Genomic DNA, 57,671 nt, shown 5'->3' on the forward strand with positions numbered 1-57,671 from the left:
GTTTCAGCAAATGCTCAAACAGCTGTATCCGCTCCCTGCCGTGATTGAGGTCACTCATCCTGAAAAACCGATTGTGCCGGCTCTTCATCTGAACAAGGCAGATTACTTACTTTATTTGAGACAAGCGGCTCCCTATCTCTTGCCCTTTTTACGTGAAAGACGACTTACTTTAATTCGGTTCCCCCATGGCGCTGGGGATGAATTCTTTTATCAAAAGTCGACACCTGATTATGCACCAGATTTTGTGTTGACCGATCAAGTTGATGATATTGCTTACACGATCTGTAATGACCCTCAGACGCTTCTTTGGCTCGGTAACCAGCTTGCGATGGAATTTCATATTCCTTTTGAAACAAGGGATACGGACCGGCCGACCGAAATCGTCTTTGATTTAGACCCGCCATCTGTTAACGAGTTTCATCTAGCCATAGAGGCTGCCAAGCGAATCAAAGCGCTTTTAGACGGGCTCTTTCTTACAGCCTTTATTAAAACAAGCGGCGGTAAAGGACTGCAAGTGTATATTCCATTAAAGAAAAATGCCTTCACATACGAAGAAACGAGATCATTCACCGCGTTTATATGCCAATTTTTATGTGAACAAGCTCCTGAGCTATTTACTTTAGAACGTCTTAAGAAAAAACGCGGCAATCGCTTGTATTTAGACTATATTCAGCACGATGCTGGAAAAACAATCATCGCGCCCTATTCACCAAGAGGAAATGAGCTTGGACTTGTAGCGACACCGCTTGAATGGGACGAACTCCATCACGATGGCCTTCATCCTTCTTTGTTTACCATGCCAGCTGTTATAGAGCGTCTAAAGGAAAAAGGAGATCCATTCCGCCGTATGAGGCATCTTGTAAATGATGACACTTTCAGACAAGTCTTACATCGGCTTGAAGACATCATACCGGCACATAAGATGGACATACGCGGTCATTAAGCGTTACACTTATTCATTAGAGAGTAAGAAAGGGATGACCATTTTGACCGCACATTCATTTCGAAATATAGCACTAATCTTCTTGTGCCTTTCCGCAGGAATTGTGGATGTGATTGGCTATTTGAGCCTAGGGCATGTGTTTACAGCCAATATGACAGGTAATATTGTGCTGCTTGGCATTGCAGCAGGAAGCTCCTTGCAGCTAACAGCCCTTCATTCCATCACTGCACTGAGTGGATTCGTTCTAGGGGTTTTACTTGCTGTTGTGATAGGCGGAAAGCATGAGAAAGCATTTTGGCCAAAAGCCGTTACACGTATCTTTATCATAGAAGTCATGATACTACTTCTATTTGCTCTCATGACCATATTCCCTTATACACAAGGTGCTTATTTTATGCTGATTATCCTTTTAAGTATGGCCATGGGTCTCCAGACAGCGGCCGCCCGCAAATTAAATGTGGCTGGCATTTCCACAACGGTTCTAACGAGTACACTCGCTAACCTATTTGAAGATTTGGCTCAGCGCATTTCACACCGGGAAAAAAGAAAAGCTCCTATTCAGCATGTCAGTTTCATGCGAATAGGCTCTATTGTCTTTTACTGCCTAGGTGCCGCTTTAGCGGCATACACAGATGCGTACGATCCGTTTATCATCATTTGGCTGCCTATCTCTATCCTTGGGGTGATTGTGATCACTGCTGCATTGAAGCATTTTCACCAATTGAAATAGCCAATCGTTAGATGGCTATTTCAACGTTCACTCATAACTTCTCACATAAAAACCAGGAGGACGCCCCATAATGAACGTGGAGCCATACGGATATCCAGAAAATGTCCCGAATCCACCGTATCCAGGGAAACCGCCTAAACCAGAAAACACACCAGGGCTCACATAATACCCGCCAAAGCCGATATGAGAACCAACCGATCCGATATGTGCTCCCCCACCGCTAAAACCGCCTCCATGAAAACCTCCATAAACTCGTGGATACATACAATCACCTGCTTTCGTCTAACAACTCATCACATCATATGCATGACAAATGGAGCGGTGTTCCGACTTTTTCTTTTACTTCTATGTACAATAGACCAATTTGATAAAATGTGAATGAAAAGTCCTGCAAAAAATTAAATTAAGCAAAGAAAGGTGACCTTTTTAACTTGTTGCGCTGCCCTATGTTTATTTAGAATAATGGGGCAGGTAACAAATTTGCACACCCCCTTTGTTGCGAATTCTTCTTATTAAACGTTCTTGTAGCGTTTAATAAGAAGAGCCTATTAACAACATACAAAAAACCCTTGCTGACGATGATCAACAAGGGCGAGAGATAAATGGTGGATTAACCACCAATGATTTTTTCTGCTACTTCGAAAGAACCCGCAACGTTTTGAGTCAGAACTGACGCAGCGATCGCTAAACCTACAACGAATAATACTTTTAAACCTGTTTTCATCTTAAATCAACCCCATTCTTTTCATATGTAAATCCGCTTCTAAACTTTTGTTCAAGTAAAAAACAGACTGCTCATAAAGTGCTTGCTTTTCACAATACTTAGCAGCAAAATGTGAAAGCTCTTTTACTTCATGATATTCATGCTTCTCTTCTAACTTTCTTAATTTCTCATCAATTTGCTGAAATCTTTGTGGTGCATTCGTTAAGTAAAGGTCATGGACGATGCCTATTTTCAGCTGAAACACTTCATGAGAAGCATCTTTTATTCTGGCATACGCAGCCTCTATATATTGGCTTGCACGCTGCTTTTCACCAATCACACAGAGTTCCCGGCTGATCAGATACGTAGAATGGAAAAAGAAATCCGACTCATAATATTCTTGATGGGACAGTGCTTTTTCAAGATGACGTATTGATTCTTTCGGTTTGTTCCAAAATGAATATAAAATGGCTACATTGTGATGGAGCTGAGCCAGCATAAAGTCATCCTGCTCGCTTGTCAAAACCTCTTCCGCCAGGCGATAATTTTCAAGCGCCTCTTCATACCGGCCGATCTCTGTTTGATTCGCCGCAATGAGAGAGTATGAAAGTGCCGTTCTTCTTTCATAATGCTTGTGCCGTTTATAGACGTGAAGTGCTCTGCGGATATAGCTTAATGAGAGCATGATATGACTAAGCCGGTAGTAAAGCCAGGCCACCTTAAAATCGAAATCAGCACGTTCGATCTCACTTGGAATTTTATCTAAGAGCTTTTCAGCACTTTGATACATTTGCAATGCAACCTCGTAATTTCCTTGATGCTGCTCATACACACCCTCATAAAAATCAAAATAGTAGGCAAGTCGGTTAGACAAGTCATCCTCTTTTTTCCCGTGATGACCTTCTATACTTCTCGTTGAAACACTGCCCTTTTGCCCTCTTAAATTGTACATGAGAATGTGATGCCTCTTCTCAAGAAGAGAATAGTACATAAGGATGTCCGCATCGTCAATTTCCTCTACCGCTTGTTTCGCTTTAGCAAATAACCGTTCTGCCTCATCTGCATGATCTTTTTTGATTTCCATGTTCCAGTCATTTAATAATGATGCCAATTCCGCAACAGGAATCTTGCTCATTCTACACCCCCAATCACTTTCAGCTGCATCACATGATTTCACTAAATATGGAACTTCTATTAGCAATTGCTAATTAGTCCATTTGAGATCATTTTAATATGAATCACTTGAATCTTCAATAACCGTTTCCATTGAAAATGCGTTTCTTTCTTCTAGTCAATGATGTTTGCGTAAATATTTCACCTTTTTTCGGTTTTAAAGTACCCAATCATCTCGTGATGAAATGAAAAAAGCCCTTTTTTTGGGCTTTTTGTCCTTGAACGCTTGTGAGTAACGCCTTCATTTTTGTTTGATAGTTTATCTCTTTCAGTTTACTCATCAACAGGTTTGTCACCTTCTATCAGCCCAATTCAATGCTGTATACAAATCCATATGGTCTTTTATCATATGTGCCTTTGACTATTTTGTGCGATTCGCGTAAAGATCTGCGGCAGAAAGAGAACCCATGGAACTAATCGCAAAATTTACCGAACGAAAAGTCACTTTTAAAAGCTGTTCAATTAATCTATCGCATAATACGATATTACGTCATGCTCCGCCAAAAACGACGCCAGTTATACGCAAATAAAAAAACAAATCAATACACCTTTAAAAGTGTTAAAAGATTTATTCATACATTGTGAAAATTATCACCTTATATAAATAGGTAAATTTAAGGCATTTTTTACAAAATTCGACACAAAATGCTTTTTCTCTTTGATACTATTGAATTAACCTATTTACAAATAATAGGTTAATTCAAATTAAGGAGTTGTTTTGTTTGAAAAAATCAACATTAAAAAAAGCTGTATTATCTATCGCCTTTTCTGCAACAATGTTATTTTCTATGAATACTGCAAGTGCTGCTCCGTTAGAGTGGGTCAGAGATGCTTATCCTGATCAGTGGGATTACGTATTAATTAAACAAAATGGGGTAAGTTACACTCAAGTTTGGACAAGTAGTAACAGTTATTTCCTTGTAAAATGCGAAGTATTATCTAACGGAAAATGCTTTGTTTCAAAATAAAAATATTTACAAAACGACTTCCAATTTTGGGGTCGTTTTTTACTTCAAAGTCAAACTCCTCTAAACGGGTGCTTTAAATTAAACCTCATTGAGAGCATAATCCAGGTCTAGGAAAGTCTTTGCTTTTAAACGTGTATACAATCTTTCACTCATACCGATTTCATTATATACCTTGTAATAGTTAATAATGGAGCATATTTTGGTTTAATCTCCCTAATCTCTTTATACATAGGTTTTTCTTTACAATAACCCTATTAACATTTTACTATATATAATAAGATTAATAACTTCCGCGCCTCAGCAGCTCTAGAAGGCTAGAGCACTGTAAAACGAATTATAGCTGGCGGGCCGCAAGGTAAGGGTTTCAGAAGCATCAAAAAGCACACTGAGACAGGTGAAATTCCGTAGGGAAGCGTGTTGCCCCTAACCTATGCTTACCGGGTTCGAATCCCGTCTGAGACGTATGAGGTCGATGGAATTGGAGGATAAAACATCATGCATGTGTTTGAAGAATATGTAAGCAATATCGGTAATCCAAAGCTGAAGCAGCGCACACAAGACATTTTACAATGGATTTTAGACACATTCCCTCAATTAGAGCCAAGAATTGCTTGGAATCAGCCCATGTTCACAGACCACGGCACATTTATTATTGGGTTTAGCGTAGCAAAACATCACATTTCTGTCGCACCAGAAGGTAAAGGAATCGATCACTTTTCAGCTGACATTGTACAAGCAGGTTACGATCATGGAAAAAAGATGTTTCGCATGAAGGAAAGCTTGCCAGTTGATTATCCTCTCCTAAAAAAAATCATCGAATTTAATATCGAAGACAAAGCGGATTGTTCAACGTTTTGGCGAAAATAAAAAGCACCCCGATCTGAGCCATTAACAGATCGGGGTATTTTGCTGCAACATGTTATTTTGTTCTCTTCCTTACAACTTTCTGCTCAAGCCACTCATAACATGACAAAATGGTATTAACGCTCCTTTGGCATATCGGCAAATATACAACAGCGACCGCTGTTAAACACGCTATGACAGCACCTGCTAAGACATCAAATGGATAATGGACACCTACCCAAATCCTTGAAAAACCAACGGCGCACGCAATGATCAGCCAATAAACATGGCGTTTGTGAAAAAGCCAAAAGATCAGACAAACAGAAAAAATAAAGATGGTATGATCACTCGGAAAAGAGTTATTTACTTCCTTTTGAATCAAAAGATTGACATGACTCATTTCGGCAAAGGGCTGCTGGTTGGAATAAAAAATTCCTGCAATTTTGCCAATTAACTCTGCCAATATGAAAGTAAATCCGGCAGATACGACCACCCGCCTATTGGTTCTGCTCCGATTTTGAAACCATATGAACAGACACATGAGCGCTGCTAACAGCACTGTATATTCAGCTAGTCCAATGAATAACGGATTCAAGTAACCATGATCGATACTGAGCTGATTCACCCACCTAAATAAATCTTCATTATATCCCTGCATCTCATTTCATCCCTTTTTCCTCGATTTATGACAAGGATAATTGAAATGAGATGACCGCTCCATCGATCGAACGAACAAACCATGGAATCATATGACATGTTTGTCACTTTGCTGTCACCTGCACATCATTCACTGAGTGCTCTATAGAGAGTGATGCTGCTCCCATTCCTTTTTTAGCAAAGCATATTGATACGTGTTTTCATATTTAGGGGTGCCGTCCTCATAAGTAGTAAATGAAATAAACTCAAGAAAAAGGCCTTCTTTCCGCATGCCTAATCGCTCACATAATGCCTGTGAACGGACATTATCATCTTCTACATAGGCATAAAGCCGCCTTGCTCCCTTTTCTACAAATAAATAGGTCAAGAATGCTTCAGCACTCTCACGTGCATACCCCTTTCCTTCATATGCTGCATTGAAATTCCAGCCGATTGAATACGTATCAGGCTCCTCTTTTAAATGAAACAACTCACCGATAATTTGTTGACTTTCTTTTAAACAAACCGCTACATATGAATGATCTTCTTTTCTCTTTTGCACTTTAGCCACAGCTTCTTCTAATGAAAAAATTCGATCACTAAGAAAACAATTTACTCTTGGATTAGACAAGTACTCCAGCATCCCTGCCGCATCTTCATCACAAAACGGTCTAAGAATTAAACGATTCATTTCTAATTGATTCATAAATGACTCCTCTTTGCATCATTTCGTGTTTTCTAGTCTCTCCATATTTTAGATGACATGCACCAGCTTTGACAATCAAGTTGTTGTGAAGTGTCTTCAAATAAACGAAACTCATAAAAAGCATTTTTGCTATTAAATAATTTGATCAAAACTGATAAAATAGAACATAAGTTTCTATTTATTTTATTAAAAAGGGGTTACTTGATATGATCAAAACAGTGGATGGTAACATTTTAGAGGCAAGTGAAGACATCATCTGTCACCAGGTGAACTGTAAAGGGGTCATGGGCGCTGGATTAGCCAAACAAATCAAAAGCAAATACCCCAATATACAAAGAGTATAAACAATTATGTACAGAACAAGGAGATGACTTGTTAAGCTCCGTTCAACTCATCACAACTAATGACGGAAAAACAATTGCCAACTTATTTGCTCAAACTGGATACGGAAGAAAAAGAATGCAAACTGATTACGACGCCCTACGCAGCTGCTTACAAAGCCTAAAAGACACAGTAACCCATTCACATGAAGAGAAAAACCGAACTTCCATCGCCATTCCTTACGGGATAGGCTGCGGACTGGCGGGCGGCGATTGGACGATTGTGGAAGACATGATTGAAGAGGTATTGGGTGATTGTGAAGTGACGGTTTATTGGTTTCGATAAAGTGAAAAGAAAGATTTAATTAGAAAAGAATATTGTGTTTTTCGATATTTTTGCTTTCGTGAATCGGTTTCTTTGACATGCTAATCAATACACAGTTGATTCCATATGTATTGATTTTTATTTTGTTGCTAAGTGTGTCTGTTTTGTTATTGATTAATAGGGGGCATTATTGAATAAGAGCACCATTTCTGCTTGGAATGATGCTCTCAATATGTTCTCTAGTCTTTATTTCTTTAATCTATCAAAACGAATTTTATAACATCTCTAAAAGTTACTCCAATGTAGAGAAGTATTTTTCTAAATGTTTTTTACCAGAATTACTTTTAGGTATAATACCTAGATGATTATATTTCCAAATAGTTTTTCTTTCATGAGGGTTTGTATTCAAAAGGTCATCATAATTAAATTCTATATTAAAATGCCCCGTTTCATCAAATATCATTGTGAAGTTTGTCCAAGGTTCTTGACCATTTTGTTCAAACTCTCTCTTAAGTTCTTGGATACAGTCAACTAATTGATGCCATCTTTCTTTGTATTCATGTTCACTCACTTCAAAAAGTTCAGTGATCTCATGACTATATACCAGTTTACCCTCATTTTCTTTAGATGAAAAATAAAAGTAAACAGTTTGAGAACCTTCAACTACCTCACCATATAAATACACCTTTCCCCATTCAATTGGTATTGTTCCCACTACAACATCAACTATCTCTTTATATAAATGTTCTATTTTTTCTTCATTCATTACTTTTTACCTCCATACACATTGTCGAACCTTTTGATTTCCCATTCATCATCACCGATTTTATATTTAATATCAAAAGTTTCTGGGCGTAGAGAATCCGCTTTATAGTTAGGTGTAATCTTCACTTTAACTTCATCACCATTTTGAAGAGCATCAGCCCAAGTATTTTCAAGCTTTTTCCACTCACCTTTGTTTAAATTCCCATTCATCGGCACAAGATTATCAATATCTCCAGATCCTTTAAAAATTGAAGCAATTAAATGCCCACCATCATCATCTAGTAATCTGTCAGGCTTTCCTGAATTGGATTGAGCGTATTGGTTTCTTTTGATCTCTCCGTATTTTAAATCACTTGCTTCGACTTTGACAATCCTTCCGTAGTGGTCGGTTGTGTAGGTGTACCCTTGCTTTGTTGAATAAACGACATTTGGTTTTAATACTTTTTTACGTTTCCACCTCACATAGTGGTCTCCGTAACTGACAACGGTTGGCGGTGATTTTGGTGCTGGTAATCGTCTGCCTGTCTTAGAGATTCCGTATCCTGAATTGTTGTCTAGACGCTTCGCCATGGAGAGGAGTTTATTTTTGAGATTTTCTCCGTCAAACACGTTATATGGCAACTTCGGGCCACCAGCCATTTGAAACTTTGGTGAATATGGCAATAGGCTAGGTATAGAGACTCTTTCTATTGATTTTGCTCCTTGTTCAAGCCCTTTCTTCACTGTAGTTTTGGCCGCTGTTGTCCCTGTTTTTGTAATGGCTCCTGCCCCTTTAGAGCCAAAGACGATTTCTGCTAAAGAACCAGTCGCATAGGCAAACCAGTGTGACCGAGAATACGCATCACCATCTATGACTTCTTTTTGGAATGAGTCTGAAATTGATTTTCCAATCGCTTTCGATGTTTCGATTGGGTGAGAAACAGCCGTTACGACTGATTCAACGACACCTCCAGGGTCTGTTACAAGATCGTAGATGCCAACAACTGTATCTTTTGCCACATCATATAGACCAACTGCAGCACCTTTTACACTATCAACAAATACCTCTGATGCTTCTTCCTGCGCTTTGATTTGGAGCAGCTGGCTGTAATACATTTTTTGATCGTAAGAAAGATTTTCATATCCAATTTCGTCTACAATCTCAAAGTATTTCTCTACTGATATACACGAAGGATCATTGAGCTTTTCTTTCAATTCTTTGATTCTTCGTTTCTCTTTTTCTTCTTTTTTCACTTTTAAGTAAGCTTTCACCTGTGCATCAATTTTATCATGATTCTTGTACACATCTGTTTCATGAAATGCTTTTGCATCATAATACATGGGCTGAGCGTTCTTACCTTTTCCTGTAGCAGCCATCATTTTTGTATAAAAAGTTGCAAGATGTTTCTCAATCGCTTCTGATTTTGCGTATTCTGTTTTTAGGGCATGATCTAATGTATGTATAGCCTCAATTGCATCTTTTCTTTTTTTGTTCGCATCATCTAAGTGCTCGTCTACTTTTTTACTGGAAAATGTCTGCAATTCAATCAAATCACTAATATCGTCAAAAATAGCCGTAAGGGCTTCTTTTTGTTCCTTCACCATATCTTTATTGTTCTGAATGCCTTGCTTCAATTGAGCGTCTAAGAAGTGCTCGTCAATAAATGTACTACCGCCTAATGATTCATCATCAAGCTTTCCTTTCACTCCATCTAAAAAAGCCTTTTGCATATCGATAAAATCAAGATAAGTGTCCGTGTATAGTGCAAGATCATTATAAAAAGCTTTGATATTATCTGCACCTTTTCCAGTAAACTCGTCACCTAATCCCGATACACTTTTTAATGCTTTTTTCACAAGTTTCATTTCTTCTTGAAGCTCATGATAGGCCTTTGACCTCTGTTCAACAGCTGATAGTAAAGATGGAGCATCTAATATTTTCATATAAAAAAGACTCCTTTTATGGAATATTCTTTTACTAGAATACCATAAGGAGCCTGACACTTTAATCCACTTTATCGTTTTTTAACCAATTATCCTCCAGAGCTGCCTTTTGATGCGACTGTTTGGACATCATCATGTAGAAGTTGAATCAAACCACTTGATAATAGATTTTTATTTTATACAAAGAGTGCTCTGAGTTTCTTTAGACTGTTTTTCGTTTAGATAGAACGTTGTCAACAACAGTGACTAAGACAGCAATAGCAAGGGTAAAAGCCCCAATCCAAGGAAGATAATTCAACAAACCATTTTTTACAGCAATACCGCCGATACCAGCTCCACCTGCCATTCCAAGTTGTCCCAAAGCACTGTGTAAACTAAGCACAATACTTGCTGCAGCAGGAGCAAGACTTATTAGCTGAAATTGTATTGGCGAACCGGAAGACCAAGCTGCAAGCGCCCAGAAAATAAGCAATACATAGAAAAGAAAAGCAAATTGACCGATAAATGGGAATAACAATAGTGCAATAGCGTGGAGTACCATTCCTCCAGTTAATGTCCGAAATGCTCCCCACTTATCTGTACTAAAACCTCCTAATTGGGCTCCAATAGCACTAGCAATACCAAATATAAAGAGAGCTGTCGTTACCCCATGGTTACTCATTCCGAAAATGTCTAGGAAATATGGCGAAATGTACGTAAATACAACCGAATATGCACCTAACCATAGAAAAGTGATAAGCAAGTATGCTGCGATACGTGGTTTCATAAAAAATTTAAACTGCTCACGCAAAGGTACGGGTTCTTCAGCGACTGTTTTTGGAATAGCGAACAAAGTTAAGACAGAGAAAAGTAATCCTACTACACCAAGTCCAATGAATATGACATTCCAATCATAATGTGAAGCCACAACTCTACCTATAGGTACACCTGCAACCAAAGCAGAACTTTGTCCCATAATAACTGTAGCAATCGCACCTCCTTGCTTTCCTGGAGCTGCTAAAACTGCTGCAAGGGTTAGAACTGTGACTTGCATAACACCAGCACTAAGGGCAGAGATTATTCTAGCTGCCATTAGCATTTCATATCCTGTAATCATCGCAATAAGAATATTTATGACAGAGAAAACGGTTAAAGCATAGACAAGAAGTTTTTTTCGGTCCATTCGAGCAAACATAGCAATTAGAAAGGGTGTCCCTGCACCAAAAGCTACTGAAAACACAGTGATTAACTGTCCTGCAGATGAAACTGAAATGTGATTGGCCTCAGCAATTTTGTCTAAGATTCCTGCAATCACATATTCTGATGTACCATTAAGAAAACTAATGGCAGCTAATAAATAAATTTTCCACATATTTGACAAAATAATTCACACCTTTTATTTCTATATTTCTAGAACAATAGATTTAAGTTCAAAAACTAACCGCACGTTTAAAAAATTAATGAGAAAGAGCTACTCCTTGCACGTGGGTAGATTGACCTTTATAGTTTTTTATTTAATGTTTTAAAAAAATGACAAACCATGAATTTAAAGCGATTATGATAACGATAGGTGATTGCTTTAGTGAATTTTTCTAAAGTACTAGTAATAGATAGACTTAGAAGTCCCAATAAAAAACCGAAGATAGCATACCAAGCAAATCAGCCATAATCGAGAAAAGTGAAACTATACCTTTTTTGCATATCTCTGTAAGTGCAGAAACACAAAAAAGAGAAATCACGTCATCACATATGGAGCATACTTTCTGATCAACTCACGGTCTAAGATGTAGTATACATATGTGCTCTCTTTATGAGTACTAAGAAGTCCACAATCAGTTAACTGTTTTAAGTGATGTGATAAAGTTGATCCAGCAATTGATTCAAGTCTTATCCCGATATCCGAACAACATAAATTTGCTTCATTAACAAGCAAACGAGTAATTTTTAATCGTGTTGGTTCACCGAGTGCTTTATATATTTTAACCGCTTGCTGTAAATTCGAGTTATTCTCCATTATTATCACCCCCTTTCTGAATAAATACATCATATGAGTACAAGCTAACCTTACAGTTACAAGAATAGATTTATTTCACAGATAACCCCTCTTCTTTAGCATGAGCTGGCTTCGTGATTTTCCATCCCAGTAACATAACAATGAAACCTAAAAGTATAAGAACATATAATGTCGGAACGAAGCTTCCTAGACAATCATGAAGAAAGCCGATTATAAATGGGCCCACTGCACCAATCATATATCCAATTGCTTGAGTCATTGCTGACCAAGTACTTGCTTCCATAGGGGACGATGCCTTATCTATCGGTAATAATAAAGTTAGTGAGACAAGACCACCACTACCAACCCCTAAACATATACTTGCAACAATAGGTGTCACGTTTGTAAAACATAAAAGGAATAAGCCAGTCATTACACTGAGGGTAAAAATTGTAATCCAAAGTCTTCTACTTGGTAGCACCCTCAAGAGACTAGGCAATAAAAGAGTAGCTGGCAACTGTGCAATCATAGCTATTGTACCTACAAGACCACCAAATGCTGACGTCCATCCTTTTTCCTCTATGATGGCTGGCAGCCAAGCTGCAAAACAATAAAACATAAGAGTGACAAGCCCTACAAAAGAGGTTAATAACCACGCCTTTTTATTTTTTAATGGCAAGGAGGCATTTCTCTTTTGTGATGCTGTATGTGTATGAGAATGTTTAATGACCATAAGCCAAAGTGGAACAGCGATTAGAGCAAGAATACTCCAGAATGCTAATCCGTTTTTCCATGAATTATTAAGCCAGTGTTGAAGTGGTGTCGTTAGCCCAATAGAAATGGATGCTCCAACTACCATTGAAGTAGAATATATGCCTATCATGGATGCTGCCTTCTCCGGAAAGTGACTTTTAATGAAACCAGAGAGTAAAGGACTTACAATCCCAATTCCCGCGCCAATGAATAAAGCCGTTATCAATAGATAGACTGACGAATTTGTAAAGACACGCGAAAACGTTACAATACCTATAAAAGCGATAAAGAATGTGATGGTTTTCTCTGATTGATAGCGATTTGCTAGACGCCCAGCGAATAACGAACAAAAACCAAAACATAATAAAGGAATAGATGTAAGTAGACTAGCCGAAGCAGAACTCATACCTAATTCATTTGTTATTCCGTGCAAAACTGGACTAACTGAAGTTATACCAGGCCTAAGATTAAATGCAGCTAATATAAGTGCAAATAGAAATAATCTATTACGATTGATCATATTTGTTACCTCCGATACTTTTCTTGATGTGCAATCCTATTTAATGGTACATGAAGTCACAGCATAAATAAAATGCATATTAATCATATAATATATAACAAAATTGATATGATAATTTCAGTGTAGAAGCAAGCTGCTGTTATGTAATGCAGATGAAAAAAGCTGAAGCCTCCAACGTTAGGAGTCATCAGCTTTTTAAGCTTACTTTCTCTATTCTTCAATTAGGGAAAAGCATTTATCATATCCTATGAATCTGGCATCGATAAGATTTTAATGGTTCGGAACCTGATATGAGGTCGATCTCATCTGTACCTATTAATTGATTCACATTTGCACCTTCTACTGAAAATGGATCAAATCCAGCTAATTTTAGTTCATCACACTCATCCCACCAGCCCGCTTGAGTATATACCGTACCCAAGGGTATACTTTCTGTCAGTCGAGCGACTGCCTTCATCCTGCCATGAGGAGAGGCTAAATGAATCCATTCACCTTCATTTAACCTATACACTTGAGCTGTTTGGGGATGGATTTCAACAAAAGGATCGGGATGCATTTTCCTTAGTCTAGCAATATTACGATGCTGGCTATGACAAAAACCTTTTAATTTAAATGAAGAAAGAACTAACGGAAAATCATTAGATTGATTCTGATAATGCGGAACAGTTAATGGTTTTTCAAATTGGGGCAGTGGATCATACCCATGCTCTAATAAAAACTCGGAATAAATCTCCAGCTTTCTGGTCGGGGTAGAAAAGCCTTTGACTCTTTTATTTATTTTTTCTCTATATTTACAATATTTTATTTTTAGGGGCACAGACAGACCTTCAGGATGAGATCGAAGTTGGTCTAATGTTACATTCACTGGTTCAAGATAGTCATTAAACGCTTCCTCAATATTTCCATTCCAAAACTCTTCTTGATAACCCATTTCTAACGCTATATCCATGATTATTTGCAGATCAGGACGAGCTTCCTCAGGAGCCTTTGACATTGCAGGTTTGTATTGAATATGTTGAGCCGTTTGTAAATTCCCCTCAAAACCCGCCAACAGACTCGGGGACTCCCATGCGTGTGCAGCAGGTAACACAATATCTGCAAACCGCGTCATTGGACTATGAAACATATCAACGTGCACATGAAATTCTAATTTTTTTAAGGCTTTTATCATATTCTCGCTTCCTGGGTTTTGAGTGACCATATTACCCCCAAAACTTAATAACCCTCTCATAGAATACGGGGATTCGTTTAATACAGCATGAACAAAATCATACCCTGAAGCAGATATCTTTGGAGCACCTAAAGGTCTCTGATCTAACCCTAGACGCTTCTGCTCTTGTGAAGGTGGTAATAAATCTTGACCTTTTATTAAGTTTACTGGTAAAGATGGGAGGACAATATTCCCCCCTTGCTTATCAAAACAACCAGTCAGACTATAAAGGATACATAATGCTCGATTGGTTGATGAACTATTTACATGCTGTTCTAAGCCATTCCATGAATAATAGGCGATCGGATTTTCTTGGCATAATAAACCCTTAAGTTCCGTTAATTTCTCAGCTGGAATACCCGTTATTTTTTCTACATGTTCCATTGTAAATGAAGAGACTTGTTTCAATAATTGAGAAAAGACGGTTTCTGAAGAAACATTCTCATTTTCGTATTCACCTGAAAGTAAAATATGTTCTGACCATGTCTCGGGATCTTCCCGAGTATCGATTTTAAATGGCTTCTGTTTCTGATCAAGAGCTAAAAATTCATATGGCTGATGATGTTCCGGGCGAAGGAATTTTCCCGTTCGCTTATCCACTAAGAAAGGAGCATTAGTCCAGTGGAGCAGAAATTGCTCATCATATGAATGGTTCTCAATCAAAAACTGAAGACACCCTAATATTAAAGCGATATCAGTTCCATGATTCGGAGCAATCCATAAATCTGCCGCAGCAGCTGTCGTTGTTCGGCGTGGATCGATTACTACTAGTTTACTTCCTCTTTTTTTGGCTGCCATCAGCCTTTTCCAAGTCTGAAGATTCGTATCTGCTGGATTGTGTCCCCATATCAATATCAAGCTAGCATGTTCAAAATCGGGTTGAGGCAATCCAACACCATATGTGTATTTTGATCCCTCGTCCCTTGCCCACTGGCAGACATTGGTATGAGAAATATAGTTGGGGGTGCCGTATAGATTCATCAAGCGCTGCAAATATGGCCCCCAGCTAAAGCTTCCGCTTGCACCAATCGTTGGAAAAGTGTAAGAAACAGTTTCTGCCCCTGTTTCAGAACGAATCTGTTTTAGTTTATCTGCGATGGTTTGGATGGCTTCTTCCCATGTGATTTTTTCCCATATCGGGTCTTGCCCCTTTGGGTTAGTTCTCTTTAAAGGAAAAAGGATACGATCAGGGTGATTGACGATTTGAGGTGCTGCTGCTCCTTTTGGACAGATTCCCCCATTCGGATGATTTTTATCCGGAAGCACCTTTACTAACTGATCATTTTCTGTAACAGATATCACTCCACATTTTGAAACGCATTGCGAACAAAATCCCGCTCTTCTTTTTTCACTAGTACTCATCATACTTCTCTCCTTTTTAAGATTGAAGTCATTGGTCAAAAAACTAGGAATTTTTTCGGGCGAATGATGAAGCATACATGGGATAATTAACCTCACTTATTGTCTCGGATTATATCTTGAAGTTCTATTTTCTTTTATGGTACATTAAGTTTCAATACAATTAAAATGCATATTAATCATATAGGAGATATCAAAAAAGCTATGAATAGATCACAAATTCAACTGATTGTCCAAATTTCTGAAACAGGAAGTTTTACAAAAGCCGGTGAGGAATTACACATGACACAGCCGGCGGTAAGTCGAGCCGTAGCAACAATTGAATCGCAACTAGGAACAAAGTTAATTGAAAGAGATAAGAAAAATGGGTTGTTTTTCACAGATGTAGGGGAGCGTATATTAGTTATTTTCAGAAAGATTCTGAGTGAATTACAAAAAGTAGATGAATTAGTTGCAGCTGAACAAGGATTAGAGATTGGGAAGTTACACATTGGAGCCTACCGAACTGCTTGTACTAGATTTGTTCCTAAAATCATACGTGCAATGGAGAATCAATATCCCGGCCTAGAAATCAAACTTTCAGAAGGGAGTGTAGGTCAAGTTAAAGAGTGGTTACGTTCTAAATGCATTGATGTTGGCATTATTATTCCTCCTGATAAAGATTTTGATACCGTACATTTAATGAAAGATCAACTGATTGTACTTATGCATTCAAGCCATCCTTTATATCAGAAAGAAACAATAGGTATTCCCGACTTACAAGGTGAAGATATACTAATGGGAAAAGGGGGTTATGAGGTACAGGTTCATGATTTATTTAAAAAGTATAACTTGACTCCTAAAGTTCGGTTTGAAATGGAGTATATAGAGACAGGATTAAGTATGATACAAGAAGGTTTAGGAATAACCATTACAACTAAAAAAAATATTTGGTCGCTGCCAGACCAAGTCGTTTTTCGTGAATTAAAACCAGATACGTTCAGAGATATCAATATAGCAGTGCTAGATATGAAAGATATATCAAAAGCAACAGATGCCTTTATTCAAACAGCTCTTACGCTTTTTGCTAACAAAGATGTTTAAATGTCGCTCAATATTTTTCAAGAAAAAATTTATAATATAGTACCTAAATAAGTGACCTTTTTCCTTATTTCTGATATTGTTCTATTTCGCTGTGTTAGACAACTTAGCAACCTACAGCATATAAAAAACCAACACTTATTATATAACCAGCTACCCCTTACCTACTTCAGTAAGGGTTCTTTGCTATTTTTTGATTGGACAGGCAAGCTTACTGCAGTAGCTACATAAATTATAGGTTGACCGTCTCTGTTTGAGTAAAATTCAGCATCATGAAGTTTAATTTCAAGGAAACTATCATTTACATTTTCCAACTCAAAATTCCCTAGATTCTCTTTCTCTGCTGCCCTTCAAAGAAAAGATATTGATTTGAAGAATCGAACCATAAAGAAATCACTATTTCCAAAGAAAACCTGGTGAAGAAGCATTCGGGTAACATCTGATATTTATCTCATATCATCAAAAAAATTTACAGGATTCAATGAATAAATATGAAGAGTATATCTCCAAGATCATGGAGTGATTTTTTCATCATTTTTTTGTGGGTGAATTGTGGGTGATGCCTGTTTTATTTTAAAATATAAGAAACACCCACAAAAACAAAAAACCCCTGAAACCATTGGTTCCAAGGGGTTTTCTTTATTAATACTGAGACATATACTGATCGCGTTCCCATGGGTGCACTTGGGTGCGGAACATAATTTATTGCTTAATATATGTTATTTATAGTTTCTTAACCCTATTAAATCAACGTTTTGACAGATAGAACCCTCATCTTCACTCATCTTAAATTATCCATCGGTGGTCAAATGGTGGTCAATTTGGTGGTCAAAATCACATTCAAATTAGCCCCATTGATTTACTGATTATTAATCCATTTTAATAAGAATTCTTTAGTTTGAGCTACAGGATAATACCACTTGTTCCCTATCTTTCTTTTTGGGAAATCTTTATCAAAGAAAAACTCTTTTTGCATTGTGTTCATACACATACTTGTCTGATATTCTAGTTCCTTAGTATTCCAAAACAGTTTTTCATTGTCGAGCTTAATTAAGTGTTTCTCCAATTCATCTATGTAAAGTTTTCTAACTTCTTCTTCATCAATTTTGATGTTTAGCATTTAATTCCTACTTTCATTTTTTATTTTAAATATGACAATTTATAAATTAAAGAACGACGAATAAGGTGTTGGCATCATGCCTCACCCTTTTTTATGTATTTAATTAAAACAAGCAGACAGGTAACAGCTCCCTGTCTGCAAATTTAAGCTTTATCACCATTAATATATTTTACTAACATAGCTGCGGCGTACATAAAGAATGCAGCGATTAAACCATTCACCATACTTCCAAAAACGATAATCAGAATCTGTACTGCGTAATCTGTCCATGTTTTATCTGGAAATACAGCAATGTTCCATATACTCACCAGCATATAGAATCCAGTCACAATAATAAACGTCCAAACAACTAACTTTGATTTAAGCATTTATTGACAATCCCCCATTATCCATTTTCTTCTATGATAACATGGGTTAATAATTAATAAGTCTTAGTTTCGTCTAACTCACGTTCTAAACGCTTCTTATCTTGTTATTCTTTCAAAACGTGTATGAACAATACACAGAATTGGTTTCTTCGTATGTTGAAAAATATTCTTGGTTCAAATAACCTTCAAAGCCCAAAGCAGCTTTAACTATATTTTTACTCTTAAACAACATATCTCTTTGAATATCATCATCTCTCATACCTGAAAGATCGTCCATAAACATTCCGTATAATTCAAATCTATTATTCTCATATTCAAATCTAAGAACCTTCACTCGTAATCCTCCTAATTTCATCTCCTTAATTATACAGGGAGTTTAGATTAAATGGAAAGAATACCGTAGTTTTAAACGACTGAGAGCAAAAATGCATATAATCATAACGAAGTTTTGCGTTTTGATATAAGCTGATGTCATTTCAAATGACGGTAGGTATTTATGAGATCCCCACTATAGGTTAGTCTAGCTCCTGAGTTCAATTTAGGCATCTGCTTAATACCCTCATTTAAAATGATAGTGGTGACCGTCATAGTGTTCATATCATACAGATAGGGTGTAGCTTAAATCCTTCGCAATGCTATTCGTATTTGCGATAAAAATGCTGGAGAATATTATTTATTTATATACACAATAAAAAACCCGCAAAAATGCGGATTAGTTAAAGTATCTATTGATTTGTTTAGCCCAATATTCAGTTCCCATGTGTTGAGCCCATTCTATATCACTGTCTATTTTTGAGCTTACTTTGTCCGAAAAGACAATCTCGGTCGCTTCATACTTATTAAATCCATAATCGCTTACTAAGTCATCAACAATTAATTTTTTAAACAAAGGAAATCCCAGACTTTCTTGCTTATCTGTTTTTTTGGACGATAAAGTCATTGTCAAGTTCATGAGCAATCACCACCCTACTTTTAGTAATTATATTATAATCAAAAATTTCCTGATTGTGAATTGATAATTGATTATAATATTGATATTTATTTATGCTTTTAAAAAAATTTGCAATAGTGCCTATTCCATTATCCAGCTGCCAAACTTCATCGGCTATTCTTCCGTCTGCAACTCCCCCAAATACCCAATCATAGTGTTGAAGTGGTTCCCTGTTTTTTGATCTGTTTTCATAAATAAACTTTGCCCAACTTGTATCCATTTTATTCATCTTGCGTCCATCATATTTATAAAATTTTTCTAAATTAATTTCATAAACAAACACTACTGGGGAAACATCTTCACCAAATGATTTTTGAGAAAGTTTATCGGCATGTATCGATGCTTGTTTGAAATTTGATGTTAAGTAGAATCCTTGTCCAAAATCAGAATAAGTCTTACAGCAGGATAACTTTACTCCTTTTTCTAAAGACAGGAATTCATCTGACGTTGTTCCATGGAACATTCTCCTATTTATATTCCCTATGACTTTGCTCACTTACAAATACCTTTTCCCTTTTTTGGTTATTTTAACACATTTTCTTAACTGAAAGAAGTATTAATACATTTATTGGTTTACTATAGTTGGCAAATGTAAGACCTCACAATTACTTTTTCCACCATTAGTCTTGACTTGTCGTTTGCTTTTTGGCTTGATAGGTTGAAAGCAATGGACAACGGCTGGACAAGTTGTCTGCCTGAATTTGCTTGTAAAAAAATAAACAAACTCAGACAGGCGACTGATTTTCTTGATAGTGTATCAAGCTTATGGTATCCGTATGTATCACCCTATTTGCCGTTGGTTATTCCCCAAACAAGCCTACTGTATCAAGTGTCCCTAACAGTTTCAGAGCATCCATTTTTGGATGATCCTACTTGTGGCTTGTCCTGCATCGTCAGAAACGATACACCCATCCTTCGTACAGCACTTAATGGCAGCTTTCGCCTTTCAGATACATGTGCAAATAGGGAAGCACAGTGGTATCCTATCCTCATTTTTTGCATCGGCTGAGTCACTACCCTTTCAAGTTTAACGTGTGTTAGCGCATTCCACGACAGCCTCATCCTTAAATTAGGCATCACTAAAGACAACACCTTGATCCAGGAGTATAGACTGATTCTATTTAGTTAAGTGAGGTAAACTTTACTTACCTCAAGAAATGCACGACCTATGTTTAAATGAGGTCATAATGCGAAATATTGAATATAGATTAAAAATAAGTTAGAATGGGCTGGTATCATGGGATTTGTACCAACCCATCAGATTAGATAGTGCGCCAACACTTTTCTAATCAGCTAGAAATGACGATCATGAGCAATAGGAATATTCCTGTTAAGCTCATGATTGTTACAAACAGTAACTCATCCATGAACCTTCTAAACATCTTCCCCATTAATTTAACCCCACTACAGCTAACTCATTACGATCATAAATATCAAGCATGTTGTACTCGTCATCAGCGACTCCATATTGATCATTGCTATGTACTTCTTCAATTGTTCCTAGTCCGTATAACGTTTGTACTCTTTGACCTACAGATAGCTTCCAGTTTGAATTAACTTTGTTTAACATGTTCATTTCCCCTTTGTAATTGGTTTGGTTGGATCAAGGATAATACAATCAAATTCAGTTTCTTGATTCTTCGGTTCTAATATCCTCAAATCGGTCAATGCTTCCCACAGTGTTATCTGTTTCAATAGATGTGTAACGACCTCAGCAAGCGTTTCTAAGTCTGCATATGGAACGTTTCTTCCTATATACCAGATCGTTCCCTCATCGTAGTTACCGTCAGTTCGTTGAGTGATTTCAGCTAAAACAATCTGGCCATCACACTCTCCTACTGCATAACCTTCTTTAACGATGATTGCTGAGTAAAGGTTGTTAATTTCTTGTGTGTTGAATTCGGTTTGAACGATTGTGATATGGTTCACCTAACTCTCCTTCCCTGACACGTTTTTGTTGTTGACTTAATCATAAATCAACACCCGAAAGGTGTCAACACCTTTTTGTAGTCTCCTTTGAAGAAAATCCACTTTTGGATTCTGTTTTTTGTTATAATCAAAAAGGAGGTGAAACTGTTGACTAAAATTGTTAAAACAAGATTGAAAGAAATATTAGATGAACGAGGCTTATCAATTAGGGGTTTCGCCTTCGGAAACGACCTAAGATTCGAAACCGTTAGAAGGTTTTACAATAACACTGCTAAACAATACCAACGTGAGACATTGGGCAAGATTTGCGAAGCCTTGGATATAAAAATTGAGGATTTACTTTACATTGCAGAAGATGATTCTAATGACTCTTAAAGCAAAAATATTGCTTTTTATTTTTTGAAATTCGTTAAACAAAACAATTGCAATGGTGATACAAATAAATTAGAGGTAAGCAAAATGGACGAAAAATTATTCAAATTGATTGAACAATTGGCTCAGGACGTATCAATCATTAAACAAGATGTGAAAGAAATTAAATCCACAATCACCAAGCTGGAAGAAAATGAGCAGTATTATAATTGGTCAGAGGTGAATTGAAATGACCAAACAAATTCTAAATGCTATTCAAGAACTTTCAGCACAATTAAAAGAAATTGAATGCAATATTGTTGAATTCAGTGATGAAGTAAAAGATGAATTCAACCAGATAAATGAAAAATTAGATAGACAATTGACCACTTACATTGATGTGTAGGTGGTTTTTTCATGTGTAAAAATGCCCTTTTTAAGATGTAAGAAATTAGTAACAAATCAAATAAAACAAAGACAAAATATGTGTGATTTAAATACTATTTCTTCTAATTTATGTAAAATTCATTTCATTTTGTGATATCCTCACTATTGAAAAATGATTAGAAAGGAAGTATTCCAATGAAAAAGTTTTTTGTTAAGATGTTGCTAGTTCTCGTATCAGCAGCAGTATTTATTCCAACTACAGCTACATATGCAGCAGAAAAGATCGAACAGAAAAAAGATTTGGCAGTAACTATCAATCCTACTGAGCTACAAAAACAACTTGCTTTAAGAGATGTACCATTAGAAAAACAAGAAGCCTTGCTTCAAGCATTTAAAGCTATTGAGAATGCTAACAATGATCCACTTGCTACTACAAATGGCCCTAAGGGTGCGGCTATTAAGGCAGCAATCAAAGTAATTAAAGGCTTAGTGAATAACGACTGGGCAAAATGGGTTTTACAGCAACGTTTTGGAAAGGAAGCTGTAAATGGTACTGTCAAAAATGCAAACAAGATCATTAAAGAATTAGAAAAAATTATTGATACTCCAAAAAATGCAGCTGGCAGGGCTCGAAAGGTTGTTTCTGCAGAGCTTAAAAAACATATAGACTCAGGTGTAGCTGATACAATCGGACTTGTTGTTGAATACATTGTTCTCACTGCTGATCTACTCATACTTTAGATAAAAGGATGGTGACTGTATATGTCACAAAATCAATTCATTCAGTTCCAAAAAGCCAATGGTTTAGACGATGAAGACGTTCAATTCCTCATCACTCTCTCAGGAGCATTTTGCAGTTGTGAAGAGGAAGACAAAAAGGCATATGATATAACAAGGTTAGCGTTCATTAGACACTTTGGTGAGGATTTAAACCTTTCAGAAATTGAAGGAAACACTAGAGAAGAATATGAAAAGATCATCAATCAATTTCTAAGCAAGAAGGATAAAAAAATCAATGTAGATGAACTTTTACAATCTTTTTATGCTGCAGATATGATGGATGGATTAAAAAAGAAATTCAATTAATGGCCTTCATTTGAAGGTCTTTTTTAATACCATCATTTACATATAGACCCTCTCCTCTATTCTTCTTATTATTAATTTTATAAAATTAATTAGAGGAGTTTTATCGTGGTCAAAACTAATAGAGGAAATTGGAAGGAAATCTTTGAACATGCAAAGAAGAATACGACAGAGACATTAACTTTTCCAGGTAAGCCCTACTCAATAGCAATCTTTCCTCAAGTATACGGTGACCTTGTTACAGAAGATCAATTCTATCAAGAATTAGCAAACATAATCATAAAAGAAGCCCGTATGGAAAATGAGTTTACAGAGGGTGATGAATATGAACGAACACAAAAACAAGTCAAAAAAGAAAAGGGAATCAATCGAAAACTATAAGGTTGTTACAGATTTAACTGAAGAGGAAATTGAAAAACACGTAGAAGAAATAATGGAATCTGAAGAGTTCTATAAAGTATTTGAGAGGTTTATGCACAAATATAATCTAGTCTAATAAACAAATCAGTCCTCTCGATTTTTCAAGAGGACTATCTTTTTACTTGAGTCACCCTATCCCCATGCTTCCCATAAATACTTCACGTTTAATTTATTGCCTCGTAAAAGATTATCAGCTCCCGTTTTAAACAGGTTTATACCTATGCTTCCATATGCATCAGTCCCGCCTATCAGAATCAAGTTTCCATTTATTAATTGGTTTATATACCCGAATGAATTCAAAGTTATATGTAAGCTGCTATCCTCTATTGAAGTGGAATAGATTTTAACGGTGTTAGGAGTGAAGCTTAAATTGATCTGCCTCCCTATTGTTCCATCTCCTATGTATTCTCCACTCATATAATCAGCTTTGTTTAGGACATCGCTTTTCAACACATATTCAGTCGCTTCTAAGCCACCGAGCTTCATTGCATTCCCTGAAATAGATGCTGAAATCACACCGTTGTCATCTCTAACAGGGATGGTATTAGGTGCTTCATGTGCAGCAGTGGTTATCCCGTTTAACGAGTCTGCGTTACCAGCAGATTGAACAATCCACTTTTCGCCATCATACAATTCAGATTTATTAGTTGTAGGATCAATCCAGAGAGTGTTGACATCTGGACTAGAAGGCTTTTCAGGTGTAGAAATCTGGCGTATTCCGTTTACTTTACCTTTAACCTCAACAGTATTAGATGGGCGGTAAGGATTCTCACTCGGTGATTGTGGTTGAACTATATCAGATAACAAAACACCATTTGAACTAATAGAAGTTTCAACATTTCTATATGCTTGTACTCCAAAGGTGAAATATTTTGTTGGAACTTGTGATGTGAAGGTAGCTATGCGTTTATCATATCTAACAGAGATACGCTGTTCTTTAGCTAGTGAAGCACCGAACAGGTAGGTGTCTGAGGATGTATCAGGATAACAATGCACGATGAAACCGTCTATATTGTATTTATCCTCATCTGAGGTTGGATAATTCCACGACACTGTTATATCAACGGAACCATTTTCATTTACTTTGTGTGATACAGATTTTGCGTTAATGGTAGGAGGAGATGGCAGTGTAGAAATGCGGTCATTACGTGCGTTGTAATTCGTGGCCAACTTATCATAATCAATCTTACGAGTGTTGAATTCAGTAGATGCTTTATCAGCCTTATAAAACAATTGAATGAAGTCATCCTCTTCTTTAGCCTTTTTTCCATTTGTGATAGTAACTGATATAGAGGAATCATCAAAATTCAAGCTCATCCCAGCTAAAGTAGCTCTATACTCAGTGCCAAATTCTTTGTTTTGAATTCTAATTATGTCACCTAATGAAATCCTATCCCAATAATCTTTTTCACTTACTGCATTATATAGGTTAACTATGTTTGTCTTAATGTCGATAGGAGGTGATTTCCGTTTCTCCAGCTCTTCGTAGCTTTTTTCATATAGCTCCGTTTCATCAAAAATGTTATCGTTAGTCCACTCATCTTCAAGTATAAATTTGGACAACTCATTGGACATATCTTCGCCAAGAAAGTTGCTCATATCCAGTCGTTTTCTAAGCTGCTCAATTTGACTGTTTAACGTGGAAATCTCAGAAATGGTTTTATCGATTTCATTATTTTTTGTTTCAACTTCTTTTTGCTTCGCATCTCTTTGCTTTATTAGATCTTTAGTGTCTCCCTCAGTCTCTTTAACCACTTCAATTCGATCTAAGATTTGCTGCAGTTCAAGGTTTTTAAGAACGAATAGCTCATTCTCTTGAGAAGTCTTTTTGGCTTCGATTTTCTTTTTGTCATCCAACATTGTTTTGAACTTTTTGGATTCTTGGTCGACAAGTTCATTATAGTCTAATAGAGCATGGCAAAGCTCATTGCTCATGTAAGCACTTTTCTTCAATACATTTCTTTTATCGTCACGTTGAAAAGGGTTTAAAAAGAAGCTGAAGTCATCCAAGTAACCTTGACCTGTTGGATTTATAGAGTTGATTACAATGCCATCTTTTCCTGTGACATGTAATCTTGTCACTACTTCGTCCATACTACGTGTGTCTGTCATATCGATCATAAAGTTATGAGATGAAATCTTAACACCCTTATATTTAGATATACTGTCCTTTTCAAAGAAGGATATTTTATCATTGATAGTGTCAAAAACAGGCACAGCGTCAAATGTTTCACAAATATTTCTTAGAAAATCAAACCTTGATGTAATTGATCCAATTGAAAATGATCGTCTTTTTTCATTAAGCGTACTTTCAACTTCTCCAACAGTCCAACCAGTTCCCTTAAGACAAACCTCACCGATTTCTTGGAGGTTTTTTGATATACCTTCATATTGCCTGATTTTTGGTTTGTTTAGCATATACGGAGTGAGCTGACAATTAACCTGAATCTCAGATTTCTCTTGGCTACTGGAATCTGTAATACTGTCAATTACATAGTATTCTGTACGGTTCAAGAAAGTGGCCTTAATCAAGTACCATTCCCTGATAAGTTGAGCAACATGGTTCGGTTTAATTTCATCACTATATCTAGCTTTTAGAGGGATATTAAATGTTAGATCATTAATAGTAGCATGATTTAGGTTGGCTGAAGCATTCGAGAAATCAACAATATTTGCGATCTTCTTTTTATTTGTTCTACATAGCTCTAATTTAAGCTTACCTGGCTTGAAAGTGAATTCGCCTAGATTCATCTTTTATCTATTACAACTCCTTTAGATGGTAAAAAAAGAGCCTGATTAACAGACTCTTATACTTTACCTTTCATTTGCTTTAATCCTTTGCGAATTGTTTGCAGTGCATTATTAGCCCCTTTTTCATCACCGACCATTTTATCGATATGCATATTCACTGAATAATTGTTAGTAACATTCTTAGACTCTGACACTCCAAACCCTGGAACAGAAAGTTTAGGGATAGCTACTGAAGATACAACGTTATTAAACATACTTCTTATTGACTCGTAGCTCTTCGCTATTGCACCCATACTTCGATCTTCTACCTTTGTTTCTCTAAGCAGTTCTACAGCTTTAAGCATGTTGATTGAGTCTTGCTTATTGAGGACAATTTCTCCGTCATCAACTATAGCTAATGCACCTTGAGCTGGTACTTTACCAACTGATCCACCAGTCTTAAAACGAGCGATCTTCTGTCCAGTTGTATTACCCTTAACAACAACTCCTAAAGCATTTGAAGCCTCTTTAAGCTTATCAATCAAATTGTTAGAGATAGACTTACCAATTGACTCCATGTTTGAATTGATGAATTTAGTAAACTCAGAAAGTTGTTTATTGATATCACTAATCTTACCGTTCATCAATTTACCTTCTAAATCCTTAAATCCGCGCTCGTCAGCAACAAGATCATCATATTTTGTGTTTATTGATTTTTCGTCTTTTTCAAGTTGATCTTGTAGCGCTTCTTTACGCTTGGAGTTTTCCCTGTCCTTTAAGAATTGATCTAAATCAAGTTGATCTTTCTGCATCTGTTCAGTAAGTTCTTTTACCTTTGACTTACCAAACTCTGAATCATCTAATGCGTATTGATTTATCTGATCTAAAAGCTTTTGAATGCTTTCCTGGCGATCTTTTAAATCCTTTTGGAACTTAGCTTCATCGTCTTCCTTGTCAATGCCATCAATGATATCTTGAGTAGCTTTACGATGAGCTTCAAGCTCAATATCACGCATCTTTTCGTACATCTCTTTATAAATGGAGACGACTTCATCAGCAAGCGATTTGTAAATATCTTTAATGCTTTTCTTGGTTTGGTATAGCTCTAAGTTGAAATCCTTTTGTTTGTCTTTCCAAGAAGAAATCTCATCCGATATTTGCTTTTGGATTTCAGGAAATCCTTTAGCTGCTTTCTTTTGTTTTTCAAGCTCTTTGATGTACTTAGCAGCTTCTTTTTGTTGCTGCTGAATCAGCTTGATTTGCTGACTATAGTATTTAACTTTATCCTTGTCTTCTTCAGTTGTTTGAATCTTAATATCAACATTCTTAAGTTTTGATTCAGTCTTTTTGACTGATTTATCAATATTATTAAGAATTTGATCAGTTTTAGATTGAACAATGGTAGCTTGCAGTTCATAAACCTGATCTTTGATGCTGATGAGATCAAGTTTAGCTTGCTTTAATTCTTCACGTAATTGATCACGTTGAGCAGCGTTTAACTGTTTGTTCTGCTTTAACTCTTTGTTGATCCAATTCACTTTTTGATTCTGAATCTTTTGTTGCGCTTCAACTGCTTTACGTTGCTCATTTGTGTATTTTCTAAACTGTGCACTGTCATTGAGATAGCGACTAGCTTTAGATTGGTTTTGAGCAACTTTCAACTCTAAATCGGATTTACGCTTTTCGAATTCATCAAGCTTAGATTGGACTAGCTCATATTGCAAATCTTGAATTTGGTCTTTAACAGAAGAGAGGTCGCCTTCAAGTCCCAATAAATCAGATTTAGCTTGTGAAATAGCTTGCTGACGTTCAGCTTCAGAGCTAGACAAGTCAGAGCCAATTTGTTGCATATATGTTTCAGGATCAATCGCTTTACCATTTTTCTCAATTTGCATATGAAGGTGAGTGCCTGTAGAGTGACCAGTGCTTCCCATTTTACCGAGAGTTTGGCCAGCCTGAACCTTTTGCCCAGCTTTGACATTGAGTCCTTTTTGCATGTGCATGTACTTAGCAACTGTGCCGTCATCTTGTTGAACAACAACCCAATAACCAGCTGATTTAGAGTATGCTGCAGTGAGGACTTTACCTGATTTAAGAGACTTGATTGGAGTACCTGAATTAGCAGCTAAGTCTAAACCTTTATGAGGCGCAGAGCGTAAACCTTTTTCTTGCTGACCAAAGTGAGATGTTCTTCTCATTGAGTCATAGTAACCAGCAGCCGATCCACCACTAGAAGATAGTGATCCACCCATTTGTTTAAAGTAACTATTTACTTTTTTAACGTAATTCTTAGTTTCACTAAAAGGAGGGATGCCACCATATTTCGTTACATTGCCAGGCCCTGCATTGTATGCAGCTAATGCTTTTTCAATCGATCCAAACTTATCAAGCATTTGCTTAAGATACTTGGTACCGCCCATTACGTTTTGATAAGGATCTCTAGAATTCTTAACTCCGAGACCTCTAGCTGTAGCAGGCATAAGTTGCATTAAACCAGTTGCTCCAACCGATGAACGAGCATTAGGGTTGAAGTTAGATTCTTGCTTAATAACCGCAGCAATTAACGCAGCTGGTACATTGTATTGTTTTGCAGCTTGATTAATAATGTTTGAATACTTACCTGAATAAGAACCACCTGAAGCAGAATATGAAGAGCTAGAAGGGGAGTAGGATGAAGAAGAATCAACTATGCCCGTTTGAGCGATGTAGCCAGATTTAATTTGCTCTTTAAGTAGCTTAATCTGACTCTTGAGAAGTTTTTCTTTCCGTTCTAACGCCTTGATTTCCTTCTTAATTGAATCACGATATTTCTGTGACCATTTAGGATAGTCATTAGTTTTTCTGTTTTGTTCTTCAATCTGCTTATTGACTCGCTCTAATGCTTCTTTATATTTGTCTGCAACGTAAATCGAATTTTTGGTAGACTCTGAGGCTTTATCAGCTGAGTCCGACATTGTTTCATAAGATGTACCGACTTCAGTTAATGAGGAGTTTACCAATTCAGACATCTTATCCAAGTCTTCGAGCTGACTTGTGATATCTGACATTTCACCATATTCCTTATCCATCTCTAACAGTTCAGTAGGGTTTCTAGCTCCACCGTCATCAATCTTCTTCTTTAATGAAGCTAAATTAGATTGGGCATCGGCCACAGTTTGGATTGTTTTTACTTCTAAACCATAGTTTTTAATCTTTTTAGCAGTTGCATTAGCTTGATTAAGCAGGTCTTGTTTAACCGATTGTTGCATGTCATTGTATGCTTTAAGCTTAACGTTTCTTAATTTTACAACTGCATCACGATTTATTTTTACTACACCATTTTCAACGGAGATAGCTTCTGATAAACCTTTTTCTTTCTGTATAAGCTTCATTGCTTCTGAAGCTGAAATAGATTTACCCTCAGCCATTTTTTCTAACAGATCATTGAGAGGAGACATCTGGTCAGCTAAGTCATCATATACTTCACCTTGCAAAGCTTCTATAGCGGCAGTGGCTTGACCAGATTTAACTAATTGATTCAGCACATCAGCCGTAGCTTCAATATCGCCTTTAACTTCTTTAAGACGACTGCTTAAATCAGCTACTTTATTGCCTGTTTCGTCAACCGCATCCCCAAATTCGTCATAGGTAATAGCAGTGTCATTAACTACACCTTTTAACTTGTCCATGCTGATACTCATGATATCAATGCTTGAATCTGATACCTGGTATTTAGACAGGTATGCATCTAATTCTTCTTTAGCTTTTTCAAACCCACCTGAATCACTATCATCTAACGCTCTTTGTAATGCATCTTGAATCCTACCTAAATTCTTTTCAAATTGCTCAACATCTTTAGGATCAGTCAATTCATCAATATTAAGCGCATCAACAACCTGCTTAATTTGGTCTTTTAAACTCGTACTAATTGTTAATTTGCTAAACGCTTCAGCAGTTTCAATGATCTTATCTTTCATTTCATAAGAAGCGCTTACTACTTGCTGACGAATGGACTCCATTTCCGTTTTGATTTTAGCTTTATCAATATCTGTCTTAGATATAGGTGCTTTTGCATTAATGAAGGCATTATCAGATACAAACGGATTGTCTAAATCTTTTTGTTTCTTCTCTAATTCTTTATTTAAATCTTTGATTTTGTTAATCGAATCTTGAGCAGTGTCGGAAGCTTTAACTTTAGTTTCTTCTTTTTTTGCTTTGATTAAATTTCTAACGGCTTCAGTCTCTTTATCAATTCGTTCAGCAGAAACTAAGTGTGCTCTTCCTGTTGAATCTACACCGTCCACAAGAGCAGGAAACATGTCAGCTAACTCTTGTGTTATTTTTAGATACTCTTGCTCATTTGTTGTTGTAAGGCCACCATCACGTCTAGATTTATCTAATTCCTTATATCTCTTGATTAGTTCTTCTGTTTGATCTTTATTGACTGTAAGAGCTTCAATATTTGTATTTTGAGTTTGTTCAAATTCTTCTCTAGCTTTTTTAGCGTCTGAGTAAGCTCCCACAATCTTTTCTAAAACTGCTCCAATCAAAACCAAACCTACTCCAACTACTGTTGCAGACATTAATCCTCTCCATGCTACAGTCATAGCCTTTGTAGCTAGTGCCGCTCTAGACATCCCTGCTTCAACGCCTAATAAAGCTTTTTGACTTGCGCTCAATGCACCTACACCAAACACTAAGGCCGTCTGCATAGCTCTAGCTGTCTTACTAAACGCAAATACCGCTGCATTAGCTGTTAGGAAAGCCGTAGGGAGAAATCCAATGGAATTGACTACCCCTGATATTACAGCTAACAAGTCACCTAATACATCTGTAGCAGCAATTAGACCATCACTAATAAAAGCCCTACTTGCAGCTTCAGAAAGCTCCACAAACTTATTAGAGAGATTATTTAACCTAGCTTCTAATGATTGAGAATATTTTTCTTGCTCTCTCATCGAGCTACCTTGACTGTTTATGGCCATTGAAGTTGCTTTAGTAGCTGTTTCCCAGTTCTCCATTAATGCTAAGAATCTTGTATTTTGGAATTGAGAAGCGATTGTAATACCTAGCTGTTGCTTTTGAGCTTGAGACAGCGTTTTCCATCTTCCTGCTAATTTCTCTAAGATATCCGCAACAGGTATAGCTTCTCCACCTGCATCTTTAACGGCTATTCCTATTCCTTCTAAAGCTGATACTGCTTGTTTGTTCGTTTGAATCCTAGCAAAAATTGTTTTTAGGGCGTTCCCTGTAACGTTACCCGACTCTTTTGTACTTGATTGAATACTTGCTGTATATCCAAGTAACTGCTCCATGCTTACACCATAAACTTTTGCTGCCGCTGCGGATTTACGCATTGACTGAGCTAAATCTAATGAAGATGTTTGGAAGTTGTTATCGACTTCGTTTAAAGCATCAGAAATTTTGAGAGAATCTTTTGAAGCTATACCGAAGTTGACCATAGCTGAAGTAAGAGCCTTAACGGTATCTTCAGGTTGAAGTTGTGAAATGTTTTGAAGGACTTGAGAGGTTTTAGTTAGGTAGAGGAGTTCGTCACCTTTATAACCTTGTCTGGCAAATTCAGATGTCATTGTAAGGACATCAGCAACTTTGTTAGACAGTTCATTACTTAGATCAATTGAACGCTGCAACAACTCATTAAACTTATAATCAGGAGCGTCCATTACTCTTCGGATTTCAGTCATTTTCGAGTCAAGCATGATAGCATTATCGACCATAGCTTTTAAGCCGCTAACTGCACCAAAGAATATAGATCCAGTAATTAAATAAGCTGGCATCCTTGCAAATGCTTCGCCTAACCTACCGCCAAATGTATTAATGTTCTGAGCCGAATTAGTTACATTTGCTGAAAGCTCTCTGAACTGGACATTTAAGCTCTGCATCTGGTTTTGAAGCTTTGGTGTTCGACTTGTTAACGCATTTACTGAAGAAAGATATTGCTGAATTGCTTGTGAGTTTGTATCACTTATAGACGAACCATATTGGGATGTTAATTTACTGGCTCTAACTGCAGCAAGCCGTTGATATAACTGAATTTGACGCTGTATTTCTTGAGTCTTGGCTACTGCTGCTGACTTATCATCTAAAAGCTTTATTTTCCCACGAAGTGCTTCAATTTCGTGTGCGCTTTGAGCAAGATTCAACTTCTTACCTAAAGATGTCAAAGTAACATCTGATACTATTCCTTTTTGGCGCAATTTCTCCAAAGAATCATGTAACGCATCTACAGCTTTTCGCTGCTGGTCGTAATTAGTTACAGTTTTTACAGACTTTAAGCCATTTTTATCCGAAGCGTATGTTACATCATCAAAGCCGTTTTTGTACTTTTCGACTTTTCCTGTTCTTCTGCCAGAGCCATCAGTTTTGTTTACTTCTTTTTGTTTTTGTCCAAGTCGCTCCGTAAGTTGAGTAAGCTTCGCTATTTCTTTAGCTTCTTCTCTTAGACTCTTTGTTGTATTATCAATGACTTTTCGGGTTTTTTCGTGAATTTCTCCATTTTGCTTTATTTTCTGATTGACTGTTTTAATTGATCCATCTGCATTTTTGAAAACAGTCTCATACTCTTTAATTGTTGTGTTGTAATCTTTTAAGCTACGTCGATTTTCTGAAAAACGCTTTGAAATATTTTCAAGACTCTTTAAGACATCTTTACCAAAATTGATGTCTAATTTAAGACCATTTACTTTGCCTTGCAACTGTTTAATTTGACTGTTTATTTGATCGACTGATTTTTTCGAGGTGTCAGCCATTGGTGTGACAATAATTTTTAATTGCTCACTCACTTTTACATCTCCTTTTGTAATAAAACAAAAATAAAAAAAAGAAACACCTCGAAAATGTAGTCGAAGCGTTTCTTTTCATTATTTTTTCGGTTTCACAAATACCTCAATATGCTTTCCCCAATCCCTGGGACGGTAAAGAACTTCATATTTAACGTCTTTGTACACTATCTCTGCGCCTGTTTGCAGAAACTTCAAAGGCCGACAAATTAGCAAGTCTGTGATATCTGGAAATCTTCCCAATGCAGACTGATACATCTTCTCGTCTAAAGGCTGGAATTCGCATTTGTATGGAGTATATTTCTCTACCTTTTCCGTGATTGGTTTCCCAGTGATCTCGTTAATCTTTCCACTTGGGACAGTTTCAATATCTATTTTGTAGAAGATTTTTTTAAAATTCATGATATGGCCTTTTACAGCAACTTAACTGTTTGATTGTTATTATTGTAGTCATCCAACTCTTTAATAATATAGGCAGGAATCGTTTCATGAAACGTTTCGTTGACAGCTCCCATAGATTCTCTTTTGACTCCTTCGTATCCTCTCAGTCTAAATTTAAAAACTGCGATATTTAGAAGGGCTGAATATAATCGATTAGGAACCTCATCTAAATTACAATGATTTAGGATGAAGTTTTCCGCATCATTGATATAAAGCTGTAAAACGGCATCTTCAACTTCTTCATCAATTAAAGTCTTAAAATCTTTAAGCTGATTCATTGTCTTTACCTACCATTTCATTCTCTTCAACTTTGGTCTTGGTTTTTTTGCTCTTTTTTGAAATGTATTGTTCGTAATCAGACTGCTTAATCAAATAATTGTAATGTTCTTCCGTTACATTCCATACTAATCCTGTAACTTTATTTTGAATCCACAAATAATTCATACTCCCTTATTTTTAATTATTAAAAAAGAGGGGGATTCCCCCTCTTGTGTTTTTTATACTTCGCTTATGAATAAAGCTGTTAGAACAGCAATACCCTTAGGTTTAACAAGTTTAGCTCCATAAACTTGCAGACCTTTAATTGCATCCGCAAAAAACTTTTCCGGTCGAAAAGCTTCAAGTTTGTCAATTTGTGAAGCAAATGAGATAGCAGAACTATGACCAGCGATAATTTTATAATTGTCCCCTACTGTAGGACAGTTATTAGAAGTGAAAACTTTTAACGAACCCACATTGCCAATATAACCGTCATATAAAACTTCAGGGAATTTAGTAAAGCGGGGATCTTTTTGTAATAGCCCATGACCAGCTTCAGGAAGAACAACCCATCTGCCTTGTTTAGGGACGTTAGCTTCAGAAAGTTTCACATTAAGACTAACCAATCTATTATATAGATTTTGAGAATCAATTCTCATAGGATCTTCATCTGTTCCCATAGTGTTTTTAGGATCAACACCAGTGTATAAATTTGCGATAAATTGATCAGCTACATCAGCAAGCTGGTATGAAACCTCTTTTAATTGCCCACTTAGAAGATTGATATTAGCTTGAGCTGCATCAATATCTTCAACTTTAAAATTAAAGTATTTCGCTTGATCAATTTTGAGTTCAGTCTGGCTTCCAACAATTTGTTCTGGTTCTCCTACACCATTTTCATCGTAATCGCCAATAGTTACATTACCAAAACTATTGATTTTAACCGTATTACCATGTTTAACATCACCTTGATAATCTGTATTGACTAGATTACCAAAAACCAGGGATTTTTTATAAGCTTCGTTTAATTTAGTTGACCATACAACAGGAATAAAATTTTCATACGCCATTATTTAATTCACCTTAACCTTTTATAGTTTTTAATTTAATGAAAGAAGCTTATCGATAGCTTCCTCATTAGCTTTATATTGTTCTTGAGTCAATCCTTGAAGTTGTTCTCTAGTAAATGTTTTTGGTGGTTGCGGACTTCCTTTAGGGTCAATCCCACCTTCTTTAAGCCTTTCTTTTGTCTTACTCTGTAAATGCTGGTCAAACACAGATTTAAAATTGTCTAGATTTGTTTCTGTTTTCTCAGAATCCTCATCTAGAAAAAAGTCAATCAATTGAATAGGTAGGCCATCCTGGTGAGCTTTCTCTAAAGCTTTTTCTTTGATCTCCTTCATCTTGAGAGTTTTTTCTAATCTTTCAACTTGGATTTCAAGTGGGTTTTTGGCCGGGTTAAGTTCTTTAACTTTTTTATCAACTAGCCCATCCAAATGGTTAGTTTTCCACGTTTCTAAGCTTTTTGTAAAGTGTTGATCCAAACGTGGTTGAAGAACCTTTTTGCCACCATCAGTGTCTAAGAACTGTTTGACTTTATCTTCTGATAAAGCAGAAAGCTCATTTAAATATGATTTCACTTCTGGCGTTTCTTTTTGTTGTTCTAGGAACTGCTTTACTTCTTCTAAATTCATATGTATCACTCCGTATAATTTGCCTTTATGTACTCGCCATAAAGTCTATTTTGTTGTATGTCTAACCCACATTCATACATCCCCGCCCTAACCACTCGCAGGATTCCCGATTTTAAAGCATAATTAAAACCCTGTCGGTTCAACAGGGTCTTCATGTGCTGGTATTACTAAAACATCTGGTTTACCAGATGTCGTATCTTTGCTATTTTCTAGTTGTTTTTGTAGCTTTTCTAACGATGCAGACGGATTTGAGATAAAAGATAATCGAGATAGAAGGTCTTCATGAGGAACTATTCCATTCAATGTAGCTACCATTTGAGCATTGGCAACATCATCAACTGGGACATTTCGTGTGAAGGAGATAGCAATATCTTTATAATCAAACTTCCTATTTTGGATGTCTTTAAGCGCTAAATATTCACAGAAAAGTTTGAGCCTTGATTTTAACAACTGGTCAAAGTCTGACTCACTGATTGCTGACTGATTTTCAAGCTCTTGGAGTTTCAATCGTATTGTTACTCCAGAAGTGTTGCTTTGGAAATTTTCATTTAAATTTACCTGATGACTTTGAGCGTAAATTTCATCTTGAAACAATTGAAGTACGTCTTTTAAGAAAGTAGCATTAATGTCTTTTGTAAGCCACTCCACTTCAGAATTTGGATTAGGCAACTGAATAATACCGTTTTCCCGCATCTCTTTAGCGTCTTTCATTGTAATATTACAGTTTTTAAACACGAGATAAGAGTTACGATGATCCATGATTTCTTGAGCTGACACCGACAGGATAGCATTGTAAATGTCAATAATCTTCATAATATCTTCAAATGTAGATTTCTTAGAATCGTTATTCTTTAGTTCTCTTACTGGACAACGAGAAAACCTATGTGGCTTTTCTTGTAAAAGTTCAAAAGTACCACCATTAATCTTATAATTTCGAAAATGGGTGTCATCCCAGACATCAATGTACTCACTGTCATCAAATTTCACTTTATATTTTCGAACAGCTAAAGTAATCCTATTTTCAACAGAATTATCGTGAAGCACAATCATTTCAGATGGATGGTATACAGCACATTGAAAATCCCCTTCGCTATTAATGAAGCTAACCTCATAAGCATGACCATTAATCGAAGATATAATTTTTAATTTAATGTTATGATTGTGTTCCCATGTATTAAAGTTGTAATCAATCAAGCTTAGAAATTCTTTGTTGTCAGTTTTAGAATTGTAACTAACTGGTTTACCCAACAAATATCCCACACTGTTTTGAACCATCTTCCTGCAATAGTTAAAATAAACCCTCATATCATTTTTCATTGGGTCATTTGCAATACGTTTATGAAGAATGTCGTGATCACCGTTATAATACCGCCACTTTTTATCATAATTAGGTTTAGTCAATTTTAATTCATCAAGCAGCTTTTTTATAATTTCTTCTTTATCAAAAATACTCATACACCTCTTTAGAAGAACCAGCTCTTAGGGATTGATTTAACATACCCTATCTGTTCTACTTCATTTATTCTTTTAGACCATTCTGCAACTGCATCAGGAAAGTCATCATAAGCAGAGAAATCCGCTCCAGCGAAATCTTTAAGTTGTTGGATAGCCTCTTCATCCTCTTCATTAAAAATGATTCTTCCCATATTCACATCACCGACAATAGTGTTGATTCTGTCATCTTTGTTTTTAGTAACAGCATTATTCAACCATTCGATATTTCTTCCAGATAATTCAGGATCATTTTTAACTAATTCTTGAAGCTGAATTACATCCGCTCCGTTATATACGTTTTTCTCAATGTTGACAAAAGTAATGTCAGGATATTGCTTAAGCAGCTTCAATGTGTGAGCCATGTAATCTTCATACTCACCTTTAAAAACATTCCCTTTACGAACGTATTTGATATTCATATCTGAGATACTACCTACAACAAAAGCGTAATAGTCTTTTTTCTTCTTTTGTTTGTTTCTTGTCCCTGCTGGATCAATAGAGAGCATGGTTTTAACAAAGTCATGACTTTCAATTTTCTCAGCAGATTCAGTAATAATAGTTTTGAATTTCTTTTGCCCAGTAGAGGTGATAACACCTTGGACTTCCTGGTTATATGCAACTGGGTTTTCATAATAGGCAAGAGCCATTTCTAATGGTTTCCAGTAACTTTCCCACAGAATCGGAAATTTCATTTCCTTTTCATTTTGATAATAAAACTCTTTAGCATGTTGCAGCCTGTTCTCATTTTTAGAATCTGAAAGAATGTCTTTAAATTCAGCCCATAGACCAGAATTAAACAATTCATCAATGTCATCTACAAGAATCCCTTTTTCTTTGCGAACCTTCCAAGTAGCTAACTTTTGAAGCCTACTGTAGAAACACTCTGGATGCTGAATTGTTCCACATCCAATCATAATGCCGCCTTGTCTAACCATTTTTCCATTTTCATCAAATTGTGGTTTTTGGAACGCAAAGTTAACATCTGAAGAAAAACGACTCCATTTTTTCTCTCTATTTGCATCCGTAGCACAATCGTCATTGTTTTGGTAATCATCTAAAATGGCTAACTCAATTCGAGTGTTTCCATACTTCCTACCCCTCATATCTGTTTTACTACTGATACTTTCAACCATCGTTCCATTTGTAAACTCAAGTTGCGAAGAATTACAGATGTATTTTTTGTTTGTGGGATCTAAAAGCTTGCCATAGCACGACTCAATATAAACGTTGCCTACAAAAACTTCTTTGATTTGCTTAATAAACTTTTCAGCAAGGTCACCAGTCGATGAGCATACTAATGTGAAAATTCTAAGCTGATTTGCAACAGAAAAAGAAACAGCTGGTAAGTTTGCGAAGGCACTTTTACCTGTTCCCCTCGGAAGAATATACGATTGCTTATCATGTGTATTACGCAAAAGCATTCCTTCAATGTCTTCCCATATCTCTCTATGAATAGGAGCTATTTCTGACGTATCAGCCGCTCTAAATGTATCTTGAAGGAAAAATAAACAGAAGAACTCAAGATTTTTCTGACCTAATTCCCAAGCCAATCCATGATATGTGAATAAATCTTCTGAACGTTTCACCATCAAATGAGATGCGAAGTCTTCTGCTTCTGTTTCAGTCATATTCTCTCTAATTGCCTGTTTGACTAAATATTCATATAAAAACATCCTATTTTCAGATGTGTTTATGTTTATTGATTTGGTTATTTTTATCACCTCGAAACTTTGAAAAATACTGCAAAAAATTTGTACCCTGCTATCGTTTAAAAGGACATTTTCTCAAACAGAAAGGTGGGGGTTAAAGCCTGTCAGCTTCCTTTCTAAGCCACGTTATCTACTTCAAGATATATTTGTATCAACTGTTCTATCGCTTCTGTATCAAGCTTTAAACACTTTCTAAACGATCACACTTTTTCATTCTTTGATTCATTATGAGATAAAGCGTTTGTAATGGTATGGGTTCTTAAACGGCCACTTTCTTACTCTTTTTGCGTTTATAAAGATATCAGAATAAATTAATAAACGTTTATAAAATTATATACACCTTTATAAACATATGTGGTATAATAAAAGTAAGATAAACGAGAGGATGATCGACATGACACAAAAGACATTCGGTTACATAAGAGTTAGCTCAAAGGATCAAAACGAAAGCAGACAAATAGCCAATATGACTAAAGTCGGCATTGATGAGCGTGACCTTTTTATAGATAAACAAAGTGGAAAGAACTACGACAGACCTTCATATCAAACGCTCAAACAGATTGTTCGATCTGGAGATACTATCGTATTTGATTCAATTACTCGTATGGGTAGGAACATGAATGATACTTTAAAGGAATATGATTGGTTCGTGGATAATGGGGTTAAATTAAAATTCATTAAAGAGCCTATGATCAACACTAGCGAAGATCAAGACGACATCTTAAAAGAAGCTATTCAAAGAATCATTTTAACTCTTCTTACAGCCTTTGCAGAGAAAGAGCGTGAGGACATCAGGGAGAGACAAGCAGAGGGAATTGAAGGTGCTAAGAAAGCAGGAAAGCATCTAGGCAGACCTAAAATGGGCTATGATACTCTAACTAAGGAACAAAAGAACACACTTGAAACAAACTATCCTAAATGGAAAAGCTCTGAAATTACAGGCGTTCAGTTTGCTGAATTGCTGCAGCTTAAAAAGAATACTTTTTATAAAATCATTAAAGAATATGAAAGCAAACAGGAACAGCAAACCCTCTCTATGGTATAATATAGATGAGGGTTTTTATTGTTCTTCCTTAGATTTCTTCCACTTCTTAATTTCATCTTCTATTGTTTCTTTATCCACTTCATTAGACTTTGTTTCAGTGATTTCAAACTTAGATGTTGGAGTGCCTTCTGAATATGCCAGCAGCGTTTTGAGTGCGTCTAGCTGATCCTTAGTCTTTTGACTGTCATCCATGCCGATATTCTCCAATTTTTTAAACCAATTTTTAGCTCTTGCGCTTCTTTCTTGCTGTGCTAAAAGTTTGAAGTTTTGTATCTCATTGTCCAGCTCCAGTGAATATTCTTTATCTTTTCTCCACAAGTATAATGCATTACGACTGACTCCAATTTCATCAGCAATAGCTTGCACTGTCTTCCTTCCTTCAGCTAATAATGAGATCGATTTAATCTTTCTTTCATCTAACATATTTTACTTTACACTCCTTTAGCAAGTGAGAGGGAATTCAACATAGTTTTAGCGTACGTTACAGCATCATCGTGCCTGGTTCCGAGAAGTAGAAGTAAATCATCAACGAACTTGTCTACGAATTTTCTTCCTTCTTCCATAGCTTCTTCATCTAATGATCGTAACTTTTGTCGCTCCTCTTCCGAATCAACTTTAGTATAATATTTTGGTTCTGTGTATGCTTCCAATAATTCAGTTTTATATCTTTCAAGAATCTTATCTCTTTGATGTATTGTGCCAATATTGTCAATCATATTGACGAAAATATTTTTAAACTTATCCCAGTCAGGGTATCGTATTAAAATTTCACATCCACTCAATACTTAAACACTTCCTTTGGATTTTCTACAAACGATAATCTACCTAGACATTCAACGGTATCTTTACTCACCGACAAAACTTCTTTAATCTCATCTTTATATTCCTCAACAATGTGATCAACTGTTTCTTTTACTTCTTCACTTGGTTCATAAAACGGGTCTGATCTATGATTGGCCAATTGATCATTCTCGAACTCTAGCTTGGCAATATGATCTAACATTTCTTTGGTAACTCTTTTGAATCCATCAGTATCAATCATTAGTGTGTTCTCTTTACAAGAATCACACCTTTGAGGTGAAAACTCACCGCCTAAAGTACGGCATATATTAGTTACCATATTCAGGATTCCTTCTGGTGAGTTGCAACGCTCAACTAAACATTTATCACAATCCACAGCAATAAACTCTTTTTTATTCTTTTTAAACATTTTTGCTCACCCCTGGTAAAATAATGCTTCCTGGTGGTACGACAATATTAAGTTCCTTATTTACACCCTCAATAAATTCATCCATTGAAATACTATCTGCATTTCCCTTCTCCCAAGTATTAGCAGCTACTAAAATATGATGAAATTCACCCAACGATTTTAAAACAGCCATCTCTTTTTCCACTTCATCAAGCAGCTTTTCTCTTTCTCTATCTAAACACCGAATACCACATGCTTTACTTCTAATCTTTCCAATGATACCGTCTGCAATCTGCTGAACACCAAAGTTATACTTCTTTTCCATTCTTCAATCAATCCTCTCTAATTTTAATTCCATTCTGTTTTACGTGCTTTACAGCTCATCTAACGCTTTAATAACTTGCTCCGTCTTATTATCCAAATCGCTATCAATAAACTGATCTACAGCATCCTCAACACTCTTGATATGATCTAGCACCTTCTGAATGCTTTCTTCGGGAAATGACATCATAATCTGTCCCATCAATCCACTATCGACTAAGTTGATATACGCACTCATTTTAGATTTCAGGCTGTTTGAGATTTTAAGGTTTGTAAACTTCTTAATGACCAAGAAATACAACCAATCTGTCATAACAATTTCATTAATCTTCAAACCATTTTTATCTCCATTAAAGTAATCGGTATTTAACTCTTTTAAGACTTCCGCAATTTTACTGGGCGCAAACTCTGGATAAATATAAAGGTGGAACTCATCATTCAGTTGAACCTTCTTTTTCTCATCATATTTCTTGGTGAGTTCACCTAATGTTGTTAAATTCACTGCTTTTGTTGTCATTTTTCATTCTCCTTTTTGTGTGATAAAGGGGTGTGCAATTATTTATCACACACCCAAATAAATTAATCTCCTAAATCTCCACTATCATCAGGCGTTGTATTGCCAGGTGTTGAAGGCGCTGCTCCTTTTGAGCCATCTTCATTACGCTTAACTCTTGCAAAACGTCCGATTTTTCCGTTGTCATCCGCCAGAGCTCTATAGCCCAATTCTGGAGTAAACGGTTGACCAGCTTCCAAAGACATATCAAACTCGCCTGAGAAGTTAACTTTAGGCAACTGGATATAAAGGTCGCTGTAAGTTTTGTTAGTGACTGGATCATACTCAAGCGTATGAAGTTCTAGGTAATAGTTCTCCGAGAATTTATTACCATTAATTTCAACAGTTTCAGCATCAACTTCAATTAAGTAATGAACTGTAACTTGTTCACCTTTTTTAGCAAAAGTGTTTGAAAGTGTGTAACTCATTCCAGAAACGGCAGTCTGATAAACTTCACCATTGGCTTTATTTGTGAATGTAACTTCTGAATCTTCCACAGGTGTTTTCGTCAAAGTAACACCGTTTGAATCATTAACTGTTAGAACTTCATCTTCGTAAACTGAAATAGATTCGTTCTCAATGGAAACTCCTTGCTGCATTGCCATGAAATCAAGATCAAAGAATGCGTTTCTGACGTTACCTGAAACCTCTTTACTTGAGTTAATAACATATAAATCCTTGTTTCCCCAGCCGCCTTTTAAAAAGTCCTGTTGAACTTGTTGTGCGAGGGATGTTAGTTGTGTTACGGCCGAACCAATCACTTTTCCTGTACTAATTTGTTTCATTGTCACCTTAGCGACCTCGTGAATAACTGTCTGCTTTGCCATTTCTAAATAAACAACTCCTTAAATAATAAAAAGACTGATTTTATCAGCCTAGTAATTTTTGTATTGACTCTGAATCTTTTTGGGATAAGTGATGTTTTTCTTCTGCGTATAGATCAATATGATCGTCCCATCTATTAATCTTCACTTCTGAACTGACAGTAGCAAAAATAACAGACGCATCATGATTTACTTTTTTTTGTATGCGGTGATATGTAAGGTAAAGCTGGTAAAGTGACCACTCATTAATAGCGGAATAGTCTATGCCTGTCGTTGCTACAACCGCACTAATCATGTCTGATAGATCAGCACTGTCATCACTTGATTTTAAATCCTTAGAAATCTGATTAAGCTCTTCTATCTCTGAATTTGGTGATTTCTTGTCCTCATTGATTAAATGCATTTTTAAAACAAGACTTCTCAACTCCATGAAGTTTTCATTCGATATCTTTGACATGATCTCTTTATCATTGAAAACCTTGATAAATATAGATTGATAAGCTTCTAAATACAGTGGATGTAACACAATTAGTTGAAATAAATTACGACCACTAACCATCTCTTCAATGTCCTGAGCATCAAGCTTATCTTTCAAGACCTGTCGCACAGATTCTGCTATTTTATCTTTGTTGTCTGCCATCAATTGAAGATCACTTGAGAAATCAACATACTCTTTAATCTTGATGAAGTGACAATCCCCTATAGGTGTTTTTACAGGCTGACCAGTGCCGAAAAGCTGCATAAAATCATTTGATTTCATTTACTTGTACCAAAAGTAAAAATAAGCTTATAACCGATATAGCCTTTTGGAGAATTTGGGATTAGCAAACGCTTATAATTCACAATTTTCCCGAAGCCAGTTGCTCTGCTATCAAAAAGTAGCTGTGCAAGATTGTCTTGAATCTTTAAGTTTCTTAATTCGATTTGTTCCACTTCATCAATACTGGTATAGATGTCAATCATGATATCTTGGGATTGAATTTGTAGGTTATTTGTGGGAGTCCCGTTCGCTAAATACATACACATTCTAGCAATTGGTTTTTCATCTTCCAGATCATCTATTTTGGGGGATCTGTAGATTAACAAGGGGATTTGATCATCATTTGTTACATCTGGATGATCTGAAGATAGTGGGGATTCTTTATAGAATAAGAACCTATTATTCTTTTCATTAGATGAAATCAGTCTGTAAATATCCAAAAAATTTTTCTCAATGTTACTCATTTAAACGTGTCACCTCCTTTATACAATGAGGGACTAAACTTGTCATAGAAATCTCTTTCTTTATATTCTGTTCAACTCGTTTCAGTAAGGCAGGATCAATTTCGCTATAAATTTTTTGTAAATTTGTATTGGGGTTTGAGCTTCCCCATTTTGGTTTAAACATGGCTTACACCATCCATTTATATGAAATATTATCGTTTGAATTTTTTTAGTTGTACGAATACAGGAGCGCATAGCGCCCCAACACTCATACAAAAAGGAGAAATAAAAATGTTTGTAACTTTCGGGGGCAGTGGGCTGTATCTTACAAACCTCACCTAATCATTCGTTTTTCTGGAGGCGAAATGAAATGATTACAAAACTACAAAACGTGAACGCAAATTCATTTGTTTTTGGTAAGGTCGCTGAAATTGCTAGGTACAACCCTTATTCGCTGTTTCCGCAACAAACGGTATTGTAGTGACGACCAAAAAAATTGCTACTTTTTCTTCCATACGAGTTCAGGGCGAGAATAAACAAATTCGACAAGTCGATTTAATTTTTCTTTTGAAATTTCGCACTCGAAAGTGAAGTATTTACTTAAATGAGACTGGGTACAACCACAATGCTTGGCTGCTTCCACTTGGGTTATTCTTCTTTTTTGCATAGCTTGTCTTAGTTCAAATCGTTCGATATTCATTTATTCTAGTCCCGACTCCTTTCGCAAGATTTATTTAATCATTGCGTTATCATTCATTTTTATGTTATGTTGTAAATGGGGAATTATTTATTCCCTAGTATACGGTTATAGAAATTCATATGAACATAAAAAACCCTTGTTGTATCAAGGGTTCTTCGTGCATCCATTAATCTGTTATCAAATTCAAGCGGACATTTTTCTGTTTTTTCTCGCAATCGCTTTTCTATCCGCATCCAACTGTTTCCGATGATCTTTATAACATCCCTCGCATAAGTAATGTCTTCTAGCATTCAGATTACTCAACTTGTTTTCACAATGATGGTTTTTACATTCAGCAATCATATTTAAATTTGTCTTCAGATTCCACAGGAGATCATTTCCAAAGCATCCCCATAATGTATCCTTGAATTTCGTCTTCTTAATGAAGAATAGATATTCAACTAAGGTATCGACCACTTCAGTTTTTGTCACATTTAGATTCAATAGTTCGTTAGTGAATACCTTGTACACAAACCATTTTTTATCAGATCTCTTTTCTTCCTTTTTCTCTTGATTGCTTAATCTGTATTTATTCGTATCCATCATTTTGTACACTTTGATCACTTCAACCATCTTTAATAAATCTGAATCCCCATGATTTATCTTCAATTCACGCATTACACATTCGTTTAATCTTCTAATCCTTTCTAGCAATCTAGGGCTACGATCAGGTGTGCTTAAACTCTCATAATATTTCGCTTTGTATAATTGTTTATACTCTTTAAGGAGTTGGTCTAATTTATCAATATTTTCTTTTGTTAATGGTTTTTTCTTATGTAATTTCGGACTCAAGAACAGTCTGTAATTAAACTCTAATGTATCCAACGCCTTATCAAAACTTCTTTTCGTTTCTCTTGCAGTCGGCATAATTATATCTATCTTATCAACAGTCATAGCACCATTAGGCATTTCAACGTTTTTCTCGTCCTTGTCTTTCGCATATTTGAAGAAGTATGGCAGCTTTCGCCTTCTTGTTTTATCACCTTCTTCAACTTTCAAGAACTTTTCAATCTCATTACTAGCATGTGTAGCCCTCGTTGGCTGGTATAACGTTTTTGCGTAGTCTATTCCAAAGTTGTTCTCCATCGTTAACCATTTGATTACATCAAGATTTACATCTTTGCTATTCCAAACTTTTGATATGTTATTAGAAAACTCTCCGATGTTGACCTTGAAAGAACTTCTCAGATTGTCATATATTTTTCCGTTTTCTATGATATCTTTCTGAGCAGATTCCATTTCATAATAAAGAGGAAGAATTTCATCATCTTGGCCAACCTTCATATTTCTTTTAGCAATACTGACAAATTCCTTATCGCTTACAACAAGAGCCTTATCACCATCAAAATCAAACTGCAGTAACCTAAATAGAGAGTCTTTGTTTGATGTATAGATTCCTTTTGTGATGAACCATTTCTTCGTTTTTTCGTTTATCACATTGGATCTGATGCCATGCTCTCTATAAAGGTGAGGAGAACGAAGCACATCAATTTCTAAGCTGTCTTCATATAAATTACAGCTAACCTCTCCATCTTCAATTAATCCGTTTGGATTTTTCTCGCCATTGAACCAAAATTCACAAGCTGCGTACAGGTCGGGTATTAAGAAAGTATGATGTGATCCTTTTAACTTTATTTTTCCTGCTTTAGCTTCCTTGATCATCCTCGCTTTAATTTCCTTGATCGTTTCTTTCACATGATTATCTTTTAATAAGCTAGGATATACAAACAGAGCTTCCTGGAGATTGCTTCTTTTCTCATTTTCTTCAACGGCTCCCATAACATCTAACATGGCATCAGTGCTCTGATAAAGTGTTTTGATCTCATTAATCGTAAGTTTTGTTAATTTTGTCATTTCGCTGTCTGTGATGTCCGTTAATGTTTGAAGCATTTGATAGTTAAGCTTACTTGTCTTTAAGTTCTCCTCTTCCTCATTTAGTTTGGATGCTTCACAATTATATTCCTTGAAACAGCGTTTGTAGTGATCCCACTTACTTTCACTTTCGTTGCCATAATAGCTCCACATTTTAAATTGAGACTTAGTAAGGATCATGTGAATATCGTCTACCAGCACATCCCATTCACGACCATCAATGTCTTTTATAATTGATTTACCATGCTCTTTTGCAAACTGTTTGAAATCGAAAGGTACTAGCATCCCCTTCATAAATGGTGCTCTGAATTGAAATGGTTTATCTGCAACAGTTGGCAATATCATTCCGCAGCCATCAGTCTGATCGACTGGAATAGTCATCTTCTTCCGAATTATTTCATATGTATTACGATCAATATAGTCAAAGCTTCCTTCAATTTCATTCTCGAAATCTGGAACAACTATAGCTTTATCAATATCGAAGCCTTCCCATACAGAACTTGCACTATTCGATAAAGCAAGATAAGCATTCCACTTATTGATATTCATACCGCCTTTAGAGTTGATCAATTTTTCATTAAGTCCACACATTAAGGTTGTTTTGTGCTTATTGAGCGATGACTTCTTGATGAAAACACCTTTCTTATCACGAATCTGTCCAGCAGATGAAGCATAATAGTCGTACTGCTTTTTATTGAACTTAAATCCTTTTTTGATCAGACTGCCGAAAACTTCTTCATAAAAACTTTCAACAATAATAATTTCATCTGAAGGTTGTTCGTTTTCTGTTTCAATCCCTAATGTTCTAGTTAAGGTTGATTCAAAAACGCCAATAACCTTGTTAATATTGATATCTCCAGTATTCTTGTATCTGATTGCATCGTGATTGAGTTCCCTTGTCTTTTTAAAGTCCGACATCAATTCTTTCATTTTCTTCTTATTCTGGTTTTTAATAAGATTAGCAATCCCGCACAATTTAACAATTTTTCTTCTAGTAAGACCTTCATCCTCCAACACTTCTATATTCTTCAGCTGCTTTTCTTCTGAACCTTCCAGCTCCTTTTTGGCAACTATCTTCAAGGAATCTACATAATCAGTAATTATTTTTTTGGCAGGCTGATGTTTTTTCATTTCTCCTTCTTGCTTCTCTGTTAGTTCAATTGTATCCATTACGCTTAGATTAGCATTGCTACTTTTGACTTCTTTCAAAAATTCAACGAAGTAAGTCAAGCTAAGATTTTCATTATTGATGACCTGTTCCTCTGGTGTAAAAAATGCTGACGTGTCTAATGAGTAAATGTATACTTGCTTTGATAAGTTTGATTTCAATGAATCTCCTCCAAATTGTTATTTCTATCACGAAGAATGATTAACTTGTTAATCATGATGAGAAGGTGTACAAAGCTTGCTTTGTGCAACTGCTCTTTTGCATGTGAGTGTTTATGTAATACATGGGGGATGCTTTAGATAGACAATTTTCCACTACGTTCCAAATTATCTATCGTGCAGCCAACCATCCCCCATACCCCCTTCAGACTGTGATTGAGGTTTTGTTTTTCCTTTTAAAGAATGTTTTTCTCTAATATGTAAAGTGGAAAAATAACCATTTGAACATTTGAGCTTATATTTATATATATTGAGTTTAAACGGTCAAAATTTTATAGACTTGATGGGAAACTGTATTCAATATCAAAGTCCAAATGACTACGTTCTTCTAAATCAAGAATTTCTTGAGAGATAAGAGTAGCAGTATCCGCTATTACAATGTCGATCAACGTTTTAATGTCTTGAGGATACTTCCACTCTTTCCTAAATACTTTTTGTAACGTTCCATTTCCACTATGTCTTTTAGTGCCATTAACATTTAATTTGTAGCAAGCTTTTTTATTTAATTCACTCTTATAACGTAATCTATCCAACTTCGATAAAAGGTGATCCATTTCATCTTTTAGGTGTTCATCGTTCGGTGTAATACAGTATGCAGAATAATAGTATTCAATATTCCCAGTCTCTCTTAGTAGCTTTTTAGATTTCTTACTGAATGCATCCCAGTCTTTTGAAATTCTCAACTTTCTGAGATCCGTATAGCCTAGTGAAAGCATTACTTTTCTTTCACAAGCCAAGATTAAACGTTCTTCGTCTGGTGAAGCTATGCTATGTATTCCATTTTTACTTACTTTTGTTGTAGTGTTGTAAATGATTAATCTTTTATTTTGTAATGTCTTTAAAGCTGTTTCAATTGCACAGATGAATGAGATATTGGTTGTATCATAAAAATCTTTAACAGTCTCTTTTTCAATTCCAGCAAATTTTGATAAAGCTGTCTTTCTTTTAAAGCAATGACTATAGTTCAAATTCACAAGGTTAAGTTCTCTTAAAAGCTTACTTTTGCTGATTACCAGTTTTCCGCTATCTTTTTTCTGAGCTAACATATCGAGAATTAATACTTGCATGATGTCGCCATATACTGTGTTATTACCCTTTCGTTTCCTCTTTTCAAGAGGAGTTTCATAGACTTGGTCAATGATAATTGAATGCCCGATTTTGTTGTAAGTGCAGTATCTGTCAAGCTCTTTAAATTGTGCGTTTTTTGTGTTCGATGATTTTTTAACTTCGATGCCTAATTCTTGGCACATAACTTTATAATTTTTGAATTGTTTTCCTGGTTTTAAAATTTCAATTTTTATAATTATCGCTCCCATGCTTTTCAGTAATAATATCTATGTAATATCTCGCTGTCTTTCTGCAGCTGCTATCGCTATGTTCATCTGTTGCAATTTCGTACATGTACTTTATGTATTTCTCATCTAGCCCTAACTCCGCTAGAAAATCCGTGAACATTGCAATTTGATTCTCAAAGTGTTTTAACGCTTTGTTGGTGTTGTGCAAACCAATTTGAAGGGCATATTGATTATTCTGAAGGAACTGTATCTCAGCGTCCTTCTCGTCCTCAAATACTTGATCAGTGTAATAGTGGTTATTATTTTGCATGTAGGACAACAACTCTCCTTTCTTCGTCACAATCTAATTTGCATAAAAGAGTTGTTTTACCCACTTCTAGTTCCCTTATGTATTTCAACTTGCTGCTTTCAATTAAATCAATATGTATTGTCGCTTCAGGACAGTATTCACTCGAAACGATTAAAGAGTCACCTTCATCATTCCATTTAATTATGTTCATTCTGTGATATCCATCAGAAGTGAATGAGTTCATGCTTCTGATCATTACACCTATGTCTTTTCTTAAATTAGTCGTTGACTCTCTGTAGAGAATTTTTTTACACACACCTTTATTCATCCTATAAGGCATTTTGATGATCGCTGACTCGAAATAGTTTAATTTCACTAAATCAGCTACATATCCATTGGTGATCAGCAGAGCATTCAATTTGGGGTTATAATATGTATCGGTCTTTTTTAATTCTGTTGTGAACCCAAGATCCTCTGCCATGCTTGCGATAGCCATGCTTCTGAATTTACCCAATCGCTTCCTCCTTTCATTATTAAGATTTCTTGATCGTTAAAGATGAATTGCATCGGTTACATGTTATGACCATTTGTTCACCCTTCACATAAAGATCGCTTTCTGTAAAATCTTCTTCGCCTATTTCATCAATACCGCCAATTTCAGAATCGAATGATAGATGTATCTCATGATGGCCAAAATCATAATCAGAAAGTTCACTATGAAACTTCTGTTCTTTATTAAACTCCACTTCGTTTCCACACGTACAAGTTAGACTTAAAATCATTTCAATTTCTCCTTTTGTTTTATTTAAAATCTTTTGATGATGCGCCTTCACCTTGCTCAGATAACATACGAAGACTTTTATCATATTGCCTGTTTATGTATTTTGAAGCTTTCTTGATACATTCTTTTTTTTCTGATTCAACAGATGATTTTTCATTGTTATTTGGTTTCATTGAATCCTCCCTTTCCTCACCCATATTTTATCAACTTCGTCCAGAATCACTAATGTACGTGTCAATTAACTCTCCTTTTGTTTTAAGTTCATCAAATGGCGCGACGTCGCGCCATATATCAAAAAGGCAGGGATACAATCTCCCCACCTTTCTAATATGTAAAGCATTTAATTAAGCGCCATGACCAAATCCTGCTGTGCTGTAGTCAGAAGCAGTGTTAATTTGTGTACCTGTAGCAACACCTCCGAAGAAAATTGCAGCAGCTACAATAGTAAGTGCGAATACTTTTTTCATTCTTTCACCTCCCTTCAAGTGATCAATTCATTTTAAACTGCCAACGCTTCAAGGAGCACTTTATCTAATCCTAATTTCTCAAGCTCAAGCATCGGTAGATTAGTAGAGAATTTATCACCACTTAATTTAAAATGTTTAATTGACTTATAAAAATAACTCACTGAGCCATGCGCCAATCCTTTTAAATACATATGCATACCTAACTGATTGTCATCGTGTTTCTCGGCTTCTAGGGCTTCTAGAATTGATTTAGCGATTGACATTTCACCTTTGCGAATGTAGCTGTGGGCAACCTCTTGTCGGTCACTGATTTCCTCTGAATCAAGTTGTAACCATTTGTTTTCTTTGCCCCATAAATTCTCAAGAAAACACAAACTTCTTAATGCTTGGATTGATCTATCCCTGTTTTCAGTTGAATGTTCTAATGCAAAAAGAAAACACTTTTTACTTGAATCGTAGTCTGTAAACATTTGAGAGTTACCTTGTGCTAAATATGAATAGGCTGTAATTCTTCTTACATTGGAGTTGAGTATCCCGTAGCTTGAATAATAGCGTACTCGTTCCAGTTTGTTCTGTCTTAGTGAACAGTTGGCTAGAAGTAGCATCAATCGACTGTGGAATGATTGTTTAACATATGACTCTTCTAAAATTTCAATCACAACGTCTTCTGACAACGAATCAAGTCTGTTGAATTGGTTATTCCATAATGCGAAATACATCGGAATGATTCGACTGTAAACTTTCATCTCGTCTGTTTTTAATTTGAAACTACCTAGTAACCTGACCAAATCTTCAGAATTTACAAGGCCTTTTTCAGCATCTCTTTGTGCTTTGTAAGTCTTAGCCCACTCTAGACTTTTAATGTTAGCTGTGTTGTTAAGGATATTCTCGATGTGAGTATCAAGCTTTTCAATTTCAGCATTAACAGAAAAGTATTCTAACGCTTGTCTTGAGCATTGCTTTCCTGGATCGAGCGTTGGTATGTATTCACTCATCAGTTCCATTTCTCTGCCTGGATCAATTTCTTTAACAATATCTATGATGCTTTGAATATCAGATGTTTCCTTGCTAGGTTCGTTCAGAAATCGGTAAAAACCACTTCTATCGGTATATCCTGCTATCTTTGCCAATTTCATAGCCATTGAAGAATCGTCTTCACACTTGCTTTTGATGAATGCTTTTAATTTGCTCAATCCAATATCCCCCTAGTTATCTCTATATGAATTGTGATTTATCATTGTGGGTTATTCAGTTGTCAAAGAACGTGAGTTGATTCTTAACGATTTTCATAATTCAATTATAACTCAATGCTTCATAACAATCAATAAATTTTACGTTTTTTGCTTCATATGATGCATTTGATTATATTTGATTCATGTTATATAATTCGATATTGAGGTGAGAAATTTGAAAAGTGGTAATCATTTTTCCGAATTCCGAGATAATTTAGGTCAGTTCTTAAAAGTTAAAAGAGCATATCTCAATATAAGCTCTTCTGAATTGTCTAGAACTTTAGGGAAAAACAGATCGTATGTAAGTCAGATAGAAAACGGATACAACAAAAAGCCAGATTATATAACTATGCGAAAAATGTTTCGTATTCTAGGGCTACCCGAAGAAGAAATTAAACCAGCCTTAAAACATTTCAATATCAGCCCTTCTTTAGAAGAAGAAATTGAAATGCATTGGGAAGAAGAACAAGAAAGAAGAATCGAGGAGGAAAATCAAGAGGGTAAAAACAATCCTGACTATGTACCTGAGTATGTTTTAGACTATATTGAAGAACAAAAAAGCCATGAAGAAATTACTGTTGATAAAATAGATCGTATATCCGACAACTTAAAATCGGCTTTGGATTTGGGCTACTACGGATTTAATATCGCTGAGGGTTTATACAATTGTACCGAGGCCATGAAAAGCAAAAAAGAGTTCTTTTTATTCTTTGCTCATTTCTTTGAAGACATCAGTCCATACAATTTAGATGAGAAAGCATTATTGAGAGTCCTCAACACTTTAATCGAAGAGGAAAATCGAATTAATGAAGAAATGATTGCCTTTGGCAAACCACGCTTAAGAGAAAAAATTCGTTCTTTAGATACATCAGATGATATTTGGACCTAAATTTAATGTTTTTAAAGGAGGTGAATAGATGACATATTCTAACCGATTGATCTCATTACAAGCGAATTTATTATAGTAAATTACATAAGAGAGTTCATACAGGGCTCTCTATCATAATTAAAATCGAAAGGTGGCATTTTATTGGCAAGTTTCCGTAAAAGAGGTACGACATGGCAGTATAGAATTAAATATAAGGATCCTGTAACACAAGAAGTAGCAGAACTTTCTAAAGGTGGATTTAGTACAAAAAAAGAAGCACAAGTTGCAGCTTCAAAACATGAGGAATTGCTTAGAAGTGATGTTGAAGTTGGGGGTGGGGAAATATCTTTAAAGCATTTCCTTATTGAATGGTTGGAAGTGTACAAAAAAGGAAAAGTTGCAAAAAACACTTACAATATTCATCAAAGAAATGTTGAGAAAAAAATTCTCCCCTACTTCAAAGAGATTAAACTAAAAGACATTACGCCAATGAGATATCAAAAATTTATAAACACACTTGAAGAATCAGGCAAGTATAGCACAAGGACTATTGAGATCATACACGGTACTATGTATCATGCATTGTCAATGGCTGTTAGACCACTTAAGAAAATTTCATCAAACCCATGTGATGGAGTTGTATTGCCAAAAAAAAATCGAGCCAAGTCTAAACACAGTTTGGAGTATATCAACTCTGAGGATATTGGAAAGTTTCTAAAAATAGCTCGTCAGGACAACTATATCTATTACATCTTCTTTAAGACTTTGATTGAAACTGGAATGAGAAAAGGTGAAGCTGCTGCTCTTCAACGAAAAGATATTGATCTAAAGAATCGAACAATAACCATAAACAAATCACTAGACTTCCAAAGAGATCCTGGTGAAGAAGTATTCGGAAATACAAAAACATATCACTCGGAACGGACAATTAAGATTACTGAGTCTTTTGCAAAGGAACTTCACTCTCACATAAATTGGATCAACGATAATAAAATGGTCTTTAATGAAATATACGATCATGATCTAGATCTTGTTTTCTGCAGAGAAAAAGGAGATCCTTTACCAAAGTCCTCCCTCTTCAATGCTCTAAAAAGAATTTTAAAAAAGGCTGAAATAGAAAATATCCCAATCCATGGACTAAGACATACTCATGCCGTTCTTCTGTTAGAAGCTGGCCAAAGTATGAAGTTCATCCAAGAAAGATTGGGACATAAAAACATAAGCATAACTTCTGACGTATATGCTCATATAAGTGAAAAACTCGAAAATAAATCTGTGGACAGTTTCGAGAATTACATCAACTCAATCCTGAGTTGAAATTTTTTGTTGAATTTGGTGGTCAAAAAGTGGTCAAACCAATTTTCGGTTGTGGTCACTATGAATTTGACCACCAAATTCTTTTCCAAAACCCTTTTAAATCAACGTTTCATTATTAATACTGAGACATATACTGATCGCGTTCCCATGGGTGAACTTGGGTGCGGAACATATCCCATTCGATTTCTTTTGATTCGATGAAGTGTTCGAATAGGTGATCGCCTAGTGCGTTGATCATGACTTCGTTTGATTTCAGTAACTCAAGTGCTTCTGCAAGTGTTGCAGGTAGGTCAGAGATGCCGTTTTCAAGGCGCTCTTCTTTGTCCATGACATAAATGTTTCTGTCGATTGGTGCTGGTGCGTCTAGTTTATTTTTGATTCCGTCAAGACCTGCTGCAAGTAATACGCTTAGTGCAAGGTATGGGTTTGCAGATGGGTCAACGCTGCGCACTTCTACACGTGTGCTAATGCCGCGTGATGCAGGGATACGGATCAATGGACTGCGGTTTTGTGCACTCCATGCAACGTAGCAAGGTGCTTCATAACCAGGTACAAGACGCTTGTAAGAGTTAACCGTTGGGTTTGTGACCGCTGTGAAGCTTGTTGCGTGCTTGACGATACCTGCGATAAAGTGTTTAGCAGTCTCGCTTAATTGTAAATCTGCTTTTTCATCAAAGAATGCGTTTTTGCCATTTTTGAATAATGATAGGTTACAGTGCATACCAGAACCGTTTACACCGAACAATGGTTTTGGCATGAATGTCGCATGAAGACCGTGCTTTCTCGCAATCGTTTTGACAACGAGTTTGAACGTTTGAATGTCATCACAAGAACGGATAGCGCCAGCATATTTGAAATCAATTTCATGCTGTCCAGGTGCTACTTCGTGGTGAGATGCTTCAATTTCAAAGCCCATTTCTTCAAGCTCAAGCACGATATCACGGCGGCAGTTTTCGCCTAGATCTGTTGGTGCAAGGTCAAAGTATCCGCCTTTATCGTTTAGTTCAAGCGTTGGTTCGCCTTTTTCATCTAATTTAAATAAGAAGAATTCTGGCTCAGGCCCAAGGTTGAAATCACTAAATCCTAGTTCTTCCATTTCCTTTAAGACACGCTTTAAGTTATTACGTGGATCTCCATCAAATGGCGTCCCGTCCGGCTTGTAAATGTCACAAATAAAGCGTGCAACTTTACCTTTTTCTGCTGTCCAAGGGAAAATAACAAATGTGTTGAGATCTGGGTATAGATACATATCTGATTCTTCAATACGTACGAAGCCTTCAATAGATGAACCGTCAAACATACATTTGTTATCGAGAGCTTTTTCTAACTGGCTCACAGGAATTTCAACATTTTTAATCGTTCCGAGAATGTCTGTAAATTGCAGACGAATGTACTTTACGTTTTCCTCATTTACTAATTTTACGATATCTTCTCTTGTGTATTTTGCCATTTCGTAAAACTCCTCCCCTACAAAAGGTAAAATTGTATAGCAATGCTTTTGCTAATTCGTTAACGGAAGAACCTTGACATGTCTCCCTGCCTAAAGGTCGTTCCTTGTTGGAAACGTCCAGCCTGAATGAGTTCCTTCTTCAGTAGCTTCCTGAGTTCATCATCTGTCAAGTTGTGCTTGGCTGTGGTTTTCTCCTCGGTCTTTGTGTCAGACGCTGGATGTTCTGCCTCAGCTTTGGCAAAAAGTTTTTTGATTCCTGCCATGTTTACACCTTGTTCGATGAGGTTTTTAATTTCTAGTAATTTATCAACATCATGGAAAGAAAATAATCGGCGATTCCCATCACTTCTTGCTGGAAATACTAACCCATTTTCCTCATAATAGCGAATTTGTCTTGCAGATAATTCTGTTAGCTGCATGACAATCCCAATTGGGAATAAAGGCATTGAGCGGCGAATGTTATCACTCATCTCAACTGTCTCCTCCTCTTTGCTTAAATTTATTATATGTCATGTTATATTATGTGTCAACGAAATGTTAGGAATATTAACATGTATTTTTTTATCGAGCAGGTATGTCGATAAAACCTTGTTCCAATAAGGCATCTACAGCACTGCAAATCGCATTTTTCACATGGGCATACGTGAGTCCGCCTTGAACGTAGGCTGTATAAGGCGGTCTGATCGGTCCATCGGCTGACAATTCGATGCTAGCTCCTTGGACGAAGGTGCCCGCTGCCATGATGACATCATCCTCGTAGCCCGGCATATAGCTCGCATGCGGTGTGACGTGACTGTTGATCGGAGATGCATATTGAATCGCCTGGCAGAACGCAATCATTTTGTTAGGATCGCCAAATTCGACTGATTGAATCAAATCCGTTCTTTTCGCATTCCACGCTGGGTTCGTTTGGAACCCGAGCTTCTCAAGAAAACGAGCCGTGAACACTGCGCCCTTTAAGCTTTGCGCCACAACATGCGGTGCTAAGAAAAATCCTTGATACATTTCCTGGAGCGCATACAGCGATGCACCCGCTTCACTGCCGATGCCCGGAGATGTCATTCGATAAGAGCAAGCTTCTACCCATTTTTCTTTTCCAACGATGTAGCCGCCTGTTTTGGCAAGGCCGCCGCCTGGGTTTTTAATGAGAGAACCTGCCATAAGATCCGCTCCCACATGACATGGTTCTTGTAATTCAGTAAATTCACCATAACAGTTGTCCACAAACACAATGATTTCTTCATTGATCTCTTTTACAAATGAGATCATTTGCTCGATTTCTTCTATTGTAAAGGAGGGTCTTGACGCATAGCCTTTCGAACGCTGAATGCCGATCATTTTTGTTTTAGAGGAGATTGACTCTTTTACTTTGTCATAATCGACGGATCCATCTTGTCTTAAATCAATGGCCTTGTAATCAATCTGGAAATCTTTTAATGAGCCTGTCCCTTCTTTGCCGCGGATCCCTACAATTTCTTCTAGCGTATCGTATGGTTTTCCTGTCATATAGATCAATTCATCGCCAGGTCTCAGCACACCAAATAACGCAATGGAAATCGCATGTGTGCCGGAAATGATCTGCGGACGCACAAGGCCGCTTTCTCCTCCGAAGACATCTGCGTAGATCTTTTCTAACGTGTCTCTTCCCATATCATCATAGCCATATCCAGTTGTCGGGTTAAAGTGAGAGTCACTGACTTTATGCTTTCGGTAGCTTTCAAGCACCCGCCACTCATTTTGTTCGCTCTTTTGATCAATTTGCTGATGCATGTGTAAAATGTCTTGTTCTGTTTCTGCTGCTACTTTTTCTAAAATACTGCCGTGTTTTAATGTATGAAACATCTTGATTTAATTCCTTTCTTACAACATATACTTCTTGATTTGACCTAATATGGTCTGCTCCTCACCACTAAACCCGGTGATGTCATAAAGTTCTGCTTCTTTTTGAAATTCTAGTGATTCCACGAGGGTTTCTGATTTTAATGCGGAGATGAGCTTTCCTTCATAAGCTGGAATCTTCACATGATATGGCTTTAAAAAGGTTTTTTTCAGTTCAGCCATGATATCCGCTTTTAACCGTTTCACATCTTCTTCGCGTCTCGCACTGATTAACAGATGACGATGCTTTGAAGATGGGATGAAATCTGGTCTGATTTG

The 57,671-nt window shown here is 36.2% G+C and carries 63 protein-coding genes (2 of these 63 cut by a window edge); 16 read left to right on the top strand and 47 right to left on the bottom strand.

Annotated features, from left to right (window positions below):
- Both C6Y03_RS00840 and C6Y03_RS00845 read left to right on the top strand, forming a co-directional pair.
- Nucleotides 1-943 carry the 3' portion of a DNA ligase D gene (locus tag C6Y03_RS00840; protein WP_106038836.1) on the top strand. It extends 923 nt beyond the left edge of the window, so 943 of the gene's 1,866 nt are visible here — the last part of the coding sequence; its start codon lies beyond the left edge, outside the window; it ends in the stop codon at nt 941-943.
- A 34-nt stretch (nt 944-977) separates the two neighbouring features.
- Complete coding sequence (locus tag C6Y03_RS00845; protein WP_066030865.1) at nt 978-1,673, top strand: YoaK family protein; 696 nt, start codon at nt 978-980, stop codon at nt 1,671-1,673.
- A gap of 27 nt (nt 1,674-1,700) precedes the next feature.
- On the opposite strand, the gene C6Y03_RS00850 is transcribed toward C6Y03_RS00845, so the two are convergent.
- Nucleotides 1,701-1,937: a hypothetical protein gene (locus tag C6Y03_RS00850; protein ID WP_060596409.1), complete on the bottom strand. Its 237-nt coding sequence runs from the start codon at nt 1,935-1,937 to the stop codon at nt 1,701-1,703.
- Nucleotides 1,938-2,398: 461 nt separating this feature from the next.
- Nucleotides 2,399-3,511: a response regulator aspartate phosphatase gene (locus C6Y03_RS00855; RefSeq protein WP_106038675.1), complete on the bottom strand. Its 1,113-nt coding sequence runs from the start codon at nt 3,509-3,511 to the stop codon at nt 2,399-2,401.
- A gap of 760 nt (nt 3,512-4,271) precedes the next feature.
- On the opposite strand from C6Y03_RS00855, the gene C6Y03_RS00860 reads away from it, so the two are divergent.
- Both C6Y03_RS00860 and C6Y03_RS00870 read left to right on the top strand, forming a co-directional pair.
- On the top strand, nt 4,272-4,517 hold the full coding sequence (locus C6Y03_RS00860) for a hypothetical protein (protein ID WP_034660753.1): 246 nt from the start codon (nt 4,272-4,274) through the stop codon (nt 4,515-4,517).
- A gap of 495 nt (nt 4,518-5,012) precedes the next feature.
- Nucleotides 5,013-5,384, top strand: coding sequence for an iron chaperone (locus C6Y03_RS00870; RefSeq protein WP_034660752.1), 372 nt, complete (start codon nt 5,013-5,015; stop codon nt 5,382-5,384).
- 52 nt (nt 5,385-5,436) lie between these two features.
- On the opposite strand, the gene C6Y03_RS00875 is transcribed toward C6Y03_RS00870, so the two are convergent.
- Both C6Y03_RS00875 and C6Y03_RS00880 read right to left on the bottom strand, forming a co-directional pair.
- Nucleotides 5,437-6,018, bottom strand: coding sequence for an undecaprenyl-diphosphatase (locus tag C6Y03_RS00875; RefSeq protein WP_066030866.1), 582 nt, complete (start codon nt 6,016-6,018; stop codon nt 5,437-5,439).
- 141 nt (nt 6,019-6,159) lie between these two features.
- Entirely contained in the window at nt 6,160-6,702 is a 543-nt protein-coding gene (locus C6Y03_RS00880) for a GNAT family N-acetyltransferase (RefSeq protein WP_106038676.1), read from the bottom strand.
- Nucleotides 6,703-6,908: 206 nt separating this feature from the next.
- Here C6Y03_RS00880 and C6Y03_RS19550 point away from each other — a divergent pair, with 206 nt between their 5' ends.
- Together C6Y03_RS19550 and C6Y03_RS19555 are read left to right on the top strand one after the other, a co-directional pair.
- Complete coding sequence (locus C6Y03_RS19550; RefSeq protein WP_223260709.1) at nt 6,909-7,046, top strand: macro domain-containing protein; 138 nt, start codon at nt 6,909-6,911, stop codon at nt 7,044-7,046.
- Nucleotides 7,047-7,074: 28 nt separating this feature from the next.
- Entirely contained in the window at nt 7,075-7,368 is a 294-nt protein-coding gene (locus tag C6Y03_RS19555) for a macro domain-containing protein (RefSeq protein WP_223260710.1), read from the top strand.
- Nucleotides 7,369-7,639: 271 nt separating this feature from the next.
- Here C6Y03_RS19555 and C6Y03_RS00890 read toward each other — a convergent pair whose 3' ends face one another.
- From C6Y03_RS00890 to C6Y03_RS00915, 6 genes are all read right to left on the bottom strand, one after another.
- A complete protein-coding gene (locus C6Y03_RS00890) occupies nt 7,640-8,113 on the bottom strand; it encodes an antitoxin YezG family protein (RefSeq protein WP_060596377.1) in 474 nt (157 codons plus the stop codon).
- A complete protein-coding gene (locus tag C6Y03_RS00895) occupies nt 8,113-10,035 on the bottom strand; it encodes a T7SS effector LXG polymorphic toxin (protein WP_106038677.1) in 1,923 nt (640 codons plus the stop codon). The genes C6Y03_RS00890 and C6Y03_RS00895 overlap by 1 nt, the downstream gene beginning before the upstream one ends.
- A gap of 202 nt (nt 10,036-10,237) precedes the next feature.
- On the bottom strand, nt 10,238-11,386 hold the full coding sequence (locus C6Y03_RS00900; protein WP_223253266.1) for an MFS transporter: 1,149 nt from the start codon (nt 11,384-11,386) through the stop codon (nt 10,238-10,240).
- A 363-nt stretch (nt 11,387-11,749) separates the two neighbouring features.
- The gene (locus C6Y03_RS00905; protein WP_189293827.1) at nt 11,750-12,028 is read right to left on the bottom strand and encodes an ArsR/SmtB family transcription factor; all 279 of its coding nucleotides are present in this window, start codon (nt 12,026-12,028) and stop codon (nt 11,750-11,752) included.
- 70 nt (nt 12,029-12,098) lie between these two features.
- Nucleotides 12,099-13,280 (bottom strand): MFS transporter, encoded by a 1,182-nt coding sequence (locus C6Y03_RS00910; protein ID WP_106038679.1) that lies wholly within the window; start codon nt 13,278-13,280, stop codon nt 12,099-12,101.
- A 238-nt stretch (nt 13,281-13,518) separates the two neighbouring features.
- The gene (locus C6Y03_RS00915) at nt 13,519-15,852 is read right to left on the bottom strand and encodes a molybdopterin-containing oxidoreductase family protein (protein ID WP_189318303.1); all 2,334 of its coding nucleotides are present in this window, start codon (nt 15,850-15,852) and stop codon (nt 13,519-13,521) included.
- A 201-nt stretch (nt 15,853-16,053) separates the two neighbouring features.
- Between C6Y03_RS00915 and C6Y03_RS00920 the strand changes: the two genes are divergently transcribed.
- Nucleotides 16,054-16,932, top strand: coding sequence for a LysR family transcriptional regulator (locus C6Y03_RS00920; RefSeq protein ID WP_189293825.1), 879 nt, complete (start codon nt 16,054-16,056; stop codon nt 16,930-16,932).
- Nucleotides 16,933-17,788: 856 nt separating this feature from the next.
- On the opposite strand, the gene C6Y03_RS00925 is transcribed toward C6Y03_RS00920, so the two are convergent.
- The 7 genes from C6Y03_RS00925 to C6Y03_RS00955 form a co-directional block, all read right to left on the bottom strand.
- Nucleotides 17,789-18,049 carry a group-specific protein gene (locus tag C6Y03_RS00925; protein ID WP_106038682.1) on the bottom strand — a complete coding sequence of 87 codons (261 nt, stop codon included), beginning with the start codon at nt 18,047-18,049 and terminating at the stop codon, nt 17,789-17,791.
- A gap of 143 nt (nt 18,050-18,192) precedes the next feature.
- A complete protein-coding gene (locus C6Y03_RS00930) occupies nt 18,193-18,417 on the bottom strand; it encodes a hypothetical protein (protein WP_106038683.1) in 225 nt (74 codons plus the stop codon).
- Between the two features lie 112 nt (nt 18,418-18,529).
- The gene (locus C6Y03_RS00935; protein WP_106038684.1) at nt 18,530-18,751 is read right to left on the bottom strand and encodes a hypothetical protein; all 222 of its coding nucleotides are present in this window, start codon (nt 18,749-18,751) and stop codon (nt 18,530-18,532) included.
- Between the two features lie 378 nt (nt 18,752-19,129).
- Nucleotides 19,130-19,369, bottom strand: coding sequence for a hypothetical protein (locus tag C6Y03_RS00940; RefSeq protein WP_106038685.1), 240 nt, complete (start codon nt 19,367-19,369; stop codon nt 19,130-19,132).
- Nucleotides 19,329-19,904, bottom strand: coding sequence for a DUF3990 domain-containing protein (locus C6Y03_RS00945; protein ID WP_142393296.1), 576 nt, complete (start codon nt 19,902-19,904; stop codon nt 19,329-19,331). The genes C6Y03_RS00940 and C6Y03_RS00945 overlap by 41 nt, the downstream gene beginning before the upstream one ends.
- A gap of 894 nt (nt 19,905-20,798) precedes the next feature.
- Nucleotides 20,799-20,978 carry a hypothetical protein gene (locus tag C6Y03_RS00950; RefSeq protein WP_106038687.1) on the bottom strand — a complete coding sequence of 60 codons (180 nt, stop codon included), beginning with the start codon at nt 20,976-20,978 and terminating at the stop codon, nt 20,799-20,801.
- A gap of 2 nt (nt 20,979-20,980) precedes the next feature.
- Nucleotides 20,981-21,337 (bottom strand): hypothetical protein, encoded by a 357-nt coding sequence (locus C6Y03_RS00955; protein WP_106038688.1) that lies wholly within the window; start codon nt 21,335-21,337, stop codon nt 20,981-20,983.
- Between the two features lie 138 nt (nt 21,338-21,475).
- Here C6Y03_RS00955 and C6Y03_RS00960 point away from each other — a divergent pair, with 138 nt between their 5' ends.
- The 6 genes from C6Y03_RS00960 to C6Y03_RS00975 all read left to right on the top strand — a co-directional run bounded on the left by C6Y03_RS00960 (nt 21,476) and on the right by C6Y03_RS00975 (nt 23,539).
- A complete protein-coding gene (locus tag C6Y03_RS00960) occupies nt 21,476-21,712 on the top strand; it encodes a helix-turn-helix domain-containing protein (RefSeq protein ID WP_223260720.1) in 237 nt (78 codons plus the stop codon).
- 84 nt (nt 21,713-21,796) lie between these two features.
- Nucleotides 21,797-21,937: a hypothetical protein gene (locus C6Y03_RS19060; protein ID WP_189318304.1), complete on the top strand. Its 141-nt coding sequence runs from the start codon at nt 21,797-21,799 to the stop codon at nt 21,935-21,937.
- A 1-nt stretch (nt 21,938) separates the two neighbouring features.
- On the top strand, nt 21,939-22,094 hold the full coding sequence (locus C6Y03_RS19065) for a hypothetical protein (protein ID WP_008343973.1): 156 nt from the start codon (nt 21,939-21,941) through the stop codon (nt 22,092-22,094).
- Between the two features lie 176 nt (nt 22,095-22,270).
- Nucleotides 22,271-22,816, top strand: a complete 546-nt coding sequence (locus C6Y03_RS00965; protein WP_106038689.1) for a hypothetical protein — start codon at nt 22,271-22,273, stop codon at nt 22,814-22,816.
- Nucleotides 22,817-22,837: 21 nt separating this feature from the next.
- Nucleotides 22,838-23,161 (top strand): hypothetical protein, encoded by a 324-nt coding sequence (locus C6Y03_RS00970; protein ID WP_073979946.1) that lies wholly within the window; start codon nt 22,838-22,840, stop codon nt 23,159-23,161.
- A 105-nt stretch (nt 23,162-23,266) separates the two neighbouring features.
- On the top strand, nt 23,267-23,539 hold the full coding sequence (locus C6Y03_RS00975) for a hypothetical protein (protein ID WP_106038690.1): 273 nt from the start codon (nt 23,267-23,269) through the stop codon (nt 23,537-23,539).
- Between the two features lie 171 nt (nt 23,540-23,710).
- Here C6Y03_RS00975 and C6Y03_RS00980 read toward each other — a convergent pair whose 3' ends face one another.
- The 9 genes from C6Y03_RS00980 to C6Y03_RS01015 all read right to left on the bottom strand — a co-directional run bounded on the left by C6Y03_RS00980 (nt 23,711) and on the right by C6Y03_RS01015 (nt 38,602).
- Entirely contained in the window at nt 23,711-26,329 is a 2,619-nt protein-coding gene (locus C6Y03_RS00980; RefSeq protein ID WP_106038691.1) for a DUF7359 domain-containing protein, read from the bottom strand.
- A gap of 56 nt (nt 26,330-26,385) precedes the next feature.
- Nucleotides 26,386-33,090 (bottom strand): phage tail tape measure protein, encoded by a 6,705-nt coding sequence (locus C6Y03_RS00985; RefSeq protein ID WP_106038692.1) that lies wholly within the window; start codon nt 33,088-33,090, stop codon nt 26,386-26,388.
- Between the two features lie 78 nt (nt 33,091-33,168).
- Nucleotides 33,169-33,489: a phage head completion protein gene (locus C6Y03_RS00990; RefSeq protein ID WP_106038693.1), complete on the bottom strand. Its 321-nt coding sequence runs from the start codon at nt 33,487-33,489 to the stop codon at nt 33,169-33,171.
- Nucleotides 33,490-33,500: 11 nt separating this feature from the next.
- The gene (locus tag C6Y03_RS00995; RefSeq protein ID WP_106038694.1) at nt 33,501-33,806 is read right to left on the bottom strand and encodes a head-tail connector protein; all 306 of its coding nucleotides are present in this window, start codon (nt 33,804-33,806) and stop codon (nt 33,501-33,503) included.
- Entirely contained in the window at nt 33,793-33,963 is a 171-nt protein-coding gene (locus C6Y03_RS19070; protein WP_189318305.1) for a hypothetical protein, read from the bottom strand. The genes C6Y03_RS00995 and C6Y03_RS19070 overlap by 14 nt, the downstream gene beginning before the upstream one ends.
- A gap of 62 nt (nt 33,964-34,025) precedes the next feature.
- Nucleotides 34,026-34,856: a P22 coat protein - protein 5 domain protein gene (locus C6Y03_RS01000; RefSeq protein ID WP_106038695.1), complete on the bottom strand. Its 831-nt coding sequence runs from the start codon at nt 34,854-34,856 to the stop codon at nt 34,026-34,028.
- A gap of 30 nt (nt 34,857-34,886) precedes the next feature.
- Entirely contained in the window at nt 34,887-35,480 is a 594-nt protein-coding gene (locus tag C6Y03_RS01005; protein WP_106038696.1) for a DUF4355 domain-containing protein, read from the bottom strand.
- Between the two features lie 123 nt (nt 35,481-35,603).
- The gene (locus C6Y03_RS01010; protein ID WP_106038697.1) at nt 35,604-36,935 is read right to left on the bottom strand and encodes a phage portal protein; all 1,332 of its coding nucleotides are present in this window, start codon (nt 36,933-36,935) and stop codon (nt 35,604-35,606) included.
- An 8-nt stretch (nt 36,936-36,943) separates the two neighbouring features.
- Nucleotides 36,944-38,602, bottom strand: a complete 1,659-nt coding sequence (locus C6Y03_RS01015) for a hypothetical protein (RefSeq protein WP_223260711.1) — start codon at nt 38,600-38,602, stop codon at nt 36,944-36,946.
- A gap of 475 nt (nt 38,603-39,077) precedes the next feature.
- On the opposite strand from C6Y03_RS01015, the gene C6Y03_RS01020 reads away from it, so the two are divergent.
- Nucleotides 39,078-39,728, top strand: a complete 651-nt coding sequence (locus C6Y03_RS01020) for a recombinase family protein (RefSeq protein WP_106038699.1) — start codon at nt 39,078-39,080, stop codon at nt 39,726-39,728.
- 15 nt (nt 39,729-39,743) lie between these two features.
- On the opposite strand, the gene C6Y03_RS01025 is transcribed toward C6Y03_RS01020, so the two are convergent.
- From C6Y03_RS01025 to C6Y03_RS01095, 17 genes are all read right to left on the bottom strand, one after another.
- Nucleotides 39,744-40,151: a transposase gene (locus C6Y03_RS01025; protein ID WP_106038700.1), complete on the bottom strand. Its 408-nt coding sequence runs from the start codon at nt 40,149-40,151 to the stop codon at nt 39,744-39,746.
- A gap of 8 nt (nt 40,152-40,159) precedes the next feature.
- On the bottom strand, nt 40,160-40,510 hold the full coding sequence (locus tag C6Y03_RS01030) for a hypothetical protein (RefSeq protein WP_106038701.1): 351 nt from the start codon (nt 40,508-40,510) through the stop codon (nt 40,160-40,162).
- Nucleotides 40,507-40,938, bottom strand: coding sequence for a hypothetical protein (locus C6Y03_RS01035; RefSeq protein ID WP_106038702.1), 432 nt, complete (start codon nt 40,936-40,938; stop codon nt 40,507-40,509). The genes C6Y03_RS01030 and C6Y03_RS01035 overlap by 4 nt, the downstream gene beginning before the upstream one ends.
- Nucleotides 40,931-41,242, bottom strand: coding sequence for a hypothetical protein (locus tag C6Y03_RS01040; protein ID WP_106038703.1), 312 nt, complete (start codon nt 41,240-41,242; stop codon nt 40,931-40,933). The genes C6Y03_RS01035 and C6Y03_RS01040 overlap by 8 nt, the downstream gene beginning before the upstream one ends.
- A 48-nt stretch (nt 41,243-41,290) precedes the next feature.
- The gene (locus C6Y03_RS01045) at nt 41,291-41,755 is read right to left on the bottom strand and encodes a hypothetical protein (protein ID WP_106038704.1); all 465 of its coding nucleotides are present in this window, start codon (nt 41,753-41,755) and stop codon (nt 41,291-41,293) included.
- 62 nt (nt 41,756-41,817) lie between these two features.
- Nucleotides 41,818-42,618, bottom strand: a complete 801-nt coding sequence (locus C6Y03_RS01050) for a hypothetical protein (protein WP_106038705.1) — start codon at nt 42,616-42,618, stop codon at nt 41,818-41,820.
- Between the two features lie 43 nt (nt 42,619-42,661).
- Nucleotides 42,662-43,375, bottom strand: coding sequence for a hypothetical protein (locus tag C6Y03_RS01055; RefSeq protein ID WP_106038706.1), 714 nt, complete (start codon nt 43,373-43,375; stop codon nt 42,662-42,664).
- Nucleotides 43,372-43,839 (bottom strand): hypothetical protein, encoded by a 468-nt coding sequence (locus C6Y03_RS01060; protein ID WP_106038707.1) that lies wholly within the window; start codon nt 43,837-43,839, stop codon nt 43,372-43,374. The genes C6Y03_RS01055 and C6Y03_RS01060 overlap by 4 nt, the downstream gene beginning before the upstream one ends.
- Nucleotides 43,840-44,317: 478 nt before the next feature.
- On the bottom strand, nt 44,318-44,518 hold the full coding sequence (locus tag C6Y03_RS01065) for a helix-turn-helix domain-containing protein (RefSeq protein ID WP_008343997.1): 201 nt from the start codon (nt 44,516-44,518) through the stop codon (nt 44,318-44,320).
- A 183-nt stretch (nt 44,519-44,701) separates the two neighbouring features.
- Nucleotides 44,702-47,758: an RNA dependent RNA polymerase gene (locus C6Y03_RS01070; protein ID WP_106038708.1), complete on the bottom strand. Its 3,057-nt coding sequence runs from the start codon at nt 47,756-47,758 to the stop codon at nt 44,702-44,704.
- Between the two features lie 329 nt (nt 47,759-48,087).
- Nucleotides 48,088-49,131 carry a hypothetical protein gene (locus C6Y03_RS01075; protein WP_106038709.1) on the bottom strand — a complete coding sequence of 348 codons (1,044 nt, stop codon included), beginning with the start codon at nt 49,129-49,131 and terminating at the stop codon, nt 48,088-48,090.
- Nucleotides 49,106-49,429: a hypothetical protein gene (locus C6Y03_RS01080; RefSeq protein ID WP_142393297.1), complete on the bottom strand. Its 324-nt coding sequence runs from the start codon at nt 49,427-49,429 to the stop codon at nt 49,106-49,108. Before C6Y03_RS01080 ends, C6Y03_RS01075 begins: the two co-directional genes overlap by 26 nt.
- Nucleotides 49,410-49,913: a hypothetical protein gene (locus C6Y03_RS01085; RefSeq protein ID WP_106038711.1), complete on the bottom strand. Its 504-nt coding sequence runs from the start codon at nt 49,911-49,913 to the stop codon at nt 49,410-49,412. Before C6Y03_RS01085 ends, C6Y03_RS01080 begins: the two co-directional genes overlap by 20 nt.
- A 19-nt stretch (nt 49,914-49,932) precedes the next feature.
- Nucleotides 49,933-50,181 (bottom strand): hypothetical protein, encoded by a 249-nt coding sequence (locus C6Y03_RS01090; protein WP_106038712.1) that lies wholly within the window; start codon nt 50,179-50,181, stop codon nt 49,933-49,935.
- A 19-nt stretch (nt 50,182-50,200) separates the two neighbouring features.
- The gene (locus C6Y03_RS19075) at nt 50,201-50,353 is read right to left on the bottom strand and encodes a hypothetical protein (RefSeq protein WP_189318306.1); all 153 of its coding nucleotides are present in this window, start codon (nt 50,351-50,353) and stop codon (nt 50,201-50,203) included.
- Between the two features lie 171 nt (nt 50,354-50,524).
- Nucleotides 50,525-50,647: a hypothetical protein gene (locus tag C6Y03_RS19460; RefSeq protein ID WP_262982388.1), complete on the bottom strand. Its 123-nt coding sequence runs from the start codon at nt 50,645-50,647 to the stop codon at nt 50,525-50,527.
- A gap of 32 nt (nt 50,648-50,679) precedes the next feature.
- Nucleotides 50,680-51,840 (bottom strand): AimR family lysis-lysogeny pheromone receptor, encoded by a 1,161-nt coding sequence (locus C6Y03_RS01095; RefSeq protein ID WP_106038713.1) that lies wholly within the window; start codon nt 51,838-51,840, stop codon nt 50,680-50,682.
- 214 nt (nt 51,841-52,054) lie between these two features.
- On the opposite strand from C6Y03_RS01095, the gene C6Y03_RS01100 reads away from it, so the two are divergent.
- Together C6Y03_RS01100 and C6Y03_RS01105 are read left to right on the top strand one after the other, a co-directional pair.
- Nucleotides 52,055-52,768, top strand: a complete 714-nt coding sequence (locus tag C6Y03_RS01100) for a helix-turn-helix domain-containing protein (protein ID WP_106038714.1) — start codon at nt 52,055-52,057, stop codon at nt 52,766-52,768.
- A gap of 141 nt (nt 52,769-52,909) precedes the next feature.
- On the top strand, nt 52,910-54,064 hold the full coding sequence (locus C6Y03_RS01105; protein ID WP_106038715.1) for a tyrosine-type recombinase/integrase: 1,155 nt from the start codon (nt 52,910-52,912) through the stop codon (nt 54,062-54,064).
- 115 nt (nt 54,065-54,179) lie between these two features.
- Here the strand turns inward: C6Y03_RS01105 and glnA are convergent, their stop codons facing one another.
- From glnA to hflX, 4 genes are all read right to left on the bottom strand, one after another.
- Nucleotides 54,180-55,514, bottom strand: a complete 1,335-nt coding sequence (gene glnA, locus C6Y03_RS01110; RefSeq protein WP_106038716.1) for a type I glutamate--ammonia ligase — start codon at nt 55,512-55,514, stop codon at nt 54,180-54,182.
- Nucleotides 55,515-55,573: 59 nt separating this feature from the next.
- The gene (locus C6Y03_RS01115) at nt 55,574-55,984 is read right to left on the bottom strand and encodes a MerR family transcriptional regulator (protein WP_106038717.1); all 411 of its coding nucleotides are present in this window, start codon (nt 55,982-55,984) and stop codon (nt 55,574-55,576) included.
- 91 nt (nt 55,985-56,075) lie between these two features.
- Nucleotides 56,076-57,356: a methionine gamma-lyase family protein gene (locus tag C6Y03_RS01120; protein WP_106038718.1), complete on the bottom strand. Its 1,281-nt coding sequence runs from the start codon at nt 57,354-57,356 to the stop codon at nt 56,076-56,078.
- Between the two features lie 18 nt (nt 57,357-57,374).
- On the bottom strand, nt 57,375-57,671 hold the final stretch of the coding sequence (hflX, locus tag C6Y03_RS01125) for a GTPase HflX (protein ID WP_060596368.1). Its footprint extends 966 nt past the window's final position; only the last 297 of its 1,263 coding nucleotides appear in the window; its start codon lies beyond the right edge, outside the window — the gene reads right to left on this strand; its stop codon occupies nt 57,375-57,377.

Origin of the sequence: Bacillus sp. LNXM65 (assembly GCF_002998575.1) — a bacterium.
GTDB lineage: Bacteria > Bacillota > Bacilli > Bacillales > Bacillaceae > Bacillus.

Coding starts and splice junctions, on each gene's coding strand:
- C6Y03_RS00845 (WP_066030865.1), top strand. CDS start 978: ATGACCATTTTGACCGCACATTCATTTCGAAATATAGCACTAATCTTC.
- C6Y03_RS00850 (WP_060596409.1), bottom strand. CDS start 1,937: ATGTATCCACGAGTTTATGGAGGTTTTCATGGAGGCGGTTTTAGCGGT.
- C6Y03_RS00855 (WP_106038675.1), bottom strand. CDS start 3,511: ATGAGCAAGATTCCTGTTGCGGAATTGGCATCATTATTAAATGACTGG.
- C6Y03_RS00870 (WP_034660752.1), top strand. CDS start 5,013: ATGCATGTGTTTGAAGAATATGTAAGCAATATCGGTAATCCAAAGCTG.
- C6Y03_RS00875 (WP_066030866.1), bottom strand. CDS start 6,018: ATGCAGGGATATAATGAAGATTTATTTAGGTGGGTGAATCAGCTCAGT.
- C6Y03_RS00880 (WP_106038676.1), bottom strand. CDS start 6,702: ATGAATCAATTAGAAATGAATCGTTTAATTCTTAGACCGTTTTGTGAT.
- C6Y03_RS19550 (WP_223260709.1), top strand. CDS start 6,909: ATGATCAAAACAGTGGATGGTAACATTTTAGAGGCAAGTGAAGACATC.
- C6Y03_RS00890 (WP_060596377.1), bottom strand. CDS start 8,113: ATGAATGAAGAAAAAATAGAACATTTATATAAAGAGATAGTTGATGTT.
- C6Y03_RS00895 (WP_106038677.1), bottom strand. CDS start 10,035: ATGAAAATATTAGATGCTCCATCTTTACTATCAGCTGTTGAACAGAGG.
- C6Y03_RS00900 (WP_223253266.1), bottom strand. CDS start 11,386: ATGTGGAAAATTTATTTATTAGCTGCCATTAGTTTTCTTAATGGTACA.
- C6Y03_RS00905 (WP_189293827.1), bottom strand. CDS start 12,028: ATGGAGAATAACTCGAATTTACAGCAAGCGGTTAAAATATATAAAGCA.
- C6Y03_RS00910 (WP_106038679.1), bottom strand. CDS start 13,280: ATGATCAATCGTAATAGATTATTTCTATTTGCACTTATATTAGCTGCA.
- C6Y03_RS00915 (WP_189318303.1), bottom strand. CDS start 15,852: ATGAGTACTAGTGAAAAAAGAAGAGCGGGATTTTGTTCGCAATGCGTT.
- C6Y03_RS00920 (WP_189293825.1), top strand. CDS start 16,054: ATGAATAGATCACAAATTCAACTGATTGTCCAAATTTCTGAAACAGGA.
- C6Y03_RS00925 (WP_106038682.1), bottom strand. CDS start 18,049: ATGCTAAACATCAAAATTGATGAAGAAGAAGTTAGAAAACTTTACATA.
- C6Y03_RS00930 (WP_106038683.1), bottom strand. CDS start 18,417: ATGCTTAAATCAAAGTTAGTTGTTTGGACGTTTATTATTGTGACTGGA.
- C6Y03_RS00940 (WP_106038685.1), bottom strand. CDS start 19,369: ATGAACTTGACAATGACTTTATCGTCCAAAAAAACAGATAAGCAAGAA.
- C6Y03_RS00950 (WP_106038687.1), bottom strand. CDS start 20,978: ATGTTAAACAAAGTTAATTCAAACTGGAAGCTATCTGTAGGTCAAAGA.
- C6Y03_RS19060 (WP_189318304.1), top strand. CDS start 21,797: ATGGACGAAAAATTATTCAAATTGATTGAACAATTGGCTCAGGACGTA.
- C6Y03_RS19065 (WP_008343973.1), top strand. CDS start 21,939: ATGACCAAACAAATTCTAAATGCTATTCAAGAACTTTCAGCACAATTA.
- C6Y03_RS00965 (WP_106038689.1), top strand. CDS start 22,271: ATGAAAAAGTTTTTTGTTAAGATGTTGCTAGTTCTCGTATCAGCAGCA.
- C6Y03_RS00970 (WP_073979946.1), top strand. CDS start 22,838: ATGTCACAAAATCAATTCATTCAGTTCCAAAAAGCCAATGGTTTAGAC.
- C6Y03_RS00980 (WP_106038691.1), bottom strand. CDS start 26,329: ATGAATCTAGGCGAATTCACTTTCAAGCCAGGTAAGCTTAAATTAGAG.
- C6Y03_RS00990 (WP_106038693.1), bottom strand. CDS start 33,489: ATGAATTTTAAAAAAATCTTCTACAAAATAGATATTGAAACTGTCCCA.
- C6Y03_RS00995 (WP_106038694.1), bottom strand. CDS start 33,806: ATGAATCAGCTTAAAGATTTTAAGACTTTAATTGATGAAGAAGTTGAA.
- C6Y03_RS01000 (WP_106038695.1), bottom strand. CDS start 34,856: ATGGCGTATGAAAATTTTATTCCTGTTGTATGGTCAACTAAATTAAAC.
- C6Y03_RS01005 (WP_106038696.1), bottom strand. CDS start 35,480: ATGAATTTAGAAGAAGTAAAGCAGTTCCTAGAACAACAAAAAGAAACG.
- C6Y03_RS01010 (WP_106038697.1), bottom strand. CDS start 36,935: ATGAGTATTTTTGATAAAGAAGAAATTATAAAAAAGCTGCTTGATGAA.
- C6Y03_RS01015 (WP_223260711.1), bottom strand. CDS start 38,602: ATGACTGAAACAGAAGCAGAAGACTTCGCATCTCATTTGATGGTGAAA.
- C6Y03_RS01020 (WP_106038699.1), top strand. CDS start 39,078: ATGACACAAAAGACATTCGGTTACATAAGAGTTAGCTCAAAGGATCAA.
- C6Y03_RS01025 (WP_106038700.1), bottom strand. CDS start 40,151: ATGTTAGATGAAAGAAAGATTAAATCGATCTCATTATTAGCTGAAGGA.
- C6Y03_RS01035 (WP_106038702.1), bottom strand. CDS start 40,938: ATGTTTAAAAAGAATAAAAAAGAGTTTATTGCTGTGGATTGTGATAAA.
- C6Y03_RS01040 (WP_106038703.1), bottom strand. CDS start 41,242: ATGGAAAAGAAGTATAACTTTGGTGTTCAGCAGATTGCAGACGGTATC.
- C6Y03_RS01045 (WP_106038704.1), bottom strand. CDS start 41,755: ATGACAACAAAAGCAGTGAATTTAACAACATTAGGTGAACTCACCAAG.
- C6Y03_RS01050 (WP_106038705.1), bottom strand. CDS start 42,618: ATGGCAAAGCAGACAGTTATTCACGAGGTCGCTAAGGTGACAATGAAA.
- C6Y03_RS01055 (WP_106038706.1), bottom strand. CDS start 43,375: ATGAAATCAAATGATTTTATGCAGCTTTTCGGCACTGGTCAGCCTGTA.
- C6Y03_RS01060 (WP_106038707.1), bottom strand. CDS start 43,839: ATGAGTAACATTGAGAAAAATTTTTTGGATATTTACAGACTGATTTCA.
- C6Y03_RS01065 (WP_008343997.1), bottom strand. CDS start 44,518: ATGAATATCGAACGATTTGAACTAAGACAAGCTATGCAAAAAAGAAGA.
- C6Y03_RS01075 (WP_106038709.1), bottom strand. CDS start 49,131: ATGGGAGCGATAATTATAAAAATTGAAATTTTAAAACCAGGAAAACAA.
- C6Y03_RS01090 (WP_106038712.1), bottom strand. CDS start 50,181: ATGATTTTAAGTCTAACTTGTACGTGTGGAAACGAAGTGGAGTTTAAT.
- C6Y03_RS19075 (WP_189318306.1), bottom strand. CDS start 50,353: ATGAAACCAAATAACAATGAAAAATCATCTGTTGAATCAGAAAAAAAA.
- C6Y03_RS19460 (WP_262982388.1), bottom strand. CDS start 50,647: ATGAAAAAAGTATTCGCACTTACTATTGTAGCTGCTGCAATTTTCTTC.
- glnA (WP_106038716.1), bottom strand. CDS start 55,514: ATGGCAAAATACACAAGAGAAGATATCGTAAAATTAGTAAATGAGGAA.
- C6Y03_RS01115 (WP_106038717.1), bottom strand. CDS start 55,984: ATGAGTGATAACATTCGCCGCTCAATGCCTTTATTCCCAATTGGGATT.
- C6Y03_RS01120 (WP_106038718.1), bottom strand. CDS start 57,356: ATGTTTCATACATTAAAACACGGCAGTATTTTAGAAAAAGTAGCAGCA.